Origin of the sequence: Streptomyces sp. NPDC088725 (assembly GCF_044751305.1) — a bacterium.
Classification (GTDB): Bacteria; Actinomycetota; Actinomycetes; order Streptomycetales; family Streptomycetaceae; genus Streptomyces.
Genome location: NZ_JBIVLO010000009.1, coordinates 1 through 57,671, shown reverse-complemented (window position 1 = coordinate 57,671; position 57,671 = coordinate 1). Strand labels below are relative to the sequence as shown.

At 68.9% G+C, this 57,671-nt stretch carries 51 protein-coding genes and 1 riboswitch (1 of these 52 running past the window's edge); of the genes, 21 read left to right on the top strand and 30 right to left on the bottom strand.

From position 1 onward, the window contains the following. From ACIP6N_RS22400 to gatC, 4 genes are all read right to left on the bottom strand, one after another. On the bottom strand, positions 1-720 hold the 5' portion of the coding sequence (locus ACIP6N_RS22400) for an AAA family ATPase (protein ID WP_401817994.1). Its footprint begins 573 nt before the window's first position; only the first 720 of its 1,293 coding nucleotides appear in the window; the start codon lies at positions 718-720; the stop codon falls past the left edge of the window. 82 nt (positions 721-802) lie between these two features. Beyond that, positions 803-1,048: a hypothetical protein gene (locus tag ACIP6N_RS22395; protein WP_401817992.1), complete on the bottom strand. Its 246-nt coding sequence runs from the start codon at positions 1,046-1,048 to the stop codon at positions 803-805. Continuing rightward, positions 1,045-2,550, bottom strand: a complete 1,506-nt coding sequence (gatA, locus tag ACIP6N_RS22390) for an Asp-tRNA(Asn)/Glu-tRNA(Gln) amidotransferase subunit GatA (RefSeq protein WP_401817989.1) — start codon at positions 2,548-2,550, stop codon at positions 1,045-1,047. The genes ACIP6N_RS22395 and gatA overlap by 4 nt, the downstream gene beginning before the upstream one ends. Positions 2,551-2,556: 6 nt before the next feature. Continuing rightward, entirely contained in the window at positions 2,557-2,853 is a 297-nt protein-coding gene (gene gatC, locus ACIP6N_RS22385; RefSeq protein WP_040025077.1) for an Asp-tRNA(Asn)/Glu-tRNA(Gln) amidotransferase subunit GatC, read from the bottom strand. 357 nt (positions 2,854-3,210) lie between these two features. On the opposite strand from gatC, the gene ACIP6N_RS22380 reads away from it, so the two are divergent. Both ACIP6N_RS22380 and ACIP6N_RS22375 read left to right on the top strand, forming a co-directional pair. Next, positions 3,211-4,656 (top strand): hypothetical protein, encoded by a 1,446-nt coding sequence (locus ACIP6N_RS22380; RefSeq protein WP_401817986.1) that lies wholly within the window; start codon positions 3,211-3,213, stop codon positions 4,654-4,656. A gap of 34 nt (positions 4,657-4,690) precedes the next feature. Next, positions 4,691-6,682: a phosphocholine-specific phospholipase C gene (locus ACIP6N_RS22375; RefSeq protein WP_401817984.1), complete on the top strand. Its 1,992-nt coding sequence runs from the start codon at positions 4,691-4,693 to the stop codon at positions 6,680-6,682. Positions 6,683-6,871: 189 nt separating this feature from the next. Here ACIP6N_RS22375 and ACIP6N_RS22370 read toward each other — a convergent pair whose 3' ends face one another. The 4 genes from ACIP6N_RS22370 to ACIP6N_RS22355 all read right to left on the bottom strand — a co-directional run bounded on the left by ACIP6N_RS22370 (position 6,872) and on the right by ACIP6N_RS22355 (position 13,242). After that, entirely contained in the window at positions 6,872-8,989 is a 2,118-nt protein-coding gene (locus ACIP6N_RS22370; protein ID WP_401817982.1) for a putative bifunctional diguanylate cyclase/phosphodiesterase, read from the bottom strand. A gap of 237 nt (positions 8,990-9,226) precedes the next feature. Next, the gene (gene ligA, locus ACIP6N_RS22365; RefSeq protein ID WP_401817979.1) at positions 9,227-11,494 is read right to left on the bottom strand and encodes an NAD-dependent DNA ligase LigA; all 2,268 of its coding nucleotides are present in this window, start codon (positions 11,492-11,494) and stop codon (positions 9,227-9,229) included. 15 nt (positions 11,495-11,509) lie between these two features. After that, complete coding sequence (locus tag ACIP6N_RS22360; protein ID WP_401817977.1) at positions 11,510-12,556, bottom strand: methionine synthase; 1,047 nt, start codon at positions 12,554-12,556, stop codon at positions 11,510-11,512. Further along, entirely contained in the window at positions 12,553-13,242 is a 690-nt protein-coding gene (locus tag ACIP6N_RS22355; RefSeq protein WP_401817975.1) for an SDR family oxidoreductase, read from the bottom strand. The genes ACIP6N_RS22360 and ACIP6N_RS22355 overlap by 4 nt, the downstream gene beginning before the upstream one ends. Positions 13,243-13,387: 145 nt before the next feature. On the opposite strand from ACIP6N_RS22355, the gene ACIP6N_RS22350 reads away from it, so the two are divergent. Both ACIP6N_RS22350 and ACIP6N_RS22345 read left to right on the top strand, forming a co-directional pair. Next, a complete protein-coding gene (locus ACIP6N_RS22350) occupies positions 13,388-13,717 on the top strand; it encodes a DUF427 domain-containing protein (protein ID WP_401817973.1) in 330 nt (109 codons plus the stop codon). A gap of 124 nt (positions 13,718-13,841) precedes the next feature. Beyond that, on the top strand, positions 13,842-14,399 hold the full coding sequence (locus ACIP6N_RS22345; RefSeq protein WP_401817972.1) for a DinB family protein: 558 nt from the start codon (positions 13,842-13,844) through the stop codon (positions 14,397-14,399). 29 nt (positions 14,400-14,428) lie between these two features. Here the strand turns inward: ACIP6N_RS22345 and ACIP6N_RS22340 are convergent, their stop codons facing one another. The 5 genes from ACIP6N_RS22340 to ACIP6N_RS22320 are packed head-to-tail and all read right to left on the bottom strand — an operon-like array spanning position 14,429 to position 20,102. Continuing rightward, the gene (locus ACIP6N_RS22340; RefSeq protein ID WP_401817971.1) at positions 14,429-15,520 is read right to left on the bottom strand and encodes a mandelate racemase/muconate lactonizing enzyme family protein; all 1,092 of its coding nucleotides are present in this window, start codon (positions 15,518-15,520) and stop codon (positions 14,429-14,431) included. Beyond that, positions 15,517-16,902 (bottom strand): glycoside hydrolase family 5 protein, encoded by a 1,386-nt coding sequence (locus ACIP6N_RS22335; RefSeq protein WP_401817970.1) that lies wholly within the window; start codon positions 16,900-16,902, stop codon positions 15,517-15,519. Before ACIP6N_RS22335 ends, ACIP6N_RS22340 begins: the two co-directional genes overlap by 4 nt. A 32-nt stretch (positions 16,903-16,934) precedes the next feature. Next, complete coding sequence (locus ACIP6N_RS22330; RefSeq protein WP_401817968.1) at positions 16,935-17,858, bottom strand: carbohydrate ABC transporter permease; 924 nt, start codon at positions 17,856-17,858, stop codon at positions 16,935-16,937. After that, a complete protein-coding gene (locus tag ACIP6N_RS22325; protein ID WP_401817966.1) occupies positions 17,858-18,763 on the bottom strand; it encodes a carbohydrate ABC transporter permease in 906 nt (301 codons plus the stop codon). The genes ACIP6N_RS22330 and ACIP6N_RS22325 overlap by 1 nt, the downstream gene beginning before the upstream one ends. A 13-nt stretch (positions 18,764-18,776) precedes the next feature. Then, entirely contained in the window at positions 18,777-20,102 is a 1,326-nt protein-coding gene (locus ACIP6N_RS22320) for an ABC transporter substrate-binding protein (RefSeq protein WP_401817965.1), read from the bottom strand. A 230-nt stretch (positions 20,103-20,332) separates the two neighbouring features. On the opposite strand from ACIP6N_RS22320, the gene ACIP6N_RS22315 reads away from it, so the two are divergent. Further along, positions 20,333-21,385 (top strand): LacI family DNA-binding transcriptional regulator, encoded by a 1,053-nt coding sequence (locus ACIP6N_RS22315; RefSeq protein WP_401817963.1) that lies wholly within the window; start codon positions 20,333-20,335, stop codon positions 21,383-21,385. Positions 21,386-21,578: 193 nt separating this feature from the next. On the opposite strand, the gene ACIP6N_RS22310 is transcribed toward ACIP6N_RS22315, so the two are convergent. Next, positions 21,579-21,914 (bottom strand): hypothetical protein, encoded by a 336-nt coding sequence (locus ACIP6N_RS22310; RefSeq protein WP_401817962.1) that lies wholly within the window; start codon positions 21,912-21,914, stop codon positions 21,579-21,581. 211 nt (positions 21,915-22,125) lie between these two features. On the opposite strand from ACIP6N_RS22310, the gene ACIP6N_RS22305 reads away from it, so the two are divergent. The 7 genes from ACIP6N_RS22305 to ACIP6N_RS22275 all read left to right on the top strand — a co-directional run bounded on the left by ACIP6N_RS22305 (position 22,126) and on the right by ACIP6N_RS22275 (position 29,789). After that, positions 22,126-22,980, top strand: a complete 855-nt coding sequence (locus tag ACIP6N_RS22305) for a helix-turn-helix domain-containing protein (RefSeq protein ID WP_401817959.1) — start codon at positions 22,126-22,128, stop codon at positions 22,978-22,980. A gap of 13 nt (positions 22,981-22,993) precedes the next feature. Next, a complete protein-coding gene (locus ACIP6N_RS22300) occupies positions 22,994-23,239 on the top strand; it encodes a DUF397 domain-containing protein (protein ID WP_401817958.1) in 246 nt (81 codons plus the stop codon). Between the two features lie 609 nt (positions 23,240-23,848). Next, positions 23,849-25,132 carry a sugar ABC transporter substrate-binding protein gene (locus ACIP6N_RS22295; RefSeq protein WP_401817956.1) on the top strand — a complete coding sequence of 428 codons (1,284 nt, stop codon included), beginning with the start codon at positions 23,849-23,851 and terminating at the stop codon, positions 25,130-25,132. A gap of 16 nt (positions 25,133-25,148) precedes the next feature. Then, positions 25,149-26,126, top strand: coding sequence for a carbohydrate ABC transporter permease (locus tag ACIP6N_RS22290; protein WP_401817954.1), 978 nt, complete (start codon positions 25,149-25,151; stop codon positions 26,124-26,126). Continuing rightward, entirely contained in the window at positions 26,123-26,950 is an 828-nt protein-coding gene (locus tag ACIP6N_RS22285) for a carbohydrate ABC transporter permease (RefSeq protein WP_401817953.1), read from the top strand. The genes ACIP6N_RS22290 and ACIP6N_RS22285 overlap by 4 nt, the downstream gene beginning before the upstream one ends. Further along, on the top strand, positions 26,947-28,446 hold the full coding sequence (locus tag ACIP6N_RS22280; RefSeq protein WP_401817951.1) for a glycoside hydrolase family 3 protein: 1,500 nt from the start codon (positions 26,947-26,949) through the stop codon (positions 28,444-28,446). The genes ACIP6N_RS22285 and ACIP6N_RS22280 overlap by 4 nt, the downstream gene beginning before the upstream one ends. A 77-nt stretch (positions 28,447-28,523) precedes the next feature. Then, the gene (locus ACIP6N_RS22275; protein WP_401817949.1) at positions 28,524-29,789 is read left to right on the top strand and encodes an extracellular solute-binding protein; all 1,266 of its coding nucleotides are present in this window, start codon (positions 28,524-28,526) and stop codon (positions 29,787-29,789) included. Positions 29,790-29,870: 81 nt separating this feature from the next. Here ACIP6N_RS22275 and mnmA read toward each other — a convergent pair whose 3' ends face one another. Beyond that, positions 29,871-31,004, bottom strand: a complete 1,134-nt coding sequence (gene mnmA, locus ACIP6N_RS22270) for a tRNA 2-thiouridine(34) synthase MnmA (RefSeq protein ID WP_401817947.1) — start codon at positions 31,002-31,004, stop codon at positions 29,871-29,873. A 60-nt stretch (positions 31,005-31,064) separates the two neighbouring features. On the opposite strand from mnmA, the gene ACIP6N_RS22265 reads away from it, so the two are divergent. Further along, positions 31,065-31,808, top strand: a complete 744-nt coding sequence (locus tag ACIP6N_RS22265) for an N-acetylmuramoyl-L-alanine amidase (protein ID WP_401817945.1) — start codon at positions 31,065-31,067, stop codon at positions 31,806-31,808. 30 nt (positions 31,809-31,838) lie between these two features. Here the strand turns inward: ACIP6N_RS22265 and ACIP6N_RS22260 are convergent, their stop codons facing one another. The 14 genes from ACIP6N_RS22260 to ACIP6N_RS22195 all read right to left on the bottom strand — a co-directional run bounded on the left by ACIP6N_RS22260 (position 31,839) and on the right by ACIP6N_RS22195 (position 46,805). Continuing rightward, positions 31,839-32,273, bottom strand: coding sequence for a VOC family protein (locus ACIP6N_RS22260; RefSeq protein WP_401817943.1), 435 nt, complete (start codon positions 32,271-32,273; stop codon positions 31,839-31,841). Positions 32,274-32,351: 78 nt separating this feature from the next. Continuing rightward, entirely contained in the window at positions 32,352-33,854 is a 1,503-nt protein-coding gene (locus ACIP6N_RS22255; protein WP_401817942.1) for a DUF2252 domain-containing protein, read from the bottom strand. Positions 33,855-34,085: 231 nt separating this feature from the next. After that, a complete protein-coding gene (locus ACIP6N_RS22250; protein WP_401817940.1) occupies positions 34,086-34,499 on the bottom strand; it encodes a hypothetical protein in 414 nt (137 codons plus the stop codon). 211 nt (positions 34,500-34,710) lie between these two features. Then, positions 34,711-35,874 carry a cysteine desulfurase family protein gene (locus tag ACIP6N_RS22245; RefSeq protein WP_401817939.1) on the bottom strand — a complete coding sequence of 388 codons (1,164 nt, stop codon included), beginning with the start codon at positions 35,872-35,874 and terminating at the stop codon, positions 34,711-34,713. Positions 35,875-36,022: 148 nt separating this feature from the next. Then, positions 36,023-36,889, bottom strand: coding sequence for a thioesterase family protein (locus ACIP6N_RS22240; protein ID WP_401817937.1), 867 nt, complete (start codon positions 36,887-36,889; stop codon positions 36,023-36,025). Between the two features lie 115 nt (positions 36,890-37,004). Then, positions 37,005-37,670: a trimeric intracellular cation channel family protein gene (locus ACIP6N_RS22235; protein ID WP_401817935.1), complete on the bottom strand. Its 666-nt coding sequence runs from the start codon at positions 37,668-37,670 to the stop codon at positions 37,005-37,007. A 20-nt stretch (positions 37,671-37,690) separates the two neighbouring features. Further along, positions 37,691-38,887 (bottom strand): ABC transporter ATP-binding protein, encoded by a 1,197-nt coding sequence (locus ACIP6N_RS22230; protein ID WP_401817934.1) that lies wholly within the window; start codon positions 38,885-38,887, stop codon positions 37,691-37,693. 14 nt (positions 38,888-38,901) lie between these two features. Further along, positions 38,902-40,002, bottom strand: coding sequence for an ABC transporter ATP-binding protein (locus ACIP6N_RS22225; protein WP_401817932.1), 1,101 nt, complete (start codon positions 40,000-40,002; stop codon positions 38,902-38,904). Continuing rightward, complete coding sequence (locus ACIP6N_RS22220; RefSeq protein ID WP_401817930.1) at positions 39,999-40,997, bottom strand: ABC transporter permease; 999 nt, start codon at positions 40,995-40,997, stop codon at positions 39,999-40,001. The genes ACIP6N_RS22225 and ACIP6N_RS22220 overlap by 4 nt, the downstream gene beginning before the upstream one ends. A 115-nt stretch (positions 40,998-41,112) precedes the next feature. Beyond that, positions 41,113-42,885 (bottom strand): ABC transporter substrate-binding protein, encoded by a 1,773-nt coding sequence (locus ACIP6N_RS22215; protein ID WP_401817928.1) that lies wholly within the window; start codon positions 42,883-42,885, stop codon positions 41,113-41,115. 62 nt (positions 42,886-42,947) lie between these two features. Then, positions 42,948-43,949, bottom strand: a complete 1,002-nt coding sequence (locus ACIP6N_RS22210; protein ID WP_401817925.1) for an ABC transporter permease — start codon at positions 43,947-43,949, stop codon at positions 42,948-42,950. Positions 43,950-44,389: 440 nt separating this feature from the next. After that, positions 44,390-45,172 carry an enhanced serine sensitivity protein SseB C-terminal domain-containing protein gene (locus ACIP6N_RS22205; protein WP_401817924.1) on the bottom strand — a complete coding sequence of 261 codons (783 nt, stop codon included), beginning with the start codon at positions 45,170-45,172 and terminating at the stop codon, positions 44,390-44,392. Between the two features lie 131 nt (positions 45,173-45,303). Further along, complete coding sequence (locus tag ACIP6N_RS22200) at positions 45,304-46,044, bottom strand: enhanced serine sensitivity protein SseB (RefSeq protein WP_401817921.1); 741 nt, start codon at positions 46,042-46,044, stop codon at positions 45,304-45,306. Positions 46,045-46,121: 77 nt separating this feature from the next. After that, positions 46,122-46,805: an AAA family ATPase gene (locus tag ACIP6N_RS22195; RefSeq protein ID WP_401817918.1), complete on the bottom strand. Its 684-nt coding sequence runs from the start codon at positions 46,803-46,805 to the stop codon at positions 46,122-46,124. 246 nt (positions 46,806-47,051) lie between these two features. Beyond that, positions 47,052-47,148, top strand: a riboswitch (glycine riboswitch). Positions 47,149-47,356: 208 nt separating this feature from the next. Here ACIP6N_RS22195 and gcvT point away from each other — a divergent pair. The 8 genes from gcvT (at position 47,357) to ACIP6N_RS22155 (ending at position 57,168) form a co-directional block, all read left to right on the top strand. Then, positions 47,357-48,481 (top strand): glycine cleavage system aminomethyltransferase GcvT, encoded by a 1,125-nt coding sequence (gene gcvT / locus ACIP6N_RS22190; RefSeq protein WP_401817916.1) that lies wholly within the window; start codon positions 47,357-47,359, stop codon positions 48,479-48,481. A 153-nt stretch (positions 48,482-48,634) separates the two neighbouring features. Beyond that, a complete protein-coding gene (gcvH, locus tag ACIP6N_RS22185) occupies positions 48,635-49,012 on the top strand; it encodes a glycine cleavage system protein GcvH (protein WP_401817914.1) in 378 nt (125 codons plus the stop codon). Between the two features lie 70 nt (positions 49,013-49,082). After that, entirely contained in the window at positions 49,083-50,351 is a 1,269-nt protein-coding gene (gene glyA, locus ACIP6N_RS22180; protein ID WP_401817913.1) for a serine hydroxymethyltransferase, read from the top strand. A gap of 167 nt (positions 50,352-50,518) precedes the next feature. Then, entirely contained in the window at positions 50,519-51,901 is a 1,383-nt protein-coding gene (locus ACIP6N_RS22175; protein WP_401817911.1) for an L-serine ammonia-lyase, read from the top strand. Positions 51,902-52,154: 253 nt separating this feature from the next. Further along, a complete protein-coding gene (locus ACIP6N_RS22170) occupies positions 52,155-52,769 on the top strand; it encodes a hypothetical protein (RefSeq protein ID WP_401817909.1) in 615 nt (204 codons plus the stop codon). Further along, a complete protein-coding gene (locus ACIP6N_RS22165; protein WP_401817907.1) occupies positions 52,769-53,668 on the top strand; it encodes a nucleotidyl transferase AbiEii/AbiGii toxin family protein in 900 nt (299 codons plus the stop codon). The genes ACIP6N_RS22170 and ACIP6N_RS22165 overlap by 1 nt, the downstream gene beginning before the upstream one ends. Before the next feature lie 463 nt (positions 53,669-54,131). After that, the gene (locus tag ACIP6N_RS22160) at positions 54,132-54,905 is read left to right on the top strand and encodes a hypothetical protein (protein WP_401817906.1); all 774 of its coding nucleotides are present in this window, start codon (positions 54,132-54,134) and stop codon (positions 54,903-54,905) included. Next, a complete protein-coding gene (locus ACIP6N_RS22155; protein ID WP_401817903.1) occupies positions 54,859-57,168 on the top strand; it encodes a tetratricopeptide repeat protein in 2,310 nt (769 codons plus the stop codon). Before ACIP6N_RS22160 ends, ACIP6N_RS22155 begins: the two co-directional genes overlap by 47 nt. On the opposite strand, the gene ACIP6N_RS22150 is transcribed toward ACIP6N_RS22155, so the two are convergent. Continuing rightward, the coding region (locus ACIP6N_RS22150) for an IS3 family transposase (protein ID WP_401817901.1) at positions 57,152-57,671 on the bottom strand (520 nt) is incomplete at its 5' end. The genes ACIP6N_RS22155 and ACIP6N_RS22150 overlap by 17 nt on opposite strands.

The window sequence follows — 57,671 nt, the reverse complement described above, 5'->3', positions numbered from 1 at the left end:
TTCGGTGCCGAGCCGCGCGAGCACGGCCGCCAGGTTGCTCCCGTCGGGAAACAGGGGCCTGTCCGCGCTCCCGGCGAAGGGACGGCGCATGCCGGCCGGGTCGAGGGAGACGCGCTCCCAGGTGGCGGTCTCCCGCAGGACGCACTGGAACAGCCGCAGGGGCGAGACACGCGGGCCCCCGCCGCCGACCAGGACATCGCGGTCTCGGAAGGAAAGCCAGTACCTGTCCAGAGTCCGGCCGGCCAGCTCCCGCGCTGCCGCGAGCCCTGCGCGCAGATCCCGCGGCAGGGCCAGACGGTCCATCCACCCGGTGTCCTCAAGGCTGCTCACCCACACCCCGCTGCGTCCCGCGTCCAGACGGGCGCCCACGGGATGCCCCGCCCGCTCCCCGGTGAGGCGCGCCACGAGCCGTACGACGAGAGGCAGCGGCCCCCACTCGGTCGGCACGATCAGGCCGACCCTGATGGTCAGCTCGGACGCGGTGTACGCGCCACCCGGACCGTCGGCGTGGTGGAAGAGATCCCGGGCCGCGAGGCGGGGGTTCTCACCGTCGAACGCACTCGCGAAGCCGCCGGTAAAGGTCCGGCGGACCAGGTCGAGCGCGTCCAGCAGGTTGGACTTTCCCGCTCCGTTGACACCCATGAGGACGGTGCACGGCCGTACGTCCAGCTCGAAGCCCACGAAGGACTTGAATCCGTCGATCTCGATGCGGGTGATCACCGTGTCACCTCCTTCCATGGTGCGGAGCGATGTGTGGACCGGTGCCCGGGGCCCGCCCATGAGCGGGCCCCGGGCGGGTTGCTCAGCCGAACAGGACGTCGTCGTCGCCCAGGCGCTTCAGCTCGCGGTACAGGATCGCCAGCCCCGTCACGATCGCCGCCGCCGATACCGCGGCGTCGACCAGCCGGAGGGTGTCGTTCTCCTGGCGGGCCCGCTTGGCCTGTTTGGCGACGCTGAGCGCGCCGAACGCCGTCGTGGCGATCGACAGGTACGTACCGGACTTGGACTTCTTGAAGCCCTTGGCCTTGGACAGTGCGCTACTACTCACAGCGACGGTGCCTCCTCAAGCAGTGGGTGTCCCCACTTTTCCACGAAGGCCGCCTCGACGGCCGCACCGACCTTGTACAGGCGGTCGTCCTTCATCGCCGGGGCGATGATCTGGAGACCGACCGGCAGGCCGTCCTCCGGCGCGAGGCCGCAGGGCAGGGACATCGCGGCGTTGCCCGCCAGGTTGGCCGGGATGGTGCACAGGTCCGCGAGGTACATCGCCATCGGGTCGTCGGCGCGCTCACCGATCGGGAAGGCGGTGGTCGGGGTCGTCGGGGAGACGATCACGTCGACCTCCTCGAAGGACTTCTCGAAGTCGCGCGTGATCAGCGTGCGCACCTTCTGCGCCGAGCCGTAGTACGCGTCGTAGTAGCCCGAGCTGAGGGCGTACGTACCGAGCATGATGCGGCGCTTGACCTCGTCGCCGAAGCCGGCCTCCCGCGTCAGTGCCGTGACGTCCTCGGCCGAGCGCGTGCCGTCGTCACCGACCCGCAGGCCGTAGCGCATGGCGTCGAAGCGGGCGAGGTTCGAGGAGCACTCGGAGGGCGCGATCAGGTAGTACGCCGAGAGGGCCAGGTCGAAGGACGGGCAGTCCAGTTCGACCACCGTGGCGCCGAGCGAGCGCAGCAGCTCCACCGCCTCGTTGAAGCGCTGGACGACACCCGCCTGGTAGCCCTCGCCCGAGAACTGCTTGACGACGCCGACGCGCATCCCGGCCACCGAGCCGTTGCGCGCGGCCTCGACCACCTGCGGGACCGGGGCGTCGATGGACGTCGAGTCGAGCGGGTCGTGGCCCGCGATCGCCTCGTGCAGCAGGGCCGCGTCCAGGACCGTACGGGCGCAGGGCCCGCCCTGGTCGAGGGAGGACGAGAAGGCGACCATGCCGTAGCGGGAGACTCCGCCGTACGTGGGCTTGACGCCGACGGTGCCGGTGACGGCCGCGGGCTGGCGGATGGAGCCGCCGGTGTCCGTGCCGATGGCCAGCGGGGCTTCGTACGAGGCGAGCGCGGCGGACGAGCCGCCGCCGGAGCCGCCGGGGATCCTGGTGAGGTCCCAGGGGTTGCCGGTGGGGCCGTACGCGCTGTTCTCCGTGGAGGAGCCCATGGCGAACTCGTCCATGTTGGTCTTGCCGAGGATGACGACACCGGCGGCCTTGAGCCGCTTGGTGACCGTCGCGTCGTACGGCGGCAGCCAGCCTTCGAGGATCTTGGAGCCGACCGTGGTCGGCACGCCCTCGGTGGTGAAGATGTCCTTCAGCGCGAGCGGGACGCCTGCCAGCGGTCCCAGCTTCTCGCCGGCCGCGCGCTGCGCGTCCACGGCGCGGGCCTGGGCGAGCGCGCCCTCGCGGTCGACGTGCAGGAAGGCGTGGACCTTCTCGTCCACGGCCTCGATGCGGGCAAGGTGCGCCTCGGTGACCTCGACGGCGGTGAGTTCGCCGGCTGCGATCTTCGCGGCGATCTCCGCCGCGGTGAGCTTGATGATGTCGGTCTTGATGTCCGTCATGACTGTTTAGTCCTCCCCCAGGATCTGCGGCACCTTGAAACGCTGCTGTTCCTGGGCCGGGGCGCCGGAAAGTGCCTGCGCGGGGGTGAGCGACGGACGGACCTCGTCCGCGCGCATGACGTTGGTCAGCGGCAGCGGGTGGGAGGTCGGCGGTACGTCTTGGTCGGCTACCTCGGATACGCGGGCGACCGCGCCGATGATGTCGTCGAGCTGTCCGGCGAAGTGTTCTAGCTCTTCGTCCTGCAACTCCAGACGCGCCAGCCGGGCGAGGTGGGCGACCTCCTCGCGCGTGATGCCAGGCATGCAACGATCCTCAGGGGTTGAGTGTGCGGGTTTTCGGAAGGTACGGAGACCTGCCCAATCCTATGGGGCAGGCGGGTGTACCCGCGAAACCCATTACCCGTTCGCCCACCCGCAGCCCTCGGGACCACCGCCGCGCGCGATGTCCGTCAGCGGGCGCTGCCCCTTCCGTACGGGGCGATGTCGGTGTTTTGCCACCCACTGACCGCTGTTTCGTCACTCACTGACCGCCGTCCATGATCCGTTCATATGTCGTGCCCGCGGACCTGGCTCACTGACCGGAGTTGTCCCTCAGCTTCCCGTCGACTTCCTGCCCGGGCTCCGTGAGAATCCCGCCGGGCGGAGAGGATCAGAGCTTCCGTGTCCGCACAGAGATCGGCCGCTGCCTCCGGCAGCACGGTGTCCCTCACGTCGCCCGCCAGCCCTTATGAGGGCGACAAGCTCTCCTTCCACTGGACGACCGACGTCCCCGACCCCACGAACTGGATCGGGATCTACGACGGCACACGGAAGCCCGGTGTCGGCTCCTCGCTGGTCTGGGACTACGTCAAGACCACGTCCGGTGATCTCACCCTGAACGGACTCCCCGAAGGGGAGTACACCGCCTACCTGCTGGCCAAGGACGGGTACGGGATCCTCGCGCGGACCCCGGCCTTCACCGTCACCGCCCGGCCCGTGGTCGTACGCCCGCACGCCGCCGTCGACTCGTTCACCACCGACGCGTACCCCGCCCGGGAACAGGTCTCCCTGCCGCTCGCGGGGCTCTGGATGCGCCCGGAGGGCAACCCGGCGGGCACGCCGTCCTTCCGCCGGGCCGGCGGCGACTCCTGGCTGAATGTGCGCCAGGACGGGACCGTCACGGGCAGCACGCCCCTGCTGCCGACCCTCCACCCGGGCCGGATCGAGGTCGCCGTCAAGGACAGCGCGGGCGGCGCCGACACGATCACCGTGCAGGTGCCGGTGCGCTCGGTGCTCACCGGGCCGCGGCTGACGGTCGCCTCGCTGAACCTGTGGGACGCCGGATCACACGTGGACGACGTGCACGAGAAGTGGCTCCGGCTGATTCTCGCCCAGGGCCTCGACGTGGTCGCGGTGCAGGAGTCGGGCGGCGCCTCGGCGCAGGCGCTCGCCGACGCGCTCGGCTGGCACGCGTACGACTCCCCGGCGGGCGTCGGCCTCGTCAGCCGCTACCCGCTGGCCGACGCGTCCGCGCCGGTAAGGGACGTACCCGCGGTCGCCGCGACGGTGAGGCTGCCGGACCGGCAGACCGTACGGGTGTGGGCGGCCCAGCTGGACGAGGCCGCGTACGGGCCCTACGCGCTGCGCGACGGGCGCAGCGCCGCCGAGGTCGAGGCCGCGGAGCTGAAGACCGTCCGCCACCGGCAGGCGAGCGCGCTGATCGCCGCGATGAAGAAGGACATCACGTCCCGAACGCCGGTGATCCTGGCCGCGGGTCTCGCCTCGCCCTCGCACCTCGACGCCCCGGGCAAGAAGGACGTCAAGGGCAAGAAGACGGTCGCCTGGCCCGTCACGGTGGCGCTCGGCAAGGGCGGGCTGACCGACGCGTACCGCACGGCCCACCCCCTCGCGTCGAAGGACCCGGGCGTGACCTGGTCGCCGGTGCGCCCCGAGGAGCCGCAGGACCGGATCGACCAGGTGCACTTCGCCGGCCGGCTGCACGTCGAGTCCGCGTACACGCTGTGCACCGGCTGGCCCCGGCCCGTCCCGGACACCGCGGGCAACGGCTGGCCCTCGGACCACGCCGCGCCGGTCGTGACGTTCTCGCTCCCCGTCCACCTCATCTGACCCCGACATCCGACGCCGAAGGAAATCCACCGCCATGACCCCGCTCAGCCGCCGTGCCTTCGTGGGCGCCTCCGCCGCGACCGCCGCCGCTGCCGCCGTCGGCCTCCCGGAGACCGCTGTCGCCTCCCCGGTCCGTCCGGGCGGCGGCAAGGACACCAAGGGCAGCATCAAGGACGTCAAGCACGTCGTCGTGCTCATGCAGGAGAACCGCAGCTTCGACCACTACTTCGGGAGCATCAGCGGCGCGCGCGGCTTCGACGACCAGCAGGCGCTGACCCTGCCGGGCGGCGACTCCGTCTTCCGGCAGCCGGACAACGGCCGCGCCGACGGCTTCATGCTCCCGTTCCGCATGGACACCTCGAAGTACAACGCGCAGAACGCGGGCGGCCTCCCGCACGACTACGGCTCGGGTCACACCGCCATCAACGGCGGCGCGATGAACAAGTGGGTCGCCGCCAAGGGCGAGCGGACCATGGGTTACTTCACCCGCGAGGACATCCCGTACCAGTACGCGCTGGCGGACGCCTTCACGCTCTGCGACGCGTACTTCTGCTCGCAGGCGGGCCCGACCGACCCGAACCGCCTCTACCTGTGGTCCGGAACGGCTGGTCCGGGTCTCGACGGCACCACGGGACCGTTCACCGACAACTCGGTCGTCACCGGCAACCCGGTCGCCGACTGGACGACGTACGCCGAACGCCTCGAAGAGGCCGATGTCAGCTGGCGCGTCTACCACAACCCGTCGTTCGACGACCGCTACGGCGACTACGACTGCAACGGGCTTTCGTACTTCAGGCAGTTCCACGACTTCCCGAAGGACGACCCCCGCTACATCAACGCGATGACCAAGTTCGACCTGACGGCCTTCGACCAGGACTGCAAGGACGGCACCCTGCCGACCGTCTCCTGGCTGGTGGCCCCGTACCTCTTCTGCGAGCACCCGGAGGCCGGGCCGAACTACGGCGCGCACTGGATCAACACCGCGCTCCAGTCGATGTTCGCCAACCCGGAGGTGTGGGAGCACACCGTCTTCCTCATCATGTACGACGAGAACGACGGCTACTTCGACCACGTCCTGCCGCCGACGCCGGAGCCCGGCACACCGGACGAGTTCGCGGACGGCCGGCCGATCGGGCTCGGCAACCGGGTCCCGCTGTGGGCGATCTCCCCCTGGTCGCGCGGCGGTTACGTCAACTCGCAGGTCTTCGACCACACGTCCGTGCTGCGCTTCCTCGAAGAGGTGACGGGAGTTCAGGAGCCCAACATCTCGGCGTGGCGGCGGGCCGTCTGCGGCGACCTCACCAGCTGCTTCGACTTCAGCAAGCCGGACTTCAGCATTCCGGAACTGCCCGACACGGTCGCGCTGATGGCGAAGGCGGATGCCGGGAACGCCCTGCCGATGGTGAAACTGCCCCCGAACGGCGGCCAGTCGATGGCCACCCAGGAGCCGGGCAGCCGCCCGCACCGGCCGCTGCCGTACCGGCCGTGGGCAGACGTCGAGGTGGACCGGGCGACGGGCCGGGTGAGCTGCGTCCTGGCCAACCAGGGCAAGGAGACGTTCCACTTCACCGTGCTGCCGAACACGCTGAAGCCCTTCACGGGTACGCCGTTCACGGTGGCGCCCGGCTCGTCGAAGACGTACGTCTGGGAGACGGCGGAGACCGACGGCGTGTACGACTTCACGGTGTACGGCGCGGACGGCTTCGTCCGCCGGTTCTCCGGCACGGTCGTACGCAAGGGCCGCGAGGCGCGCGCGGCGGTGCCTTCGGTGAGCGCGGCGCTGCAGGGGAGCACGCCCGCGAAGGCCGCGGTGGCGCTGAAGCTCACCAACGACGGTGACACGGAGGCGTCCTTCACTGTGACGCCGACCGGCGGGACCAAGGGCGCCAAGACGCTGTGGGTCGGCCCGCACGGCCACGCCTCGCTGTCCTGGCCGGTGAGCGACGGCGGCTACGACGTGACGGTCACCGCGGCCACCGGGACCCGGTTCGGCCGGCGGTACGCGGGGACGGTCCACGCGCTCTGAGGAGTCTCCGACGCCGCTGATCGATCGGTGCGAAAGGTACGGGCCCCGCCGGGCATCCGGCAGGGCCCGTACCTGTCCTGCCGGCTGCCGTCTTGTTCGTGACGCCGGCTGTTCATGGCACCGGACAACTCGTGAAGCCGACCGCTCGCGACGCCCACCCTGCGTGGCGCCGGACGCCCGTGGCGCGGGCTACTGGACGGCGTGGCCCTGTTGCTGGCGCCGTGCCGCCTCCAGTTCCGCCGGACGCTGCCAGCCGCGCTCGCCCCTGGCCCGCAGCCAGGCGGTGGCCTCGTGCGGCGGCATCGCGGCGGCCACCAGCCAGCCCTGTACGGCGTCGCAGCCCAGGTCCCGCAGGCGCTCCCACGTCTCGTCGTCCTCGACACCCTCCGCGACGACCACCAGGCCCAGCGAATGCGCGAGGTCGACCGTGCAGCGGACGATCTCCGCGTCCTCGTTGTCGATGGCGAGCCTGGCCACGAACGACCGGTCGATCTTCAGCTCGCTCACCGGCAGCCGCCGCAGGTGGACCAGCGAGGAGTAGCCCGTACCGAAGTCGTCGAGGGACATCTTCACGCCGTGCGCGGTCAGTCCTGCCAGGGTGTCGGCGGCCCGCTGGGGGTCTTCGAGCAGGACATGCTCGGTGATCTCCAGCTGGAGGGAGCCCGGCGGGACGCCGTGCCGGGCCAGCCGCGCGGCGACCGCGCCCGCGAAGCCCGGCGTGTGGACGTCCCTGGGCGAGACGTTGACGGCGACCGGGACCATCAGGCCCTGGCTGCGCCAGCGGGCGACCTGGGCGAGGGCGGTCTCCAGCACGTATTCCGTCAGGTGCGGCATCAGCCCGGAGGATTCGGCGATGGCGATGAACTCGTCCGGAGGGACCCGGCCGCGCTCCGGGTGCAGCCAGCGCACCAGCGCTTCCAGACCGGCGACCTGCCCGTCGAAGCGGACCTTGGGCTGGTAGTGCAGCTCGACCTCGCCCGCGTCCAGGGCGCGCCGGAGATCGCCCAGCAGGCCGAGGCGGTCGGGGGTGTTGGAGTCCCGTTTCGATTCGTAGACCTCGACGCCCGTGCGGTCCCGCTTCGCCTGGTACATGGCGACGTCGGCGCGGCGCAGCAGTCCCTCCGCGTCCAGCGCGTGTTCGGGGTAGACGGCGACGCCCGCGCTGGCTTCGAGGACCAGGGTGAGGCCGTCGAGGTTGAGCGGCGAGGACAGTTCGGCCACCAGGTGGCGGGCGACCCGCTGGGCGCTGGTCGTGGAGTCGCACGTCGGGAGCAGTACGGCGAACTCGTCGCCGCCGAGCCGCGCGGCTTCCGCCCCGCGCGGCAGGGCCGCCTGGAGCCGGTCGGCTATCTGAAGCAGCAGCCGGTCACCGGCGAGGTGACCGAGGGTGTCATTGACCGAACGGAAGCGGTCGAGGTCGATCAGGACCAGTGCCGACCGGGCGCCGATCCGCTCGGCGTCCTCCAGTGCTGTCCAGATGCGCTCCAACAGCCACTGCCTGTTGGGCAGTCCGGTGAGCGGGTCGCGCAGTTGCTCCTCGGCGCGTGCCCTGGCGATCCAGAGCGTGGAGTCCAGCGCGATCAGCGGGATGGCGAAGAGCGGCAGCAGGACGGGCCTGGAGACGGCGACCACGCAGATCAGCGGGGCGATGCCGAGCAGGGCGACCGCGACCAGGACGTGCCGGTAGAGGGTCGTGCGCGCCATGGTCGGCAGTCCGCCGCCCTGCGGGGCCAGCGAATACCAGAGGGCGAGCCGGGCGACGCACAGATGGGCACCCGCCGCCAGCACTATCTGCGGGACGCTGCCGACCCCCCAGTGCAACGGCTGCCAGGGCTGCTCGACGGTCGGGACGTTGCCGAACAGCGCGAGGACGAGCGCGGCCGCGCCGATGCCCAGGATGTCGGCGGCGCCGTGCAGCACGCCCTGCCGCCAGCGGTGCCTGCGGGCGATGCCCACCAGCACCACGACGGCCAGGCTGACCAGGCCGGCCGGCACCCAGCCGTACAGCAGCAGGACGGCCAGGGTCAGGGCAGCGCCCGAGCCCGTGCCTCCCCACCAGCGGTCGCGGCCGAGCGCGACGAGGTGACCGACGATGATGCCGGTGAGTACGGCGAGCGCCCAGCCCTGGGCGCCACTGGGGAACAGGGCGTGCCCGTCGCGCAGGGCGAGGACAAGTCCGGTCATCAGTACGGCCGCTGCCAGTCCCACGACAACCGCGGGCATCCGGGCCACAAGGCCCGCAATGCGCGCAATTCCCGCGAACGCGCGCGGGCGTGAGACCGGGGCGGCGCTCTCGGTCGGTTTCATTCCCGTCCCTCTCACAGCCGGCGGTGCCGATGCCACGCAATGGCACGTTGTCATGCCATCACGGCAGGTATGCCACTGCACAGCCGTGCACGACAGGCGCACGCCCCAACAGTAGGCCGCAGAACGCCCGGAGGGGCAGCGCTCTCCATCTGTTGCCTGAATGCGACATGGCCATTCGGATCCATCTGATATGCGCCGAACAGGTGACTGCCCGTCCGTTCCCCGCCGGACGGCCGCCTATTCCTCGGCCGGCTTCTGAGCCGCCTCCGGCCCGCTCTCCTGCTGGGCCGCATCCGCCACCTCCGGCTCCTCCGGGGTGAGCGCGGCCTCCCTGGCGGCGTCCGCGCCCTGTTCGAGCAGGACCGTGAAGCCCGCTTCGTCCAGCACCGGCACCTTGAGCTGCATCGCCTTGTCGTACTTCGAGCCGGGGTTCTCGCCGACCACCACGAAGGCGGTCTTCTTCGAGACGGAACCGGTCACCTTGGCGCCACGGCTCTGCAGTGCCTCCTTGGCGCCGTCCCGCGTGAACTGCTCCAGCGTGCCCGTCACCACCACGGTGAGCCCTTCGAGCGGCCGCGGTCCCTCGTCCTCGCCCGAGCGCTCGTCCTCCGTACGGACACCGGCAGCCCGCCACTTGCGCAGGATCTCGCGGTGCCAGTCCACCTCGAACCACTGCTTCAGCGAGGCGGCGATCGTCGGCCCGACGCCCTCGACGGCGGCCAGTTCCTCTTCCGTGGCCTGCTCGATGCGGTCGATCGAGCGGAACTCCCGCGCCAGCGCCTCGGCCGCGACCGGGCCCACATGACGGATGGAGAGACCGGTGATGATCCGGGCCAGCGGGCGCGACTTGGCCTCCGCGATGTGCTCCAGCATCGCCAGCGCGTTCTTCTTCGGCTTGCCCTCCTGGTTGGCGAAGACCGTCGCGATCTTCTCCTCGCCGGTCTCCGGGTCACGCTTGGGCAGCCCGCTGTCCTGGTCGAGGACGTACGCCTTGATGGGCAGCAACCGCTCGACGTCGAGGTCGAAGAGGTCGCCCTCGTCCAGCAGCGGCGGTGTGGCCGGTTCCAGCGGTTTGGTCAGCGCGGCGGCGGCCACGTAGCCGAAATTCTCGATGTCCAGGCATTTGCGGCCGGCCAGGTAGAACAGCCGCTCGCGCAACTGGGCAGGACACGAGCGGGCGTTGGGGCAGCGCAGGTCGATGTCGCCCTCCTTCATGGGGCGAAGCGCCGTCCCGCACTCGGGGCATTCGGCGGGCATCACGAACTCCCGCTCGCTGCCGTCCCGCAGATCCACGACCGGGCCGAGAATCTCCGGGATGACATCGCCGGCCTTGCGCAGCACGACCGTGTCACCGATCCAGACGCCCTTGGCCTTCACCACTTCCTGGTTGTGCAGCGTGGCGAACTCGACCTCGGAGCCCGCGACCGTCACCGGCTCGACCTGGGCGTACGGCGTGACGCGGCCGGTGCGGCCGACACCGACCCGGATGTTGAGCAGCTTGGTGTTGACCTCCTCCGGCGCGTACTTCCAGGCGATCGCCCAGCGCGGGGCGCGCGAGGTGGAGCCGAGGCGTCCCTGCAGCGGGATCTCGTCCAGCTTGACGACCACTCCGTCGATCTCGTGCTCCACGGAGTGCCGGTGCTCGCCGAAGTACGCGATGAACTCCCGTACGCCCGCGATCGAATCGACCACCTTGTTGTGCTTGGCGGTCGGCAGGCCCCACGCCTTGAGCAGGTCGTACGCGTGCGAGAGGCAGTCGATGTCGAAGCCCTCGCGCGCGCCGATGCCGTGCACCACCATGTGCAGCGGCCGGGTGGCGGTGATCTTGGGGTCCTTCTGGCGCAGGGACCCCGCCGCCGCGTTGCGCGGGTTGGCGAATGGTTTGTCACCCGCCTCCACCAGACGAGCGTTCAGCTCCTGGAACGCTTCCATGGGGAAGTAGACCTCGCCGCGGATCTCCACGAGCGCCGGTACGCGCTCGCCGCGCAGGCGGTGCGGGATCTCGGCGATCGTCCGTACGTTGGGCGTGATGTCCTCGCCCGTGCGGCCGTCGCCGCGCGTGGCGGCCCGGGTCAGCCTGCCGTGCTCGTACGTCAGATTGACCGCGAGACCGTCGACCTTCAGCTCGCACAGGAAGTGATGGCCGGGCGTGCCGACGTCCTTGGCGACGCGGTCGGCCCAGGACGACAGCTCCTCGTCGTCGAAGGCGTTGTCCAGGGAGAGCATCCGCTCGCGGTGCTGGACCGCGGTGAATTCCGTGGCGTACGCCCCGGCGACCTTCTGGGTCGGCGAGTCGGGCGTACGCAGCTCGGGAAACTCCTCCTCCAGCGCCGTCAGCGAGCGCAGCAGGGTGTCGAACTCCGCGTCGCTGACGACCGGCTGGTCCTTCACGTAATACCGGAAGCGGTGCTCCTCGATCTGCTCGGCGAGCCGCGCGTGCTCCTCCCGTGCCTCCGCGGGCACCGCTGCGGGCGATGCGGGCTGTGCGTGCTGTTCGCCGGCCACCGTCTTGTCCTCCCGTTACTCTGGGTTGTCCGCGAGGGATCTCGCCGCCCGGACGCAGTGGGCGAGAGCGGCGCGCGCGTACGCGGGTGAAGCCCCCGCGAGCCCGCACGACGGCGTGAGCACCACGGACTCGCTGAGAGTCCCCGGAGTCAGCCCCAGCCTGCGCCACAGCGTCCTGACACCCATGACGCTACCGGCAGGGTCTGACAACGGGCTGTCGGTGCCCGGCACGATTCCGGCGAAGAGTTTCGTACCGGCCTCAACCGCCTCGCCGATCGTGTCGTCGTCACGCTCGGTGAGAAGCGCGAAGTCGAACGAGATACCGGCCGCTCCGGCCCGACGCAGCAGGGCGAACGGCACGTCAGGCGCGCAGGAATGCACGATCGTGCTGCCCGCGTTCACCGCCATCACCTCCCGCAGCGCGTCCTCGGCCACCTGGCGGTCCACCGCGCGGTGGACCCGGTAGCCGCTGGCGGACTTCACGCGTCCCAGCAGGACGGCGGTGAGGGACGGCTCGTCCAGCTGGAGCACCGGTACGGCGCCCGGCACCCTGCGCCGCACCTCCGCGAGGTGCCCGGTCAGCCCTTCGACCAGCGAACCGGTCAGATCCCGGCAGGCTCCCGGGTCGCTCAGCGCGGACTCGCCGTTGCGCAGTTCCAGCGCGGCGGCCAGTGTCCACGGCCCGACCGCCTGGATCTTGAGCGGGCCCTCGTACCCCTGGGTGTACTCCTCCAGCGCGTCCAGGTCCTCGCCCAGCCAGGACCAGGCCCGCTTGGTGTCGCGTCCCGGCCGGTCACTGATCCGCCAGCCGCTGGGCTCCACGCGCGCGTAGACCTCGGCGAGCATCCCGGTCGTGCGGCCGATCATGTCGGCGCCGGGGCCGCGGGCGGGCAGTTCCGCCAGGTACGGGAAGTCCTCGAAGGTCCCGGTCACGGCCTTGGCGGTCTCGCGCGCGTCGCCGCCGGGCATCGAGCCGATGCCGGTGGCGGCGCCGAAGACGGTTCCGCCCGTCCGGCCGCTCTCCGCCTCGCCCGTGTTGTCGGTCCCGCCCGTCCCGCTCATCGGCCCGGCCGTACGGTCACGTCGTCGATCTGCGCGTCGCGCGGCAGGTCGAGGGCCGCGATGATCATCGTCGCCACCGACTCGGGGTCGATCAGGCGGGAGGTGTCGTACTCCTTGCCCTCGTGCTGGTGGATCTTGACCTGCATCGGGCTCGCCGTACGACCCGGGTAGACGGAGGTCACCCGTACCCCGTTCGGCTTCTCCTCCTGCCGCAGCGAGTCGGCCAGCGCCTTCAGGCCGTGCTTGGAGGCGGCGTACGCGCTCCACTCCGCGCTCGCGCTGAGTCCGGCGCCGGAGTTGACGAAGATCACCTGGCCCTCGGAGGCGCGCAGTTGCGGCAGGACCAGCCGGGTCAGCTCGGCGGGAGCCACCAGGTTCACATTGAGCTGGCTGTGCCACGCCTTGGGGGTCAGGTCGCCGACCGTCCCCAGGTCCACGATCCCCGCGATGTGCAGGAGCGAGTCGAGCCGGTCGGGCAGGGACTGGTGGGACAGGGCCCAGGAGAGCCGGTCGGGGGTCGCGAGGTCGCCGACGAGGGTGCGGGCGCCGGGCAGGCCGGCCGCCAGTTCCTTGGCGCGCCCGGCGTCGCGGGCGAACAGCAGCAGGTCGTCGCCGCGCTCGTGCAGCCGGCGCGCGACAGCGGCGCCGATGCCCGAGCCGGCACCGGTGATCAGGTGTGTAGCCATGGGGTCATCGTCGCATCACCGGCCGCCCGCGGGTTCCGGGGCCGCCGGACGGGCTGGTGCGCGGCCGGCCGGAGTGCCGGGAAGAAATGTGCCGTCGTGTGGTGCTGAAGTGGATGGAGCCCACCCCCCGAAGGGACACAGGATCATGGCCAGCGGTCACACCATCACCGTCGAGCAGGGCACTGAGCACGTACGGGTCGTACGCGGAGGGCAGGTGCTCGCCGAGAGCCGGCGGCCGCTTCTGCTGCACGAGACGGGCCTGCCGGTGCGGTACTACCTTCCTCCGGAGGACGTTCGCACCGACCTGCTGACGCCTTCCGACACGAGCACGCACTGTCCGTGGAAGGGCGACGCCTCCTACTGGTCGCTGCCCGAGGCGCCGGACCTGGTCTGGGCCTACCCGGTACCGAAGGCGGAGGTCGCCGAGATCAAGGACCACTTCTGCTTCTACGACACCGAAGTCGTCACCGACTGAGACGAGCAGCAGTCCTCCGCCGTCGTTCCTTCGCCTCGGAAGGTGCGACGGCGGGCGGGACCGCGGGGAACCGGCGCGTGAAAACCCGTTGCGGCCGCCCGCGCGGAGCGCACATGCTGTGCGGATGAGCAGCAGTCCGAGCAAGCGCGCCGATATGTTCCTCGACTCCGCCGACGATCCGCGCGAGGACGGCCCGTCCCTGGGCGGCGAACGGGAGACGCTGGTCGAATTCCTGCGCTGTCAGCGGCTGACCCTGGAGTTGAAGTGCGCCGGCCTCGACGCCGCCGAGCTGGCACGCCGCTCCGTGGAGCCGTCCACGATGTCGCTGCTCGGGCTCGTGCGCCACATGGCCGAGGTGGAGCGCCGCTGGTTCCGCGTACGGATGGCCGGGCAGGACGCGCCGCCGCTGTTCTCCACCGCGGCCGATCCCGACGGAGATTTCAACGGCGCCCTGCCCGATCCCCACCTCGTCGCGGAGGCATGGGACGTGTGGCGGGCCGAGACCGCCTACGCCGACCGGTTCGTGGCGCGGGCGCCCGATCTCGGCGTCACCGGCACCGCTCCCTGGAAGGGCGCGATCTCGCTGCGCGAGCTGCTGGTGCACATGATCGAGGAGTACGCCCGTCACAACGGCCACGCCGATCTGCTGCGTGAGCGGATCGACGGGCGCGTCGGGCAGTAACCGCACTGGCATCGTGCGGCAGTTCAGCGCTAGAGCTTCGACGTCTCGCTCAGCGCCTCCCGTACGAACGACTGCTCCAGCTCGATGCCCCAGCCGGGCTCCGTCGGCGCGGCCACCCGGCCGTCCTCGACCTTCAGCATCGGCGCGTAGATGCCCTGGGTCCACGGCGTGGATTCGACGGACCACTCCTGGTACTGGCTGCATGACGGCATCGCGACCGCCAGATGCAGCGAGAACACCTGCAGCAGCGAGTCGTTGGCGCAGTGCGGCGTGCAGGGAATGCCGGCGGCCTCCGCGAGCACCGCGACCTTGCGCGCCCGTGACATTCCGCCGATGTAACCGATGTCCGGTTGAACGATGTCGACCGACCTGCCGGTGATCATCCGCTGGAACTGCGGCAGCGAGATGTCCTGTTCACCACCCGAGACGGGGATGTCCAGTGCCGCCGCCACCTGCGCGGTCTGCTCGATCTCGTCGTACGGGCACGGCTCCTCGAAGTGGAAGTAGCCGTACTCCTCCAGCATCCTGCCGACCCTGATGGCACGGCCCACCGAGTAGCCGCCGTTGGCGTCGGCGGACAGGTCGACGGCGTCGCCGAGTACGTGACGGGTCAGCGGGATGATCGACTCCGTGCGGCCCGGAGCCGCGTCCGCGTCCCGGCCCATCGCCTCGCCGACCCGGATCTTCACCGCGCCGAACCCCTGCTCGGCGACGAGCTGTTGGAGCCGGTCTGCCTCCGCCTGCGGCGTGATGTCGCGCCGCATGCTGCTCGCGTACATCGGCACCGACGTCCGCGCGTGCCCGCCGAGCAGCTTGCTCACCGGCTGCCCTGCCGCGCGGCCGAGGACGTCCCACAGCGCCGTGTCCACCCCGGCGAGCGCCCGGTGCAGGAAACTGCTGGGGAACTTGTAGTGGGTGCGCAGGCATTCGTCGACCAGCGCCTCCACGTCCCACGGGTCGCGGCCGAGGAACAGCGGCGCCACCATCGAGTGCAGGACGCGTACGGTGTTCTCGGCCTGGTACGGCGCCGTCTGGCCGATGCCCTCCACACCGTCGTCGGTGCGTACCCGTACGAGCGCGACCTGTCCCCGCAGCAGGGTCTCGATGCCGGTGATCCTCACAGGTGCTCCTTCAGTACGTCGACCAGCGGCGAGCGGACTGTGCAGTTGCCGACGGCGAAGCAGTCGGCGAGCGCGCGCATCTCGTCGGGGCCGAGACCGGCGAAGCAGCGGGCGTAGTCGTCGACCATCGGCTCGGCGAGCAGGATGTGGCGTACCAGCACGTGGATCCACTGCTGCGGTCCGAACGGCAGCGGGTCGAAGTCCGGGAACTCCTTGGCGACGGTGGCCTCCAGCGGGTCGAGGATGTGCCGCACGCCCGTGTCGACGCCACCCCACACGTCTACGCCGAGCCGCGCCTTCTTCTCCAGGACCGGCGCGATGCGCTGCAAGTACGGTGATTCCGGGGGCAGATGGGTGACGCCCTGGAGGCCGATGTCCTTGTACGTCCACAGGCTCCAGCCCGCGTCGTGCTCGTCGTAGATGCTCAACTGGTCGGACAGGACGCGGTAGCGGTGCTCGTCACGGACCGGGTCACCGCTGTAGACCGGGCCGAACTCGCCCACCCAGATGGGCGTTCCGGTGGAGCGCATGTACTCGGAGCGCTTGAGGAACCGGCTCTCCAGGTAGCCGCGGTCGACGTACTGGCCGCGCGAGATCCCGGGGTAGTCGCCGCTGTCGGCGAAGCCCGAGAGCGCGTAATCGTGCACCGTGTAGACGGTGTTGGGCCACGGGTCGCGGAAGAGGTCGAACTCGGTGGCGTGCCGGTTGCCGTCCAGGAAGATCACGTGGTGCGGGTCGACGGCGCGGATCGCCGAGTGCAGCCGCTGGTAGAACGGGCCGATGGCCTCACCGTCCGAATCGGCGGGCTCGTTCAGCGGGTTGTAGCCGGCCACCCACGGGTTGTCGCGGTAGCGGTCGGCCAGCGCCTCCCACAGATGCACCACGCGGTCCTGGAAGTGCCGGTGGGTCCAGAAGAACGAGCGGTGGGTCGGATTGTCGCTGTGCCAGCGCTGGTTGTGGAAGCCGGGGGCCGCGTGCAGGTCGAGCACGGTGTAGATGCCGTGCCGCGCGCAGATCTCGATCGCGCGGTCCAGCTGCGCGAAGCCCTCCTCCTTCAGCTCCATCGGACGGTCGTCATCCTCGAAGTGCCGGTAGTTGAAGGGAAGTCGTACGCAGTTCATGCCCGCCTCGGCGAGCAGCCTGGCGTCCTCGTCGGTGAAGAAGACATCGAGGAACCGCTCGAAGAAGGCGTCGTACGCCTCCTGGCTCAGGACCTTGCGCAGCGCCTTGCGCTGGAGTTCCTCGGTCGAGGGGTAGCCGGTGATGAAGTTCTCCATGTTCATCCACCCGCCGAGCCCGACCCCGCGCAGACGTATTCTCCCGCCTGCCGCGGTGGCGAGGTGGCCGCCTTCGACACGGATCATCGCGGACGCATCGTTCATGGGGGTACCTGTACTCCTGGAGAGGGGGGAAGTCACTTGCTGAAGCCCGCGGTGAGGCCCCGGACGAGCTGACGGCGGCCGATGAGATACGCGGCGAGCATCGGCAGCGTGGACAGCACGACGGCCGCGAGGACCGCGGGTACGTTCACCGTGAATTCGCCCTGGAAGGTCCACAACGCCATGGGAAGCACACGCTGGTTGGGACTCTGGGTGAGGATCAGCGGGAAGAGGAAGCCGTTCCAGACGTGCAGGCCGTCGTAGATGCCGACCGTCACGATGGCGGGACGGGCCAGCGGCAGGACGAGACTCCACAGCATGCGCAGGTCGGTGGCGCCATCCATGCGCATGGACTCGAAGAGTTCCTTCGGGATGTCCCGGATGAAGTTCGCCAGGATCAGCACGGTGATGGGGATGGCGAATCCGATGGACGGCAGGATCAGGGCGAGCAGGCTGTCGTACAGATGGACCCTGGTGATCATGTAGTAGAGCGGAATGATCGTGGCGTGTACGGGGATGGCGAGTCCGAGCAGGAAAATGGCGAACGCCGACCGGATGAACCGGCCCTTGCCCCGCACCACCGCGTACGCGGCCATCAGCGAGAGCCCGACCGTCAGCGCCACCGAGGCCAGGGTGATGACGACGCTGTTGACGAAGTACCGGCCGAAGCCGCTGCTCAGCACCAGCGAGTAGTTGTCGAAGGTGATGTGGGAGGGCGGCGACAGCGGGTTGGAGTCGAAGAACCCCTGCTGGGCGCGGAGGCTGGAGATGACGACGTAGTAGACCGGCACGATGATGACGGCCAGCCAGACGAACCCGCCAAAACCCGCGAGCACGTTGGGCCTGCGCCGCCGCGTGCGGCGGGGCGGCCGTACCCGGGCACCCGCCGTACCCGCTCCCGACCTGCCTGCCGGTGCGCCCGTCTCCCGGACGGCGGTCGTGGTCGTCGTGGTGGCCATCAGAGCCCTTCCTGTTCGCTGCTCATCCGGCTGAAGCCGGAGAACCTGGTCAGCACGAAGGCGAAGCTGAGCCCGATCACGACGAGCATCACCGCCAGCACGCTCGCGCTGCCCATGTCGTTGGCGGTGAAGCCGGTGAGGTACATGTCCACCGGCAGCAGCCGGGTCGCGTTGCCCGGCCCGCCGGCTGTGAGTACGAAGACCACGTCGAAGTAGGTCAGCGAGCCCGTGATCATCAGGGTCGAGGAGGTGATGATGGTGTTCCGCAGCTGCGGCAGTGTGATGTGGCGGAACTGCTGGAAGCGGCCCGCGCCGTCGATGGTCGCCGCCTCGTAGAGCTGGCCGGGGATCTGCCGTACCGCCGCTTGGTACAACAGCGTGTGGAACGGCACGAATTGCCAGGCGATCACGAAGATGACCACGTACAGGACCAGGTCGGGGTCACCGAGCCAGTTCTGCGCCAGCGCGTGCAGTCCCGGCGCGCCGCCGATGCCGAAGTTCGGGTCGAGGAGGGCCTTGAAGGCGATGGCCACCGCGGCCGAGGACAGCAGCAGCGGTACGAAGTAGAGCGCGGCGAGCACGGCGCGGTAGCGCTGACCGCCTGCGGTGAACACACCGAGCAGCAGGGATACGGGGGTCTGGACCACCCAGGAGACCACCATGATCTTCACGGTCAGCAGCAGCGCGTTGCCGGTGACCGGGTCGTGCAGGACACGGGTCCAGTTTCCGAGTCCTTCCCAGGTGACTGGGCCGAGGCCGTCCCAGTGCGTGAAGCTGAGCACCACGGCGCCGGCGAGCGGCACCAGGGCGAAGACGATGAACATCAGCAACGCGGGTACGGCGAACAGCCCGCTCGCGCCCGTACGGTCGCGACCCGTCGAGGTATGGGGGTGAAGAACCGACACGTCGAACTCGCCTTCAGGCGGAAATGGTCGCGTTCATGTTGGACGCGAATTTCTTGGGACTGATCTCACCGAGGAAGATCTGCTGGAGGTTGGTGAGCACCGCGTCGCCCTGCTGCGGGCTCAGGGCCTGGTCGAGCGAGAGAGCGAAGTTCGGTGCCTTCGCGGCCAGTTCGTAGATCGCCTTGAAGTAGCCGGGGTCACTCGAAGAGGCGAGTTCGGCGTCGAGACCGGCCACCGGCGGCACATTGCCCACGGAGAGCAGATCCTTCGCGTACTCCGCGTTCAGCAGGCTGCTCTTGATGTACGTCCGGGCGGCCTCCTTCTCCGCGGCGGAGGCGGAAGCAGAAATCGACCAGAAATTGGACGGGTTGCCCGCGACGTTCGCCGGATCGCCCTTGCCGCCCTCGACCGTCGGGAACGGGAAGTAGCCGAGCTTGCCGTCGGCGATGAACTTCGGGTCGGCCGTCTGGATCGTCTGGTACGTGGCGGGAAGCCCCAGGCTCATCGCGGCCTTGCCGGTGTACAGCAGGGCGATGTCCGCGCCGCTGTCGGTGGAGATGGAGGCGAATCCCTTGACGAATCCGTCGGCCTTCACGAGCTGCTGGATCATCTCGTTGGCCTGGGTCACGGCCGGGTGGGACCAGGCATCCGGCTTGTTGGCGAGGATGTCGTTCAGTACGCCGGGGCCACCGATACGGTCCATCAGGTACGAGAGCCACGGCAGCAGCGGCCACTTGGCCTGGCCGCTGACGGTGAAGGGGGCGATCCCGGCCTTCTTGAACTTCGGCACCAGCGCCATGAGTTCGCCCCAGCTCTTGGGCGGCTCGGCGTTGATCCTGGCGAACAGGTCCTTGTTGTAATAGACCATGACCGGCTTCACACCGTTGTTCGGCACGGCGTACGTCTTGCCTCCGATGGTGCCGGCGGCCGCGATCGACGGCAGGAAGCGGTCCTTGAGCCGCGGGTCGGCGACGAGGTCGCTGAGGTCGTCCACGGAGCCGGCCTTGACGTACGAGCTGAGCACACCGCCGCCCCAGCCGTAGACCAGGGTGGGCGACTGGCCGGCTCCGACGGCGGTGCGGATCTTCTGCTTGTACGGGTCGTTGGCGAAGGACTGGACGTTGAACTGCTGACTGGAATGCGCCTTGTTCCAGGAGTCGAAGGAGTTCTGGAAGGCCTTCTCGGTGACGCCGCTGATGATCCAGACGGACGCGCCCTTGCCGCTGCCCGCGGAACCGCTCTTGCTGGGGCCTGACGTTCCGCAACCCACGGCCGCGCCGCCGACCAGCGCGGCGAGCCCCGCGAGCACAGTCCTGCGTGAGGTGACCGATGCCGTCATGCTCTCCGCCTCTCTTCCCCGGGCACACCGATGGGCCAGGGGGACGTGTCACACACCGGGTTCAGCGCCCTGGGTGATGCGGCGTTACGGACTGCGGACGACGTCCCGTGTCATCGGCAAGTCCCTGATCCGGCTGCGATTTTTGGCCATCGTGCAGTGCGCGCCGAGTCGTGTCAATCGTTATCGATAACGTTATCGAGATCGTTTTCGTGACCGGTAGTATCGCGTCCGTGACCAGTAACCGTGTGACCATCCGCGATGTCGCGGCTCAGGCCGGTGTATCGGTGGCGACCGTCTCCAAGGTGCTGAACGCCCGTCATGGCGTGGCGGCCGCGACCTTCCAGCGGGTGACCGCGGTCATCGCGGAGCTGGGCTACGAGTCGAGCCTGGTCGCACGCAGCCTGCGCAACCACCGTACGAACGTGATCGGCGTGCTGGTGTGGGCCATCGAGCCGTACAGCGCCGAGCTGTTGAAGGGCGCGGCCCGCGCCATCAAGGGCACGGGTTACGAACTGGTCGTCTACTCGGCCGGCGGCGAGGGCGGCGGCCATGTCGGCTGGGAGCGCCGCTACTTGTCCCGCCTGTCCGGCACACTGATCGACGGAGCCGTCCTGGTGACGCCCACCGTCTCCGCCGCCGAGCTGGGCTCACCGGTCGTCGCCGTCGACCCGCACACGGGCGGCGACGGCGCGCCGATGGTGGACGCCGACAACTTCCACGGCGCCCAGCTCGCCGTCGAGCACCTGCTGAGCCTCGGCCACCGGAGAATCGGCTTCCTCGGCCGCCCGCCCAGGGACCTGGAGTCGGGCCGGCAGCGGGAGTTGGGATACCGCAGCGCGCTGGAGGAGGCGGGCATCGCCTTCGACCCGCAGCTGGTACGCGCGGCCGGCTACGAGCAGAGCGAATCGGCCGAAGCGGCAAGCCAGTTGCTGCGCCTGCCCGAACGACCCACGGCGATCTTCGCCGCCAACGACCTGTCGGCGATCTCCACCATGGAGGCCGCGCTGACGCTGGGCATGCGCGTACCGGACGATCTGTCGGTCATCGGCTTCGACAACGTCCCCGAGTCCACCATGGTCCGGCCAGGACTGACCACCATCGAGCAGCCGTTGCAGCTGATGGGCCAGCGAGCGGTGGAAATGCTGGTGGAAATCCTGGCCGGCCGCGAACCGTCGGAGCGTCACGTACGCCTGCCGACCCGCCTGGTACTACGAGAGTCCTGCGCACCTCCCCCGGCGGACCCGGACGGCCCGGCGGTCACCGAGCGGCTGGAATCCCGCTGACGATAGCCCCGTGGCGCAGCGGGGCCGGGCTGTCGGTGCTGAAGCCGCGGACACTGCTTGACGGGCTCTGGGCCGTGACGTTCGTCCACGCGGTCTTCAAGGTCCACCCCGGAGCACGCCGTCCACGAAGACGGGCCCTTGGCGGACGGAGCAGATTCCCGGAGGAATCAGCCCCGCCGCCGGCCAACCCAAGTCAGGCAGCCTCGTCCTGGGCGTGTGACGCGGCAGTGCCAGCAGGGGCGAGCCACACCAGCCGTGGGGAACAGTCCTCCGACGGCCGGATATAGCGCATGACATGGTCCGGCTCCTCCAGCCGCCACCGGCGCCCGCCCTCGATCTGCGTGACCTCGACCTTCCCGTCCTCGTACGCGAGACCCCACGCGACGACCACGGCGTCCTGGTCCTCCGTACCGACGGCGTATTCGGCAACGACGGCGAAGAGCCGGGGCGCGGTGTCGCATACGAGTTCGTACGTCGCCCGATCGAAGTCGAACGACCCAAGGGCAGAGCTCTGCGGCGATACGGTCATGGAAATCCCCTGTCGAGAGAAGGGCGCGCCTGTCGGTGTGGCTGCACACGACGATGCGAGCGCCTTGTGGCGCGGCCAGTTGAAGTGGCTTGAGTCACAAGGTAGCGACGGCGGTAGGATGCAGTCCACCCTGGCGGTGGAAAGCATCCCTCCCTTCACTTGCTTGAGTGAATTTCCGTACGCATGCACCACCGCAGAGAGGACTACGGCGATGCCGCCCAGCAAGCTCCCGCCCACCATTCGGCAACAACGCCTGGGAGCCGAACTGCGCCGCCTGCGCGAGCACGCGCAACTGTCCGCGACGCAGGCAGCCCGGCTGCACGGCGCGACACAGTCGCGGATCAGCAGTATCGAAGGCGGCGGATACCCGGTGAGCGCGGATCGGGTGCGCACTTTGGCCCGGTTGTACGGCTGCTCGGACCACCGGCTTGTCGACGCTCTGGCCAACATGACCGGCGGTCGCACCCGTGGCTGGTGGGAGGAGTACCGGGAGATCCTGCCCGCGGAATTCCTGGATGTAGCGGAACTGGAGCACCACGCACTGGCCATGCGCGTTGCCTGCGCGATCCACATGCCTGGACTCCTACAGACTCCCGAGCACGCCCGCGCCGTCTTCAAGGACGTGGTACCGCCCTACGATCCGCCGGAGGTGGAGCACCTGCTCTCCTTCCGAATCAAGCGACAGGCGGTGATCTACGGCGAGCAGCCGACACCGCTGTCCACGGTGATCCATGAGGCCGCCCTGCGCATAGGTTTTGGCGGGCGAAAGGTGGCACGAGCGCAACTTGAGCACTTGCTGGACATGAGCGAGCGCGACCACATCGATGTTCGCGTCATCCCGTTCGGCACGGGCAGCTACCCGAGTTCAGGGTCGGGAATCATCTACTTCGAGGCAGAGGTATCTCAGCTCGACACCGTGCAGCTCGACACGGATACTTTCTCAGGCTACGTGGGTTCGCAGCCTCAACTGGTCAGGTATCGGGCGGTACTGGACCGGCTGGAGGAGACCGCTCTCACGTCGGCGAAGTCCCGAGATCTGATGCATAACATCGCGCAGAGTATGTGATGAGGTAGCCAACATGCCCAGCCACAACTGGCAGAAGTCTTCCTACAGCGGAACCGGAGGCAACTGCATCAACGTTGCCTCGGACGGCGACGGTCTCATCAAGCTCCGGGAGAGCGACCAGCCGGACACGATCGTCACCACCACACCCGAAAAGCTCCGCGCCTTCATCCTCGGCGTCAAAGCAGGCGAGTTCGACCACTTCGTCGCCGGCGCGGACGCCGGTGGCGCGTCGCTCACACCCTCGCGCCTTCAGGGCTGACGACGCACCCTGACGGGCCGACACGTACACGCGCCAACACTGCCGCCGCGCACACCGCCACCAGGTGGGCCGGCGGCAGTGCCGTGTCGGCCGGGCACGCGCGCGGCGGCCACGCGAAGTAACGGACGCGGCGCTTTTCACGTGTGCGGCCGCAACTTTCCCTCACAGCAAAAACAGTTCAGACACGTTCCGATCAACAGCCCCGCCCCGCAATGCCGTTCCGGTTATGGGGGCCGTACACTTCCCGGCCACGGCATTTCGCTGACCTCCGCGCCATTACCGCCATTGGTTGAGCCAATGGCGGCGCTCGAATCGCACATGCCAAATGCGTATGTCGAGTGAGGGATGTGAAAGCTGTGCATGGTTATGCCCTTGACATGATCACAAGCCGATCATTCGTTCTATGATTTGGGCGCGCTTCGCGCAGCCGGCTGAACTGCCTGTTGACGCGGCCGACTTGCCATGAGCACAAGATGGCGGTACCGGTAGTCGGCCCCCTGGGTGGTCCGCACCGAGGGCATGGTTTTCCATCTTCCAGATGAGTGCGCCTGTCTTTCGACCCGTCTGCCACTCTTCGCTCTCATATCTGGACAATTGCAAGGAGTAACCATGCGGAAACTTGTCGTCGGTGCCATGGCGATGACCATGGCACTCGGGCTCACTGCCTGTGGCAGTGACGACTCGGGTGATGACGCCTCGTCGGGCAAGGGCAAGGACCTCACCGTGTGGATCATGGAAGGCACCAACCCCGACGCCAAGCCGTTCTTCGACGAGGTCTCCGCCGCCTTCAAGAAGAAGACCGGCGCCACCGTGCACGTCGAGTTCCAGCAGTGGGCCACCGCCCAGAAGAAGTTCACCACCGCGATCGAGGGCGGCCCGAGCCAGGTTCCCGACGTCGCCGAGGTCGGGACGACCTGGATACCGCAGTTCGCCGAGACCGGCGGCCTGGTCGACGTGACGGACAAGGTGAAGGACGCCGGTCTCGACAAGGACCTCGTCAAGGGGCTGGCCGACGCGGGCACCCTGGACGGCAAGCAGTACGGCATGCCCTGGTACGCCGGCGTCCGCGGTCTGCTCTTCCGCAAGGACATCTTCGAGAAGCACGACCTCAAGGCGCCGACCACCTGGCAGGAACTCCGTGACACCGCGCTGGTGCTCAAGGAGAAGGAGCCGGACATGGTCCCGTTCCCGGTGGCGGGCAGCGCGGAGATGAACGCTGTTCCGTTCATCTGGGGCGCGGGCGGCGAACTGGCCAAGCAGGAGGGCGGCTCGTGGAAGTCCGCCATCAACTCCCCCGAGTCCGTCAAGGGCATCCAGTTCTACACGGACCTCGCCAAGAAGGACGGCGTGTCCCCGGCGAAGGCCACCACCTGGACCGAGAAGGAGATCGCGACGGACTTCCAGAAGGGGAAGATCGCGATGACCCTCTCGGGCAGCTGGACACCCGAAGGCTTCATGGCCGCCGCTCCCGACCTCAAGGGCAAGCTCGCCGCGGCGCCCATCCCGGGCGAGAAGGGCGGACTGAGCAAGTCCTTCCTCGGCGGCTCGTACCTGAGCACCTTCAAGGGTGACAACCAGGACCTGGCCTGGGAGTACGTCAAGATGGTCACCACGGGCGAGTTCGCCACCAAGTGGGGTGAGCAGTCGAACTACTTCCCCGGCCAGAACTCCCTGCTGGAGAAGGTCCAGGAGAAGAACGACCCGCTCGTCGCGCCGTTCGCCAAGCAGATGACCGAGGCCGGCGGGACCGTGCCGCAGACCGCGGCCTACGGTGAGATCCAGGCCTCCCAGGTCGTGCCGAAGATGATCCAGTCCATCCTGACCGGCAAGAAGAGCGCCCAGGAAGCGGCCGATCAGGCAGCCCAGGAGATGGACAAGATCTTTGCCTCCTGAGACCACACAGTCCCCTGTGACCGCGGGGACCGTGCCTGCTCCCGTCCCGGAGCAGGCACGCCCCCGCGGTCCGCGGCGCGGCCCGACGGCCCGCCGTAAGCGGCTCATCACGACAACGCGTCCCTGGCTGCTGCTCGCGCCCGCCCTCGTGGTGCTGGCGGGGCTGCTGCTCTGGCCGCTGATCAAGGTCATCCTCCTGTCCTTCCAGGACTACGAGGTCAAATTCGGCGGCGGCGTCGGCACGTACACCGGTTTCGACCACTACACCGATCTACTCGGCGACGGACGGCTGTGGCGGACCGTGCTGCCCAACACCGTTCTGTTCGCGGTGGCTTGTGTGGCGCTGACGGTGGTCCTCGGCACCCTCGCGGCCCTGCTGCTGCTGCGGCTCGGCCCGGTGTGGCGGCTCATCTGCTCGACCGCGATCATGGCCGCCTGGGCCATGCCCGCCGTCACGGGCACCTTCGTCTGGGTGTGGCTGTTCGCCGCCGACGACGGCCTGATGAGCAAGCTCGCGGGCGCGCTCGGTCTGATCGACCCGGCCACGACCAACTGGTTCACCGAACGCTTCGCCTTCTACGCCATCGCCACCCTCAACGTCGTGCACCACGGCTTCCCGTTCGTCGCCATCACCGTGCTCGCGGGGCTGCTGACGATCCCCAAGGAGCTGTACGAGGCGGGCATGATCGACGGCGCGAACGCCTGGCAGCGGTTCTGGAACATCACCGTGCCGACCATCAAGCCGATCTTCCTGGTGGTCACCATCCTGTCGACCATCTGGGACTTCAAGGTGTTCACCCAGATCTATCTGATGCCGGGCGGCAGCGGCACCAACGAGGACGTCTTCAACCTCGGTGTCTGGTCCTACCAACGGGCCTTCGCCCAGAACGACTACGGCGCGGGAGCGGCCACCGCCGTCCTGCTGACCCTGTTGCTCCTGGTGATCACGTTCGTCTACATCCGTACCCTCTTCAAGGAGAGTGACGAGCTGTGAACCGCACGACGACCGCGGGCCGGATCGGGCTCCCCGTCGCGGTGTTCGCGCTTCTGGTCTTCACGCTGTTCCCGGTGTACTGGATGGTCAGCACGGCGCTGGACCCGAACGCGATCACCCGTGGCGCGGACCTGTTGCCGAGCGGAGTCACGACCGAGCACTTCCGCTTCATCTTCGAGCACGGCAACTTCGGCCGGTTCCTGCTGAATTCGCTTCTTGTCGGTCTGGGCACGATCACCGTGTCCGGGCTGCTCGCGCTGTTCGCGGCGGTGGCCGTCGCCCGGTTCAGGTTCAAGTTCAGGACCTCGGTCCTGGTCATGGTGCTGATCGTGCAGATGGTGCCGCTGGAGGCCCTGGTCATCCCGCTGTTCCTGCAGATGCGCGACTACGAGCTGCTGAACAGCCTCCTCGGACTGACCGTCGTCTACGTGGCGCTGGCGCTGCCGTTCGCGATCTGGACCCTGCGGGGCTTCGTCGCGACGGTCCCCAAGGAGGTCGAGGAGGCCGCGTACCTCGACGGCTGTTCGTGGCCCCGGATGTTCTGGTCGGTACTGCTTCCGCTGATCACACCGGGCCTCGTCGCGACGAGTGTGTTCGCCTTCATCACGGCGTGGAACGAGTTCGTCTTCGCCTACACCTTCATGAAGGGCGAGGCCAAGTACACCGCCGCCGTGGGCCTGTTCCAGTTCTTCGGCGAGAACTCCACGGCCTGGGGCCCGGTGATGGCCGGCTCCACGCTCATCACCCTGCCGGTCCTGGTCTTCTTCATCATCGTCCAGCGCCGGCTGTCCTCCGGACTCGCCGCCGGGGCGGTGAAGGGATGAGTGACGTCGAACACGGGCCGCTGCGGCCCGAGTCGGCGCTGCGCCTGGTCAACGGCGTCCTGCTGCCCGGCTTTTACGGCACGCGGCCGCCGCGGTGGCTGCTGACAGCGATCGGCGAAGGGCTCGCCGGCGTCGCGTACTTCGCGCACAACGTGCCCGATCCCGCGACGGCAGCCGCGCTCTCGGCGGCCCTGCACGCCCGGCGCGGCGACCTGATCATCGCCAGTGACGAGGAGGGCGGGGACGTCACCCGCCTGGAGGCGGCGACCGGTTCGTCGTATCCCGGCAACGGAGCACTCGGCCGGGTCGACGATCCGGAGGTCACCGAGCGGACGGCGCGGCTCATCGGTCACGATCTGCGGCGGGCCGGTATCGGCCTGAACCTCGCGCCGGTCGCGGACGTCAACGCCGACCCGGACAATCCGGTGATCGGGGTACGGGCCTTCGGCTCCGCCGCCCCGCTGGTCGCCGTGCACACCGCCGCCTACGTCACCGGCCTCCAGCGGGCCGGTGTCGCCGCCTGCGCGAAGCACTTCCCCGGGCACGGCGACACCTCCGTCGACTCCCACCTCGACCTGCCCCAGCTCGACGCGGACCTCGACCTGCTCAGGAAGAGGGACCTGCTGCCGTTCGCCGCCGCCGTCGAGGCGGGCAGCAGGTGCCTGATGACCGGGCACATCAGGGCGCGGCCCTTCGGTACGGCCCCGGCCACGCTGAATCCCGAGGTCACCCGGCTGGCACGGGAAGAACTCGGCTTCACCGGAGTGATCATCACGGACGCTCTGGACATGGGTGCCGTGGCCCGCGATCCCGGTTTCGGCGAGGCGTGTGTGCAAGCCGTACGCGCGGGCGCCGATCTGCTGTGCCTCGGGAATCCGGCCGCCGGGCAGGACGAGAGCGAGTACGTCACGGCCCGTGACGCGCTCCTCGCGGCGCTCTCGACCGGACGTCTGTCCGCCGAACGGCTGGCGGACGCGAACCGCAGGAACCGGGAACTCGCGCACTGGATCACCGAGGCGCAGTCCTCGCGCGCGGAGCCGGAAGACGACCGGAGCAAGCAGGACGCCCCGGAGTTGCCGCTCGCCGTGGCCCGCGCCGCGCTCCTCGTGCGCGGCGACGTACGCCTCGCCTCCGCACCGCATGTGATCGACCTCCGGCAGCAGATCAACCACGCCTCGGGCAGCCGCGCGCCCCACCTGCACCGGCTCCTGGCCGAGGCGTTTCCCGGTCTCACCACCACCGGCGCCGAGCAGGCCGGCACCGCGCTCCAGGGCGCCGCCGACCGGCCGCTCGTCATCGTCGTACGCGAACCCCACCGCGACCCCGGACAGGAGAAGCTCCTGCGTGAACTGCTGGATCGCAGGCCCGACGCGGTCGTCGTCCTCACCGGCTGGCCGCACGCCATTCCCCCGCAGGTGGCCAATCTCGTGATCACTTACGGGTCCGGCCGGGTAAACGCCCGGGCAGCCGTGGAGCGGTTGCTCGGCGGCAGCTGAACGGTCCCCCGCCGTTCGTCTGTCCCGGTCGGCCCCCACTTTCCCCCTACATCCCCCCACGCCGAAAGGTGCTCCACGTGAACAGCCGCTTGCCAGTCCGCTCTGTGATGCTCGCGTCTTCCCTCGCCCTCGTCAGCGGATGCGGGTTGCTTCCCGGAAGCGCGGGGTCGACCGACATCACCATCTGGATGATGGAAGGCAGCGTCACCGACGAATTCGTCAAGGCGTTCAAGGACGACTACGAGGACAAGCACCCGTCGATCGACCTGAACATCGAGATCAAGGGCTGGGCCGGCATAGGCAACACGGTGACGGCCGCCCTCGGCGGCAAGGACACCCCGGACGTCATCGAGGTCGGCAACACCCAGGTCGCTCAGTACGCGGACAGCAACAACCTCCGCGACCTCACCCTCGAATCGGTCCGTGACCTGGGCAGCAAGGACTGGCTTCCCGGTCTCGCCGACCCGGGCAGCATCGACGGCGCCCAGTTCGGCATCCCGTGGTACGCGGCCAACGTCGTGGTGATCTACAACAAGGACCTGTTCGAGCAGGCCGGCATCAAGACGCCGCCGAAAACGCGTGACGAGTGGATCGACGACACGACCGAGCTGAACCAGAACGGCAACCAGGGGATCTACCTCAGCGGGCAGGACTGGTACACCCTCTGCGGCTTCATCTGGGACGAGGGCGGCGAGCTGGCCACCGAGAGCGGCGGCCAGTGGCGGGGCGCGATCGACACACCTGCCGCGATCAAGGGCATGGAGTTCTACAAGGAGTTGCAGGCCCTCGGCAAGGCGCCCAAGGACGCCGACCACACCCAGCCCGACCAGGCCGAGGTCTTCGCCAAGGGCAAGATCGCGCAGATCATCTCCACCCCCGGCGCGGCGGCGAAGATCGAGGAGCTGAACCCGGCGCTCAAGGGCAAGCTGGGCTTCTTCCCGGTCCCGGGGAAGACGGCGGACAAGCCGGGCCGTGTGCTGACCGGCGGTTCCGACCTGGTCGTCCCCAAGAACAGCGCGCACCGCTTCGAAGCCGTCCAGGTCGTCTCGGAACTGGCCGACGAGAAGTGGCAGGTCGAGCTGGCGAAGGCGATGAGCTTCGTGCCCAACAAGTCCAAGCTCAGCGCCGCGGTCGGTGGCGGGGAGAGCATCAAGGCCATGGCCAAGGGCGCCGCTGAGGGACGGGCGACGCCCAACTCGCCGCAGTGGGCGAACATCGACGTCAACAACCCGTTCAAGCCGTACATGACGGCTGTCCTTCAGGGCAAGGACGTGGAACCGGCCGCCAAGGAGGCATCCGAGAAGATCACGGTCGCCCTGCGCGACTCGTCACACATCGGCTGACGCCGGTGGCTCGAACGCGGCGGGCCGGCACCCGGAAGGAAGCCGGCCCGCCGCGTTGTCGTACGTCGTCGCAGAGGCGGGTCAGCCCGTCAGGGCCGCCGTACGGCGCTCCGTCGTCGCGATCGTGGCGGAGCCCACCACCCGGGTGCCGTCGTACAGGACGATGGCCTGGCCCGGGGCCACACCGCGTACCGGTTCGGCGAAGGTGACCCGCAGCGTGCCGTCGGTCAGCTCCGCCGTCGCCGGGGTCTCGCCGCCGTGGGCGCGCAGCTGCGCGGTGTACTCGGCGGGCCCGGTGGGCGCCGTGCCGCACCAGCGGGGCTTGATGGCCGTGAGCGTGGTCACGTCGAGCGCGGCGGCCGGGCCGACCGTCACGGTGTTGTCGACGGGCGAGATGTCCAGGACGTAGCGCGGCTTTCCGTCGGCGGCCGGGTGGCCGATCCGCAGGCCCTTGCGCTGGCCGATGGTGAAGCCGAACGCGCCGTCGTGGCTGCCGACCTTGGCGCCCGTCTCGTCCACGATGTCGCCCTCGGCCTTGCCCAGGCGCTTGGCCAGGAAGCCCTGGGTGTCGCCGTCCGCGATGAAGCAGATGTCGTGGCTGTCGGGCTTCTTCGCCACGGCCAGGCCCCGGCGTTCGGCCTCCGCGCGGATCTCTTCCTTCGTGGTGAGGGTGTCGCCGAGCGGGAACATCGCGTGGGCGAGCTGCCGTTCGTCCAGGACGCCGAGGACGTACGACTGGTCCTTGGCCATGTCGCTCGCGCGGTGCAGCTCGCGCGCCCCGTCCGCGCCGGTGACGACCGTCGCGTAGTGGCCGGTGCAGACGGCGTCGAAGCCGAGGGCGAGCGCCTTGTCGAGCAGCGCCGCGAACTTGATCTTCTCGTTGCAGCGCAGGCACGGGTTGGGCGTACGGCCCGCCTCGTACTCCGCGACGAAGTCGTCCACGACGTCCTCGCGGAACCGTTCCGCGAGGTCCCACACATAGAACGGGATCCCGATGACATCGGCGGCCCTGCGGGCGTCGCGGGAGTCCTCGATGGTGCAGCAGCCGCGCGCACCCGTGCGGAAGGACTGCGGGTTGGCGGAGAGCGCCAGATGTACGCCTGTCACGTCGTGCCCGGCCTCGGCGGCGCGCGCGGCGGCGACGGCGGAGTCCACGCCGCCCGACATGGCGGCGAGCACGCGGAGGGGGCGAGGGGGCTGGGGAGTCTGAGTCATAGCCCCTCCAGAGTACGGGGCCCGGGAACCAGAGTCGCGGGGGTATGCGTTGACGACGACATGGGCAGGAGAAGGCGGGCCGACGGGGTCGGGAAGGCCGTCGGCGAGACCGTGAGGGCCGTCGGCGGGAAGCTCGGACGGCGGTCCCTGCTGATCGGCGGCGGTGCGGCAGTGATCGGTGGCGCCGCGCTGGGCCGGGAGGAGCTGACCCGCGCCTGGTGGCGGACGCCGGGCGTCGAGAAGCCGCGCGAGGAGGGTGACGTCGATTACCCGGGCGCGCAGTGGGTGGAGGCCTCCCCCGCGAACTACCGGCGGGCGGACCGTCCCGCCGACTACCCGATCGACCGGGTGGTGATCCATGTCGTCCAGGGCAGTTACGCGGTGGCCCTGAAGGTGTTCCGGGATCCGGCCCACCGGGCCGCCACGCATTACGTGGTGCGCAAGGACGGTCATGTGGCGCAGGTGATCCGTGAGCTGGACGTGGCGTTCCACGCGGGCAACCGCGCGTACAACGAGCGCAGTGTCGGCATCGAGCACGAGGGCTGGGTGGACCGTCCCGCCGGCTTCACGGACGCGATGTACCGCTCGTCGGCGCGGCTGACCGCCGACATATGCGCGCGGTACGGCATACCTGTCGACCGCGAACACATCATCGGCCATGTCGAGGTGCCGGGAACGGATCACACGGATCCGGGGCCGCACTGGGAGTGGGACCATTACATCCGCCTCGTCCGGCAGGCGGCCGCGGACCTGGCCAGGAACCCGGCGGAGAGCCCGAGCCCCAGCGCCCGCAAAAATGTCTAGACGTGTCCCGCGCGCGGCCCCTCGGTCGATTCAGTCGAGACAGAACTCGTTGCCCTCGACGTCCTGCATCGGGATGCACGACTCGTTGACTCCGTCAGCACGCAGCGTCCGCACGTGTACCGCGCCGAGCGGGACCAGCCGTGCGCACTCCGCTTCGAGCGCGGCCAGGCGTTCCTCACCCACGAGGCCGGTGCCGACCCGCACGTCCAGGTGCACCCGGTTCTTGGCGGCCTTGCCTTCGGGAACGCGCTGGAAGTACAGCCGCGGGCCCACACCTGAGGGATCGACACAGGCGAACGCCGAACCCTGGCGCTCGGGCGGCAGTGAGCGGTCGAAATCGTCCCATGTGGCGAACCCCTCCGGTGGTGGCGGTACGACGTACCCGAGCACCTCGCACCAGAAGCGGGCGAGGCGCTCGGGTTCCGCGCAGTCGAAGGTGACCTGGAACTGCTTGACCGTTGGCATCAGCCCACCCTAGAGGCGCGTGCCGTCACGGGCACCAGGTTTTCATCCCCGCACGGCGCGCGCCGGATCCCGCCCGCTCTAGCCGGTGGACGCCGCGCGCACGCGGCCGGTGCGTACCGCCTTCTTCAGGGCCTTGTGGTCGCGCTCGTTCTGGTCGGCGTACCTCTCCGCGAACTCCGACAGTGCCCGGTCGAAGGCGTCCCCGCCGCCCAGATACGCGGCGATGGCGATCCGGTCGCCGGACCGCGCGTGGGCGCGGGCCAGGGTGGCGCCGCAGAGGTCGGCGAAGGCGCGCATGCCCCTGGGGACCATGTTCCGCGGCTCGACGACCCCCTTCCAGTCGTTCAACTGGCGGATGTAGAAGTCACGCTGCCGGTTGTCGAACCCCTGCGCCCGGTCCCAGCCCAGAAAGATGTCGCCCGCGGACTGCATGAGCCGCTGCCCGGCCACCACGCGCTGACCTTCGTTCTCGTACGCGCTCTCCTCGGTGTACTGCGCGAGCACCGACCTGTCGGCTTCCTTGGCCTGGAGGATCAGCGGATCCTGATCGTCCCTGCCCAGCAGCAGGATGATCCAGCAGCGGGTGCCCACGCTTCCCACGCCGACGACCTTGTGGGCGATGTCGACCATCCGGTACTGCCTGAGGAGGTGCCTGCGGTCTGTCGGCAGGCTCTCGGCGTAGCGCTCGACCAGTTCACCGAGGCCGCGGGTGATCGCGTCCCGTTCGGCGCCGCGCGCCAGGTCGGCGAGCGGTACCACCAGCGGTGGGTCGGCGATGAACCTCCGTTCGCCGTCGACCGCGCGCGTCAGCTTCTCGAACGCCTTCGCGTTGTCCCGGGTGCGTGCCTTGGCCAGGGTCTCCGCGACCCGTGTGCGTCCGCGCTTGCCGAGCCGCTGCCCGGCCGTCGCGCGCAGCTCCTCGACGTCCGTCCCGGTGTACCAGACGGCGAGGTTGCCGAGACCGGCGAAGTAGCGCATGCGCTCGCGGTACGACCGTACGGCGGCCATCACCACGGTCTCGCGTTCCTTCTCGGTGAAGCCGTTCTCCCGGCCGGCGATCACCAGGCTCGCGGAGAGGCGTTTGACGTCCCACTCCCAGGGGCCCGGCAGCGTCTCGTCGAAGTCGTTGATGTCGAAGACGAGCCGGCGCTCGGCGGAGGCGAGCAGCCGGAAGTTCATCAGGTGGGCGTCTCCGCACAGTTGGGCGTAGATGCCGGACCTCGGTGTGCCGGCCAGGTCGCCCGCCATGATCGCGGCCGCGCCCCGGTAGAAGCGGAACGGCGACTCCGTCATGCGCGCGTACCGGATGGGCACGAGGTCGGGCAGCCGCGTGGCGGACTGCGCCTCGACGACGTCCACCGGGTCGGGCCGGCTCGCGGCGGGGGTGAAGGCGGCGTGGCTCGCTCTCGGCGTCCTCCGGCGTGCGATCCGGCCGCGTTCGGCCCGTTCGGTGGGCGACAGCTGGGACGGTCGTTCCGGCTTCGATGGCTTGGTCCGCTTCGGCAGCTTCGGTGACTTCGCCGTCGGGGACGGCTGCCACAGATGCGGCGGCTGTACGGGGGTCCGGCTGCCCTGCTCCATCGGGTGCCTCCTGTCCAAGGGGACGGCCGGTTTGGAGAAACGGCCTGCCCGAGGGGGACGGGCGCCCGGGGGACGACGGGCCCGCCTGCCTCTCATTGTCCGCGTGACCCCGGAACCCGCATCCGGAAGCGGCACGCCGGGCAGCGGCACACGGAAGGGGCCTGATCGTTCGTTCCGCGTGCGGTGATGACGCGGGTCGAACGGTCAGGCCCCTCCGGCGTACGGCGGGTGTCACGCGGCGATGTCACTCCTCGTCGCGGATGAGTTCACCCGCGGGTCGGAACGGACATCCAGGGAGTGCACCACGCGCTCGGTGCTCAGCTCGTGTGCCGTCAGATCGACGAGACCGGCCAGGACGAACGCGAGGCCGCCCGCGAAGACCAGCCAGGTGAGCGCGGAACCGGTGAAGACCAGCGCGGCCACCACGGACCAGAGCGCGACGAGGGCGAGGACACTGTGTCCGGCCTTCGTGGACGGGCGGCGGGCGAAGATCGCGCCGGCGAGGGCGACGACGGCGACACCTGCCGCGACTCCGAAGCCGACCCACCCGGCGATCGGAGCGGTGAAGGCCATCGCGGCGACCGCGAGGAACCCTCCTGCCACCACAGCAAGGATGTTGATGGCGAAGCGAGGACTGAGAGTCATCGCGGAAACACCTCCTCGGCGCCGCTCATGGCGACACCACTGCAAATCTGGAAGTGGGTCGTCTCTGAGCTTGTTGGGCATCCGGGGCGGCTCGCTATCTCCGTTCTCTGTAACGGAGACATAAGTAAATAACTAGGCCTGCGACCTGCGCATGCCCGACTTATAGGACAAATTATGTGATGTACGTCACACCGAACAGCACGGCGGGACTTCAGCTGAGGCCCGCGCTCCGCGCCCGCTCCACCGCCGGGCCGATCGCCCCCGCGACCGCCTCGACATCCGCCTTCGTGGACGTGTGACCGAGCGAGAACCGCAGCGTGCCCCTGGCCAGCTCGGGATCGCTGCCGGTGGCCAGCAGGACGTGGCTGGGCTGGGCGATCCCCGCCGTGCACGCCGAGCCCGTCGAGCACTCGATGCCCTGGGCATCCAGCAGCAACAGGAGGGAGTCGCCCTCGCAGCCCGGGAAGCTGAAGTGCGCGTTGGCGGGGAGGCGGTCGTCGGGATCGCCGCCGAGTACCGCGTCGGGAACGGCCGTACGTACGGCCTCCACGAGCGCGTCACGCAGCGCGCCGATCTCGCGGGCGAAGTCCTCGCGCCGCTCGGCGGCGATCCTTCCCGCGACGGCGAAGGACGCGATCGCGGGGACGTCGAGGGTGCCCGAGCGCACGTGCCGCTCCTGGCCGCCGCCGTGCAGGACCGGTACGGGTGTGTGCTCCCGGCCGAGCAGCAGGGCGCCGATGCCGTACGGGCCGCCGATCTTGTGCGCCGAGACGGTCATCGCGGCGAGCCCCGACGTGCCGAAGTCCACCTCGGTCTGACCGAAGGCCTGCACCGCGTCGGAGTGCAGCGGAATGCCGAACTCCCGTGCCACGTCGGCCAGTTCCGACACCGGCGTAAGCGTGCCGATCTCGTTGTTGGCCCACATCACGGTGGCGAGCGCGACGTCGTCCGGATTCCGCTCGATCGCTTCGCGCAGTGCCTCGGGAAGGACCCGTCCGTAGCCGTCCACCGGGAGGTATTCGACGGTCGCGCCCTCGTGCCCGCCCAGCCAGTCCACGGCGTCGAGGACGGCGTGGTGCTCCACGGGGCTGGCGAGCACCCTGGTCCTGGCCGGGTCGGCGTCGCGGCGGGACCAGTACAGGCCCTTCACCGCAAGGTTGTCGGCCTCCGTACCGCCGGAGGTGAAGACCACCTCGCTGGGCCGGGCGCCAAGGGCCTCGGCAAGGCTCTCCCTGGCCTCCTCGACGGCACGGCGGGCCCGGCGGCCCGCGGCGTGGAGCGAGGACGCGTTGCCCGCGTGGGCGAACTGGGCGTTCATCGCCTCGATCGCCTCGGGCAGCATCGGGGTGGTCGCGGCGTGATCGAGATAAGCCATGATGCTCACGATTCTACGAGCCGCCACCGACCGCCCCCACAGCCGGGCCCGTGTCGGGCCGGCCTCTGATCTTGCCGCCGCCGGGCGCGAGGAGAACCGGCGCCGGACCGTACGCAGCCGCCCCGGACCATACGCGCCGGGGCGGACTTCAGTTCCCCGCCCCCGCGTTCGGCCTCGGAGGGCGGACGCGGGGAGCGCGGGCCAGTTGGCGGGACTGGGCGACGAGGCGGTCCGTGCTGTCCCAGACCTCGGCGTCCTCCTCCAGGAAGCCGCCCGCGAGGTTGCGGGTGGCGAGACTGACCCGCAGCGGTCCCGGCGCCGGGCGGCAGCGGACGTGGGTGGTCAGCTCGATGGTCGGGGTCCAGCCCGGCAGGCCCAGGTCGAAGGCGGTCGGCGGCAGTGCGTCGACGGTGAGCAGCAGCGAGAACGGGTCGGCGTCTCGGCCGTCCGCGAAGGCGAACCAGCCGCGCATCTCACCCTTTTCCGAGGGCCGGCCCGCGGCCCAGCCCGCCGTGGCCGGGTCGAGTGCGAGGCCGAGCCGGTCGAGGAGCGAGGAGTCGCCCGGAGTCCACGGTCCGGCCGACGCGCGTACGCAGTGTTCGAGCGGCGGGATCCCGGGCGGCTTCGCGGCCGTCCTGACGTCGTCGGTGAGCGTGTCGAAGTCACCGTAGGAGGCGAGGACCCGGATCCGCTCGACCTCGCCGCCGTCGTCCGCGTACTGGAACAGGGACGCCTGGCCCGTGGAGAGGGTGCGTCCGGTCCTGACGCTCTCCGTGCGGATCACGGCGGGTCCCGCGACCGAGGGCGTGAGGTAGTGCGCGGTCACCGTGAAGGGGTGGGGGTGGGGCAGGGCGTCACCGAGGGCGCGGCCGATCGCCGCCAGCAGATAGCCGCCGTTGAGGGCACGGATGATCGACCAGCCCGCGGACAACTCCACGTCATAGACGCCTGGTTCGCGCTGGGTGACGGCGGTGTCGCGGTCGAACTCACTGTCCCCGATGGATGCCTGTGCCATGCGATTCACCGTACAACAGGCGGCAAACCAAGCGCTTGCTTGTCTGTAGGTTCTTGACCTACCGCGCACGATTCGGTGCCCCGCGCAGTCGGCGTCGGCCCGGTGAGAGCCGGCTTCAGCCCGTGACGTCCTCCTCGGCGGACGAGCGGCGGTTCCAGGCACGCGGCGCCCGCCAGTGGTAGCGCATAGCGAGCAGCCGCAGCAGAAACGCGGTCAGTACCGCGAGCGAGCTGGTGAACGCGTTCAGCGCGTCGAAGCGCAGACAGACCGCGGCGGTCGTGGCGCCGACGATGGCGGGAACCGCGTACAGGTCGCGGTCCCAGCGCAGCAGCGAGGGAACCTCGTTGGCGAGTACGTCACGCAGCACACCACCGCCGACCGCGGAGCCGAGACCGAGGACGGCGGAGGCGGTGAGGCCGAGCCCGTACTCGTACGCCTTGGTGGTGCCCGTGACGCAGAAGAGGCCGAGGCCCGCCGCGTCGAAGACGTTGACCGCGCCCTGGATGCGTTCGACCTGCGGATGCAGGAAGAACACCAGCGCGGTCGCCACCAGCGGCGTGGAGAAGTAGCCGAGGTCGGTGAAGGCGGCGGGCGGGACCGCTCCGATGATCACGTCACGGAGCAGCCCCCCGCCCAGCGCGGTGATCTCGGCGAGGACCGCCATCCCGAAGACGTCGAAGTTCTTCCGGACGGCGAGCAGGGCGCCTGATATCGCGAAGACGAAGATCCCGGCGACATCGAGAGAGTGCTGGACGGAGGGCGAGAACAGGGTGTGGAACACCTGTTCATTGTGCCGGGCGGCTACTCCGTGCCGGTCTCCCGGTCGGTACCCGACGGCTGGTCCGCCGCCTTCGCCGGAGCGTCCGCCGGGGCGGCACTGCCCGAGAGCGCGTCCGAGCCGACCAGCTCGACCGCCTCGCGCGCCTCCGACAGCAGCACCGTGTCCTCGGGTGCCTGGTCGGGGGCGTTCTCCGGGTGGTGGCAGGCCACCTGCTGGCCCGGCTTCAGCGTCAGCATCGGCGGGTCGACCGTCTTGCAGATGTTCGTCGCCTTCCAGCACCGCGTGTGGAAACGGCAGCCGGCGGGCGGTGAGATCGGCGACGGCACATCGCCCTTGAGCAGGATCCGCTCGCTCTTGGCCCCGCGCCGCCTCGGGTCCGGCACCGGCACCGCGGACATCAGCGCCGTGGTGTACGGGTGCATCGGCGCGGAGTACAGCGACTTGCGGTCGGCCAGCTCCACGATCTTGCCGAGGTACATGACCGCGATCCGGTCCGAGACGTGCCGGATGACCGACAGGTCGTGGGCGATGATCACGTACGTGAGACCCAGCTCGTCCTGGAGGTCGTCCAGCAGGTTGACCACCTGCGCCTGGATCGACACGTCGAGCGCCGAGACCGGCTCGTCCGCGACGACCAGCTTCGGGTTGAGCGCGAGCGCGCGGGCGATGCCGATGCGCTGGCGCTGGCCGCCGGAGAACTCGTGCGGATAGCGGTTGTAGTGCTCGGGGTTGAGACCGACCAGCTCCAGCAGGGACTGGACCTTCTTCTTCACGCCGCCCTCGGGCGTGACGCCCTGGAGCTTGAACGGCGCGCTGACGATCGTGCCGATCGTGTGGCGCGGGTTCAGCGAGGAGTACGGGTCCTGGAAGATCATCTGGACGTCGCGCCGCATCGGCCGCATACCGCGCACATCGAGGTGCGTGATGTCACGGCCCTCGAACTCGATCTGGCCCGCGGTCGGTTCGAGGAGCCGGGTGATGAGCCGGCCCATCGTCGACTTGCCGCAGCCCGACTCGCCGACCACGCCCAGGGTTTCACCGGAGCGCACGTCGAAGTCGATGCCGTCGACCGCCTTGACCGAACCGGTCTGGCGCTGCAACAGGCCCTTCCTGATGGGGAAGTGCTTCTGCAGCCCCTGGACCTTGAGGAGCGTCTCCCCCGGTGCGGGGTCCTTGGCGAGGACGCCGGTGCCGGCGCTCTGGGCGGGAATCGTCACGTCTTTGTCCTCGCTCACAGCTTGGGCGCAATCTCTTCGGTCCAGATGCGTTCCCGGTCCTGCTCCGGCATGTGGCAGGCGGCCCAGTGCCCACGCTCCGCCTCGGTCAGCTCGGGGCGCGTGGTGCGGGTGATGCCTCCCTTGGGTACGTCGGCGTACGGGCAGCGCGGGTTGAAGGCACAGCCGGTCGGCATGTTGATCAGCGAGGGCGGGGAGCCCTTGACCGGGATCAGCCGCTCGGTCTGCTCCTTGTCGATGCGCGGCATCGAGCCGAGCAGACCCCAGGTGTACGGGTGGCGCGGCTCGTAGAAGACCTTCTCCGCGGGACCGCGCTCGATGCAGCGGCCGCCGTACATCACCAGGAGGTCGTCGGCCAGTTCGGCGACGACGCCCAGGTCGTGGGTGATGATGATGACCGCGGAGCCGAACTCCTTCTGCAGATCGCGGATCAGGTCCAGGATCTGTGCCTGGACCGTCACGTCGAGAGCCGTGGTCGGCTCGTCGGCGATCAACAGATCGGGGTTGTTCACGAGCGCCATCGCGATCATCGCGCGCTGGCGCATACCGCCCGAGAACTCGTGCGCGTAGGAGTCCACGCGCTTGTCGGGCTGCGGGATGCCGACGCGGTCGAGCATCTCGATCGCCCGGCGCCGCGCGGTCTTCTTGTCCACGTCGTGGTGGACCTGGTACGCCTCGACGATCTGCTTGCCGATGGTGTAGTAGGGGTGCAGGGCCGACAGCGGATCCTGGAAGATCATCGCCATGTCGCGGCCGCGCAGCTTGCGCACCCGGTCGGGCGAAGCGGTGAGCAGTTCCTCACCGTTCAGCCAGATCTCCCCGGAGACCTGCGCCTTGCGCTTGCCGTACTGCCCCGTGGTGTGCAGCCCCATGATGCCCATCGAGGTCACGGACTTGCCGGACCCGGACTCGCCCACGATGCCGAGTGTCTTGCCCTTCTCCAGCCCGAAGCTCAGGCCGTCGACGGACTTGACCACACCGTCGTCCGTGGGGAAGTGGACGCGCAGATCGCGCACTTCGAGGAAGGACTCGGGAGGGCGGGGGCCCGCGGGCACGGGCTCCCCGACTGCGGAACCCGTCTTGCTCTGGTCGGTCATGCGAGCCTCACTCGAGGGTCGATCGCGGCGTACAGGAGGTCCACGACCAGGTTCGCGATGATCACCGCGAGAGACGTGATCAGCGTGACACCGAGGATCACCGGCAGGTCGCGGTCGTTGATCGCCTTGAGTACCGCCTGGCCGAGGCCGGGAAGACTGAAGGTGGTCTCGGTGAGGATCGCACCGCCGACCAGTGCGCCGAGGTCCATGCCGAGCAGCGTCAGGATCGGCGTCAGCGTGGAGCGCATCGCGTGCTTGCCGATGACGACCTGCTCGGTCAGGCCCTTGGCCCTGGCAGTGCGGATGTAGTCCTCGCCCATCACTTCGAGCATGGTGGCCCGGGTGATACGGGCGTACATCGCCGCGTAGAGGAAGGCGAGGGTGATCCAGGGCAGGAGCATGCCGCCGAGCCAGCCGCCGAAGCTTTCCTCCAGCGGTACGTACTGGGCGTCGAGCCAGCCGAGTCCGTAACTGAATATGGCGAGCGACAGCAGACCTGTGAAGTAGATCGGCAGCGAGACGCCCGCCAGCGCGACCACCATCGCGCCGCGGTCCCACAGTGTGCCCCGCTTGAGCGCGGAGAGCACACCGGCGGCGAGGCCGAAGATCAGCCACAGGACCGCCGCGCCGATCGCCAGCGCCAGGGTCACCGGCAGGCGGTCGGTGAGCACCGGCCAGATGGCCTGCTCGCTCTTGAAGGAGTAGCCGAAGCAGGGGGCGACGCAATGGGTGACGTCTCCGCCGGCCGTGTAGGTCCTGCCAACGAAGATGCCCTTGAAGAACTCCCACAGCTGAACGAAGATCGGGTCGCCCAGCTGGAGCTTCTGCCGGATGGCCTCCACAGCCGCGGCGTCGGACGTCTTGCCCACGTACATGGTGGCCGGGTCGATACCCGCCCACTTGGGGACGAGGAAGAAGATGCAGAAGACCACCAACATGATGACCACCAGCATCACTACGACGGCCATGAGCCGCCTGATGAGGTATGCGAGCACTGCTCTCGGCCATGCGGCGGGCCGCGGGCCACCGGAGTTCGTCCGGTGGCCCGCGGTCACACCGCGCCGGCCTTCACCTGCCTTTCGTGCCGTACGGCGGGTGTACCGGTGGTGGTTACTTCATTACGCCGAGACTGACGAAGTCGTACACACCGGCGAAACCGTCGGTGGTGTAGACGTTGGTCAGCCTGCTGGAGCGGAAGTTGATGTACTTCTCGAAGGTGAAGGGCAGGTAGTACGCGCCCTCCATCACCTTGTGATTGATCTCCGTCGCGATCTGCGCCTTCTTCGTGTCGTCAAGCTCCGTGGTGAACTTGTCGAAGGCGCTGTCGATCTTCGGGTCCTTGATCATCGCGAAGTTGTTGTTCGCGCTGGGAAGGATGTACTTGCTGTCCCACAGCGGCACGCCATAGCCCTGGACCGACGGGAAGTCGGGGCCCCAGCCCATGATGATGATGCCGTAGTTCTTCTTCTTGACGATCGTCGGGTTGCCGATGATGCCGGCGACCTGCGATCCGTCGAACTGGTCCAGCTCGGCGACGACGCCGATCTTCTTCAGCGACGCCTGGAGCGACTGGGCGCTGGCCACCTCGACCGGCTTGTTGTTGCGCACCGCGATGGTGGTCTTGAAGCCGTTCGGCTGACCGCAGGCCTTCAGCTCTTCCTTGGCCTTGGCGATGTTCGCCGCACCGTCGTTGGCGGCCAGGCCGTACGGGTCGTACTTCTGGCCCTCGGAGCCCGGGACCGCCGGGGGCAGCATGTTGGTACCGATGTCGCCACCCGCCAGCGGGCCGCCACGCGCGGTCTGGAGCGACTTGTGGTCGGCTCCGTAGATCACGGCCTTGCGGCAGTGGATGTTGTCCATCGGCTTCACGTTCTGCGGGAACACGGCGTACCGGATGTAACCCGACGTCGGGTTGTCCAGGTTTTCCTTGTTCTGCTTCAGCGCCTTGATGCGGCCCTGCGGGGAGAGACCGGTCTGGTTGAAGTCGAGGTCGTAGTCCCCGGCGAGCAGACGGTTGTCCATGTCGTCGGCGTTGCTGAACATGTTGATGGTGACCTCGTCCGGAAGCGCCTTGCGGACCGGGTCCGAGGACTGCTTCCAGCTCGTGTTGCGCACGAGCACCAATGACTTGTTCGGGGAGTACGACTTGAACTTGTACGGTCCGGAGGAGAACGGGTGCAGGCTGTACTTGGACTTGGTGTCCTTGTCCTGACGCACCGGGGACGAGGACATGAGCGCGAGCATCTGCTCGAAGTCGCTGTTCGCCTCGGGCAGGTTGAAGACGATCGTCTTCGCGTCCGGCGTCTGGATCGCCTTCAGGCCGTCCTTGGACGTGTCCTTGTAGGGACCCTTGTACTCGCCCTTCGGGTCGAGCGCGTCCTTCAGGTAGACCGGGCCGCCGGACAGTACGTCCTGCGCCCACTGACGCTCGATGCCGTACTTGACGTCCTGGGAGGTGATGGCCTTGCCGTCCTCCCAGGTGCTTCCGTCACGCAGGGTGTACTTGTACGTCTTACCGTCGTTCGTGATCTCGGCCTTGGCCGTGGCCAGGTCCGGGGTGACCTCGGAGCCGGTCGCACCGGGCTCCGTCTTGTAGGTCACGAGCTGACGGCTGTAGAAACGCATGAAGTCCCACACGGCGCCGTAGTAGGCGCGGGTGGTGTCCCACGAGTCGGCGTCCTGGACGGTCGCGAACTTGAGCGTGCCGCCCTTCTTCGCCGAGGCGCTGGCCACCTTGTTGTTGGCCGCATCGAAGCCTGCCGCGCTGCCGCTCTTGTCGTCCTTGGCGCCGCCGCCGCACGCCGCCGTGCACAGCAGGGCCGCGGACACGACAGCGGCAGCGAGGACCTGCTTGCGTCGCCCCGTGGTGCGTTGGGTAATCACGATCTCGGATCCTCCGAAGTGAGTAACAGCCCGTTGGTGAACGGGCCCTGATGTACCGCGGTTCAGCGCGACCCCTTCGGGTCGAGCGCGTCACGCACACCGTCCCCGAAGAGGTTGAAGGCGAGCACGGTGATGAAGATGGCCAGACCCGGGATCAGCATGTACATCGGGTCCGAGTCGTAGTAGCCCACCGCGGAGGAGAGCATCTGTCCCCAGGAAGCGGTAGGTGATTTGACGCCCACGCCCAGGAAGCTGAGTGCCGCTTCGGTGAGGATGTTGGTCGGGATCATCATCGTGGAGTAGACGATGATCGGCGCGACGATGTTGGGCAGCAGCTCCTTGAACAGGATGTAGCCCTGCCCCGCTCCGAGACTGCGGGCGGCTTCGACATATTCCCGCTCGCGCAGGGAAAGCGTCTGACCGCGGACGACTCGTCCGACGTACGGCCAGCCGAAGAACCCGATCACCAGGATCATCACCAGCAGCCGGACGCCGCTGCCGCTCAGGCCGAGCATGTCGTTCGGCATGACGGAGACCAGCGCGATGATGAACAGCAACTGCGGAAAGGCAAGCAGCATGTCCATCACACGGCTGATGACGGCGTCGAGCCAGCCGCCGAAGTAGCCGGCCAGTACGCCGAGGACGGTGCCGAGCAGGACGGCGACGACAGCGGACATGAAGCCCACCAGAAGCGAGACCTGTGCGCCGTAGACGATGCGCGCGAAGACGTCGCGGCCGCTGACCGGCTCGACCCCGAAGAGGTGCTCTCCGCTGATCCCTCCGAAGGAACCCGTGGGCGTCGAGAAGAGAGGGTCGATCAGCTCCTCGTGATACTCGTTCGGCGCCTGGCCGACCAGGTGGGTGATCAGTGGCGCGAGCACCGCGACCAGGATCAGCAGGAGCACGACGATTCCGCCGGTGAGCGCCAGCTTGTCCTGCTTCAGCCGGCCCCAGGCGATACGACTGAGCGACCGGCCCTGGACCCGCTTCTCCGGAACGGCGGCGACCTCTTCCGTCGCACTCGGCGCCGTTTCCGTGGTCGGCTCGTGCAATGGTGCCGTCATCGTGGCAAGAACCCCTCTCAACCGGCGGTGACCGGCCCGCACTTGCCGCTGTAGCGGCGCGTTCCTATCAGTGTCGCGAGCAGCAGACTGACTCCGTCACGCGGGTCGGGCCGCTCGCACACAGGCCCGAAAGGCCATGCATGCGGGGAGTCTTCACGTCGTTTGCGATCACCCGCCAGTCCTGACGGCGAATGGATGCGCAACCGTGATGCTCTCAGAGGTGTTCCGTTATCCGGACTGCGGGTAACCATAGGCGGACGTATGCCATTTGGGACAGGGTGGATCACAACTCCCAATGCGCAAACCAGCGCACAGGGGAGGGCATTACCCCCACAGGCGTACTTCCCGGGCACGTTCTACGCGCGTCAGCCGTGTGGGATGCGGATTTCCCGTGTGATTCCTGCAGCGCAGGTGTCTGCCCAACTGCCCCCGTGCTCAGGTCAGTACGGGCGCGGGTACCCGTATCCGGACGGTCCCTGCGGTGCGCCGTGGGCGTCCCTGTCGTAGAACGGACGGGAGTTGGCGCGCAGCCACATCGCCACCGGGTCGTACTCGTCGGACATCGCGACCGTGGAGACGGCCAGTCCGTTGGGGACCGTCGCGATCGACTGCTGCATCATCGTGCGCACGGAGGCGACGGACGTCGGGCTCATGTCGTACAGGTCGAGACCGATGGTCAGGTACGGGGCGCCGATGGCCGGCTGCACCCACGCGCGCCGCAGCGACCTGACGGCCGGCGTGCGGTGGGCGTTCTGCGTGAGCAGCGCGTAGAACTGCGGGATCTCGATGGCCGGTTCCGACAGCCGCAGCGGTCCCGCGGGCATCAGGTCGAGGCCGGTGGCGATCCGGCGCAGGTCGAGCCAGGGAATGCCGACACCGCCGCCGGGGGCGTGCGGGTTGAGCCAGATGCCCCAGCGGTCGGGGTAGAGCGCGCGGGCGATGTCGCGGCCGGTGACGACTTCGTAGGCGCGGTTCCAGCCACTGGCGGCCAGCTCCTGGGCGGAGGTGACGCAGGGGGCGTAACCGAGGCCGTCGACTTCCATGTTGCCGTACTGCGCGTCCGGCGAACCGGACTCGCCGTGCCACAGCAGCATCCACAGCCGGTCGGCCGGACTCTCGGCGAGAGCTTGCAGAAGCGCCTCGTACGCGTCGTAGCGTCCTGGCGTCACCTGGCGCAGCATCTGCTCGACCTGCCCGTCCGCCGCGGTGCCTGACGCGCTCACTATGGGTCCCGCCCCTCTTCGATCCGCCATTCAACCGTCATCAAATCAGCTTAGGTGGCCGTTCTTGTACTGACTTGACGCCGGGTGTCGCCCGCGTGCGGGCGGCCGCGCGCACGGCCGCGTGCCGTCCGTCAGACGTATCCGCGCTGGTAGAACGGCCGTACTTTCTCCAGCATCCAGTCGCCGACCGGGTCCTGGGCCACGTCGAGCAGGATCAGATTGACCTGCCAGCCCACCTGTATCCGGCCGAGCGCGCGGCCGAGCGCGTCCAGCGGCGCGTTGCGCTCGGGGCCTTCCCAGGAGGTGAGCTGGACGCCGATGAAGAGAGAAGGGGCGTCGCCCTCGATGCTCGCGAGCGCGCGGCGCGCGGTGAGCACCACTCCGGCCGCCTCGAACTCCTCACCGGCCGCGGCCAGGAAGTCGACCGGCTCCTCCTGCCAGTCGGGCTCGAAGAGCCTGACCCGGCCGCCGGTCGCGGGACCGTCGAGCACCGTGCGTCCCGTGCGGCACAATTCGGCCACCGCGTGCGGCGGCAGCGGCATCCCCACCGTGCCACCGGGGTTGACGGCGATACCGAGCTGCGGGGGCAGACCGCGGGCGAAGTCGCGCGCCGGCGCGACCGTGAACGCCATGTGCGCGCCGACGCAGTCGAGGAACTGGCCCTCGGAGCTGAACACCGGGACGTACGCGCCGCCTTCGATCTCGACCGTCGGCAGGTCGAGGTCACGGCTCTCCGGGCTGCCGCCGTTGGGCAGCGGCACCCATACCTGGCTCCGCCCCAGGACCTCGACGAGCCGTGCGCCCGCCCCTTCGTTGCCGAGCGAGGCGGCAAGCACCTCTTCCAGCTCGTTGCCCGGCCATGCTGTGTTCAACGGTCTTCCCTCCACCCTCGTACCTGCCGCAGCACCATAACGCCGCAGGCGGCGCCCCGGGTGATCCGGAGATGTTCTCAACGCGGCGCCGTTGTGAAGGCGATACGTCCCAGCGCCCCCGCGGCGTGCCGGTCGAGCAGCACCGCCGAGGCGCACCCCGCGGGCAGCCGTCCCTCCTCCGCTCCGGCGATCAGCCGCCGCACCGCGCGGCGGTGCCGGGCGAAGGCGTAGCCGGAGACGCCCCGTCCGCGCTCGCGCTGTCCGGCGCGGGCGACATCGGGCGGCACGTCCAGCAGGACGAGATGGAGCCGCCGGCCGCGACCGCGGGTGACGCGCGCCAGCCAGAGGCGTACCCACTTCTGCGTGCCGCAGTCATGCACGACCACACCGGCGCCGGAGCGCAGCGTCCGCCATAAGCCGAGGTAGTGCGCGATCCGCACCAGAGGGCGGTAGACGGCGTAGGGCAGCGGACGCGGCATCCGGCGTTCCCAGCGGTCCCTGGCGTCCTGCGAATCGACCCCGCCGCCCTCGGCGGTCCGCCGGATGAGGGTGGACTTGCCGCTGCCCGGGAGGCCGGAGACCACCACCACGTCCCCGGACGCGAAGACGAGACGCCGGGGCACATCTCCGCCCCCCAGTGGCCCCCGGCGCAGATCGCGTACGGCCCGCGCCGGGGGCACCACCGTCTCGCGCGCGTGGGGCCGCCGCGCCGGCGGCACCCCCGCGGTCGTCGGACCCGCGTCGAACCGCCGTACCGCCATCCCCGTCCCCCTGCCTGCGACTCCACGGCCGGCACCCCGGCCCGGCACGCGCCCGTCACGGCCGGCACCGGCACGGTCGCCGCCGATCAGCCGTCCGGCCCATGAGACTTCCCACAAAGTGTAAAGAATTGGCAATGCCGCACAAGCCTTTCACGGCGGCGGTCCGGCAGCGGCGGCGTGCGCTCCGGAGTCCCGGGCAGGCGTCCGGCATGCGATGATGTGCCCGCCAACTGCATACCGGCCGTTTGAATCCGCGCGGGAGAGTCCCGGTCACCGTGTGTGCCGGGCGCCGAAGGAGCAAGTCCTCCCTTGAATCTCTCAGGCCCCGTACCGCGTGGATGAGGCAGATCTGAAAAGCGGGCCGCAGCCAAGCGGCCCCACCCAAGGTGCAAGTCACGACCATCGGTGCGTACGTGGTTACGCAGTACGGAGTACGCGCGGTCACGCGCGGGTCGCGACGAACCTCTCAGGTTCCGATGACAGATGGGGAGGACCGTCCTCACCGTCATGCCGTCCTGTCGTCACGCCGCCATGCCCTGGGAGCCCCACTGATGAGCACTGCCCCCCGACTCACCGCGCTCGACGCCGTGCACCGTTCGCTCGGCGCGACCATGACCGACTTCGCGGGCTGGGACATGCCGCTGCGCTACGGCAGCGAGCGCGACGAACACACCGCCGTCCGCACCCGGGCCGGTCTCTTCGACCTCTCCCACATGGGCGAGATCACCGTCACGGGCCCCGCCGCGTCCCAGCTCCTCGACCACGCCCTGGTGGGCAACATCGGCGGGGTGGCCGTGGGCCGCGCCCGCTACACGATGATCTGCCAGGAGGACGGCGGGATCCTCGACGACCTGATCGTCTACCGCCTCGGCGAGGACGAATACATGGTCGTCGCCAACGCCTCCAACGCGCAGACGGTGCTGGACGCGCTGACCGCCCGCGCGGCCGGTTTCGACGCCGAGGTGCGCGACGACCGCGACGCCTACGCGCTGCTCGCCGTCCAGGGCCCGGAGTCGCCCGGCATCCTGAAGTCGCTGACCGACGCCGACCTGGACGGGCTCAAGTACTACGCGGGCCTGCCCGGCACCGTCGCCGGCGTGCCCGCGCTGATCGCCCGCACCGGCTACACCGGTGAGGACGGCTTCGAGCTGTTCGTCGAGCCCCGGTACGCCGAGCAGCTGTGGCAGGCGCTGACGAAGGCCGGCGAGGGCGTCGGGCTCGTGCCCTGCGGTCTGTCGTGCCGCGACACGCTCCGTCTCGAAGCGGGCATGCCGCTGTATGGGAACGAGCTGTCCACGGCCCTGACCCCGTTCGACGCGGGCCTCGGCCGCGTGGTCAAGTTCGAGAAGACGTCCAACGGCGGCGCCTTCGTCGGACGTACGGCACTGGAGGCGGCGGCCGAGCGTGCCGCGAGCGCCCCGCCGCGCAAGCTGGTCGGCCTGATCGCCGAGGGCCGCCGCGTCCCGCGCGCCGGGTACCAGGTCGTCGTGGGCGGCGAGGTCGTCGGCGAGGTCACCTCGGGCGCTCCGTCGCCGACCCTGGGCAAGCCGATCGCGATGGCGTACGTCGACGCCGCGTACGCCGAGCCGGGCACGGCGGGCGTCGGGGTCGACATCCGCGGCACGCACGAACCGTACGAGGTCGTGGCGCTGCCGTTCTACAAGCGCCAGAAGTAAAAGCACCGGAAGTAAAGCACCGGAAGCACGGGCGCCCGGAAGCACAGGCGTCAGAAGCGATACGAGCGGTGTCCCGGGCCGGTTCCGGCATCCGGTCTCAGTCCGTAAGACGCTGTTCCCCACCACTCCCCCGCGTACAGGAGAATTCAGGTCATGAGCAACCCCCAGCAGCTGCGTTACAGCAAGGAGCACGAGTGGCTGACGGCCGCCGAGGAGGGCGTGTCGACGATCGGCATCACGGAATACGCGGCGAACGCCCTCGGCGACGTCGTGTACGTCCAGCTCCCGGAGGTCGGGGACACCGTCACGGCGGGCGAGACCTGCGGTGAGCTGGAGTCCACCAAGTCGGTCAGCGATCTGTACGCCCCGGTGACCGGCGAGGTCACCGAGACGAACCAGGACGTCGTGGACGACCCCTCGCTGGTGAACTCCGCGCCCTTCGAGGGCGGCTGGCTGTTCAAGGTGCGTGTCGCGGAGGAGCCGGGCGACCTGCTCACCGCCGACGAGTACGCCGCGTTCTCCGGCAACTGACGTGCCCCGGGCGGTCCGGCCCTTCCGGACCGCCCGGCAAGCCCCGGCAACTGACACCCCAGGGACTGTGATGTCTTCGAAGTCGCTCCTCACCACCTCGCTCCACGATCTCGACCCGGACGTAGCCGCCGCTGTCGACGCCGAACTCCACCGTCAGCAGTCCACCCTCGAAATGATCGCCTCGGAGAACTTCGCTCCGGTCGCGGTCATGGAGGCGCAGGGCTCCGTCCTGACCAACAAGTACGCCGAGGGCTACCCCGGCCGCCGCTACTACGGCGGCTGTGAGCACGTCGACGTGATCGAGCAGATCGCCATCGACCGCGTCAAGGAGCTGTTCGGCGCCGAGCACGCGAACGTGCAGCCGCACTCCGGCGCCCAGGCCAACGCGGCCGCGATGTTCGCGCTGCTCAAGCCCGGCGACACGATCATGGGCCTGAACCTCGCCCACGGCGGGCACCTGACCCACGGCATGAAGATCAACTTCTCCGGCAAGCTCTACAACGTGGTGCCGTACCACGTCGACGGCGAGTCGGGCCAGGTCGACATGGCCGAGGTCGAGCGCCTGGCCAAGGAGACCCGCCCGCAGCTGATCGTGGCTGGCTGGTCGGCGTACCCCCGCCAGCTGGACTTCGCGGCCTTCCGGCGGATCGCCGACGAGGTCGGCGCGTACCTGATGGTCGACATGGCGCACTTCGCCGGTCTCGTCGCCGCGGGGCTGCACCCGAACCCGGTGCCGCACGCGCACGTCGTCACGACCACCACGCACAAGACCCTCGGCGGCCCGCGGGGCGGTGTGATCCTCTCCACGCAGGAACTGGCCAAGAAGATCAACTCCGCGGTCTTCCCGGGTCAGCAGGGCGGTCCGCTGGAACACGTCATCGCGGCCAAGGCGGTCTCTTTCAAGGTCGCCGCGAGCGAGGAGTTCAAGGAGCGCCAGCAGCGCACCCTGGACGGCGCCCGCATCCTCGCCGAGCGGCTGGTACAGCCGGACGTCACCGAGGTCGGCGTCTCCGTTCTCTCCGGCGGCACGGACGTCCACCTGGTCCTGGTCGACCTGCGGAACTCCGAGCTGGACGGCCAGCAGGCCGAGGACAGGCTCCACGAGGTCGGCATCACCGTGAACCGCAACGCCGTCCCGAACGACCCGCGCCCCCCGATGGTCACCTCGGGTCTGCGGATCGGCACCCCGGCGCTCGCCACCCGCGGTTTCACGGCCGAGGACTTCACCGAGGTCGCCGAGATCATCGCGGCGGCTCTCAAGCCCGCGTTCGACCGCGATTCCCTGGCCGCCCGGGTCTCGGCGCTGGCGGACAAGCACCCGCTCTACCCGAACCTGTAGCAGTCCGCGGGCCGTACGCTCCATACGTACGTACGGTCCGCATCCGGGTTTCCGGGGCACCGCGCACACTGGACCGTGCACGCGCGGTGCCCCGCCCCGCGTACGCCGCCGCTTTCCGCACCACCCCGGCGGACAACGGCGTCTCCCCACCAGCTAGGAGTACCCCCGTGGCCATCTCGGTCTTCGACCTGTTCTCGATCGGCATCGGCCCGTCCAGCTCTCATACGGTCGGCCCGATGCGCGCGGCGAGCATGTTCGCCCACCGCCTCAAGAACGAGGGCCTGATCACCCACACCGCCACGGTCAGGGCCGAGCTGTACGGCTCCCTCGGCGCGACGGGCCACGGCCACGGCACCCCGAAGGCCGTGCTGCTCGGCCTGGAGGGCAACTCACCGCGCACCGTCGACGTGGAGAACGCGGACGCCGAGGCGGAACGTATCCGCACCAGCGGACGGCTGAACCTGCTCGGCGCGCACGAGATCGCCTTCGACGCCGACACGGACCTGGTCCTGCACCGCCGAAAGGCCCTGCCGTACCACGCCAACGGGATGACGGTCTTCGCGTACGACGCCGAGGGCACACCGCTGCTGGAGAAGACGTACTACTCGGTGGGCGGCGGCTTCGTCGTGGACGAGGACGCGGTGGACGAGAACCGCATCAAGCTCGACGACACCGTGCTGAAGCACCCCTTCCGCACCGGCGACGAGCTGCTGCGGATGTCCCGGGAGACCGGCCTGTCGATCTCCGCGCTGATGCTGGACAACGAGAAGGCGTGGCGCACCGAGGACGAGATCAGGGCCGGGCTGCTGGAGATCTGGCGGGTCATGCAGGCGTGCGTGTCTCGCGGCATCTCCCGCGAGGGCATCCTGCCGGGCGGCCTGAAGGTCCGCCGCCGCGCCGCCCACTCCGCCCGCCAGCTGCGCGCGGAGGGCGACCAGCAGGCCCACGCCATGGAGTGGATCACGCTCTACGCGATGGCCGTGAACGAGGAGAACGCGGCAGGCGGCCGCGTCGTCACCGCCCCCACCAACGGTGCGGCGGGCATCATCCCGGCGGTCCTGCACTACTACATGAACTTCGCAGCGGGCGGCGCCACCCCCGAGGAGAAGGAAGACAACGTCGTACGGTTCCTCCTCGCGGCGGGCGCCATCGGCATGCTCTTCAAGGAGAACGCCTCCATCTCCGGCGCCGAGGTCGGCTGTCAGGGCGAGGTCGGCTCGGCGTGCTCCATGGCCGCGGGCGCCCTCGCGGAGGTACTCGGCGGCAGCCCGGAACAGGTCGAGAACGCCGCGGAGATCGGCATGGAACACAACCTGGGCCTGACCTGCGACCCGGTCGGCGGTCTGGTCCAGATCCCGTGCATCGAGCGCAACGGCATGGCCGCGGTGAAGGCGGTCACGGCGGCCAAGATGGCGCTGCGCGGCGACGGCAGCCACAAGGTGTCCCTGGACAAGGTCATCAAGACCATGAAGGAGACGGGCGCGGACATGTCCGTGAAGTACAAGGAGACGGCGCGCGGCGGGCTGGCGGTCAACATCATCGAGTGCTAGGGGAATGGGCCCTGACCAGCGCGTTCGTGTCTTTCAGCGCTGTCAGGGCCTTCCCTGCTTACGCGGCGGAAAGTCCCTGGAGACTCCCTGAGGCAGACGTGAAAGTCCCTGAAAAGTCCCTGGGCAGTCCCTGAGGAAGGAGCTCTTGACCTGCAGGTTTGCGGTACGCGATCAACACCGGATGCGCCGCTCACCCACCACGGAGTGTATTAAATCGATCCCTCAGGGCCACATGAGGGGTACCATTTGATACATGGATGCTGCGGAAAACTCTCGCCTGGAACAGCGGCTGGCCGGCCTATCCCCCACATTTACGACGGCGCAGGCACGTCAGGCCCTGCTCTCCCCTCGCGATCTGGCGCACTTGGTCACGGAAGCGGAGATAGACGAACTGTCCCGTGGGGTGTACCGGCGTGCAGACGCCCCGGAGACCGCGCACGCGGATCTGCTGGCTGTGTGCGCACGGGCTCCTCGCGCCGTCGTGTGCGGTGAATCCGCCCTGGCCCTGCATGAGCTGATCGACGACATCCCCGCAGCAGTACACATCGCCGTGCCGCGCGGTACACGCCGCCCGACGATTTCCTACCCGCCGACCGTGGTGGCGCAGTACGCCGCGAAGACCTTCGACCTCGGTATCGAACGGTTCGAAGCAGCCCCGGGAGAGACCATCCCCATGTACAACGCGGCCCGCAGCGTCGTCGACGCGATGCGCCACCGCAGCCGCCTCGGCGAGACCCTCGCCCTGTCCGCGCTCGGCCGCTACCTGCGCCGGAGCGGGCGAGGCGGTGTCGGCGAACTTCAGCACTTCGCACGCGAGTTGGACGCTCTCTCCGTCGTCCGCCCCGCCGTAGAGGCGGTGCTCGCCTGATGGCCAACCCCACCCGCAACACCACCGCCGGCCGCGTCTACAACGACCTGCGTAACCTGGCCCGCCGCACCAGCCGGTCGACGGACGAGGTCATGGTCGAGTACGTCCTCGAACGGTTCCTCTACCGCCTGGCCTCATCACCCCTGGGCCGGGAGCACTTCGTTCTCAAGGGTGGCCTGCTGCTCGCCCAGTTCGGCGCACGTCGAATGACCCGCGACATCGACATCCTCGGCCGCTCGTTCCCAGGCACAGAAACCGAGATCATCCACAGAATCGCGGCCATCGCCGCCACCGAGAACGACGATGGAGTCGTGTTCGATCCCACGGCGCTCAAGACGGTTCCCATCCGCGAGGAGGACGAATACCACGGCCTACGCCTGTCCATGGCCGCCTCCATCGCCCGAGCGCGGCTCAAACTTCAACTGGACGTCAGCTTCGGCGACCCCGTCACGCCCGGCCCCCGGCTCATCGACTACCCACAACAGCTCACGGAGGAAAGCTTCCAGATCTTCGGTTACCCACTTGCCACCGTCATCGCCGAGAAACTCTCCACCGCTGTCTCACTCGGCGAGCTCAACACCCGCGACCGCGACTACGGTGACCTCTACCGCTTGCTCACACTCAACGACCTGGACGGCCAAGAACTCACCACAGCACTGACCGCCACCGCCACACACCGCGGCATCACCCTGAAACCCCTCAGCTCTACCATCACCGACCTCGGCGAGCGCCGCCAGACCTCCTACACCGCCTGGCGCCGCCGGCAAGGCCCCGCCGCAACCAGCTACCCCGAACGCTTCACGGACGTCGTCCGGCAAGTCACTGCCTTCGCAGACACACTCCTCAACGGCGACGCCGTCACCCTCACTTGGAGTGCGGCGACCCTCACGTGGTCATGAACCAGACCTGGCCGACCGACCAGGCCTTCGGGGGAACCCCGGAACCTACGCATGCCGAATTGTCCGATCTTGATCCGCCGGCTTCCATAGGCATCCACCACAAGAACGAAACACCTGGTCAGTGCTGGTGTCGGACGACCACGGACCAAGTTGGACCAGCCCAGATTTCCCACCACCTGAGACCACAACTGAGACTGAGGAGTTTTGAGACCACTGGCTCCTGGGGGCGCGCGTGGCCGACCTCAATATCAACGATCGTGTCAGCAACGAAGCCCCGATTCCATGGAACTCTCGTCGCCTGTCAGCCGATACTGACCCAACATGGGAAACGCGTGCGCGCGGTGCTGGTGAGCGAGACACCCAGTCGGCCTGCAGAGGGGACTGAGATGAGGGCACGCAGTAGGCCGTCGGGCAAAGAGAGGTCGACGGTCACCGTTCGCCACGGGAGTCGGCGGGTCCAGCGGTGACGGAATCCACTTTCCAAGCAAAAGGGGCCGGATCCGTCGCCGCCCATCACATCGGGACAGCGGTCACCGGCCCGGTCAACGTTCTGACGGCCGAGTTGCTGAGTTCGGCGCGCGATGTTCAGGCACCTGCCGGGCTCACCAACCTGCCGCCGCTCCCGCTGTGTTTCGGCCGCACGAATGAGCTGGACTGGCTGCGCGGCACGCTCGGGCAGTCGGCCGATGGGACTGCCGTCGTGCAGGGCCTCGGCGGCGTCGGCAAGAGCACCCTCGCTCTTGCGTATGCCCACGGACACCGCCGCGATTACAACGTGACGTGGTGGATTGCTGCCGCATCACCCGTCCACATCGAGCAATCGCTGGCCGACCTCGCTCTGCGGTTGATCCCTGTGTGGGCCGGCAGCGCAACTACCGAAGAGCGCGCCGCCTGGGCGACGTTGTGGCTGCAGTGGCATCCGGGGTGGCTGCTGGTCTTCGACAACGTTGAGGATCCGCCCGATCTGCAGCCCTACGTCAGCGCGCCTAACGGTCACGTCATCGCCACGAGCCGACGGTCAGCTAGCTGGCCGACCTCCATCGCAACGCTGGCCCTCGACGTACTCGACCTGGCTGCAGCGAATGATCTCCTCTGTAGGCAGGTGCTCGGGGCGACTTCGCCGACCCATCCGTCAGATACAGGAGACCCGGGCCCTCTCAGCCGATCTGGGGCAGCTTCCCCTCGCCCTGATGCAGGCCGGCGCCTACCTCGCGCAGAACCCGACGATCAGCATTGAACGTTACCGCCGACGGCTGCTAGGCGCGTTGGACAAGGCTCCCGAAGGTGTAGACCCAGAGCGCACGGTCGCCCGGATCTGGCGCCAGACGATTAGCACCCTCACGGAGCGCAACCCCCTGGCGGTCCGCGTCCTGTCCACACTGGCGTGGCTAGCCCCCGATGACATCCCAGTTGGACTGCTGACCTCTATTGCCAACGACAGCGACGACCTGCACGAAGCCCTAGGGGTGCTTGCTGTCTACTGCATGGTCTCCCTCACTCCGGACTCGGTGAGCATCCACCGCCTCGTCCAGACCACACTCCGGAACCAGTCGCCCATCGGTGACAGCGCGCCAACCGGCAGGTTGGAGGCCGAACGGCTGCTGAGCGCTGCGGTCACCTCCCTGGGAGAACCGCCCGACTCCGGCCGGTCCCCCACCTGGGATCGGCTGCTTCCGCATCTCGTCGCGCTCGCGGCCACCACTCCTGACGGACACGTTGACACCTTTCCCGCCGGCCGGTACGCGAGCGCTGCACTCTACCTCCAGGGCCTCGGCCATGACGGCCGCGCCGTTCCGCTACTCACGGCGGCCCTCGCCCGCTGCGAAGCGCTCGCTGGCGCCGAGCACGAAATCACCATGAAGGTCCGTTCGAACCTGGGCGACGCCTACTACGGAGCCGGGGACTTCGAACGGTCCATCGCCATCCTCGAACCGTTGGTCGCCCAGTGCGCGCAGGTACTCGGCGACTCGCATCCAGGGACGCTCACCGTCGCCGCCAACCTTGCCAACTCGTACCGTGACTCCGGCGATCTAGCCCGTGCCATCACACTCCACGAGGAGACGTTGGCCCGGCGTAGGCACGCACTTGGCAACGATCACCCCGACACTCTCGTCAGCTGCGAGGAACTGGCCCGCACCTACCATGCGTCCGGCGACTTGGGTCGTGCTGTCGCTCTGTATGAGGCCACACTCACGCATCACCAGCGATCCCTAGGACCAACTCACCCTGCCACGTTGAGCAGCCAGCAGGGTCTAGCGGCGGTCTACCTCGCTTCCGGCGACCTGTCCCGCGCCATTCCGATGTACACCGCCGTCTTCACACAGTGGCAGCAGGCGTTCGGCGACAGCGAATCCAAAACCATCACCAGCCGGAACAACCTTGCCTACGCCTATCTGATCGCCGGACGGCCTGACCAGGCAGCGCAGCACCTCGAGACGGCCCTGGTCCGATGCGAGGAGGTGTACGGCGAGGCGTACCCAGAAACCATTGCCATCCGTGCGAATCTCGGCTGCGCCTACCGAGACGCCGGAGACTTCACCCGTTCGCTTCCATTGCTGGAGACCGCGGCCGCGCAGAGCACCCACCTCCTCGGCGAGGGCCATCCTCAGACCTTGACCACCAGGAACGGGCTCGCGCAGGCATACCGGGCCGCCGGCCACGATGGACAGGCGATCGCCCAGTACGACACCATCCTCAAGCACCGTGCCGCGCTGCTCGGCGAGACCCACCCCCATACCCTCGCCACCCGAAGCGGCCTCGCGAATGCACACCTCGCGGCGGGCGACCCTGATCGCGCCGTCCCGCTGTTCGAAACCGTCGTCACCCAGTGCGAGCAGGTCTTCGGCGAGTCCCACCCTGACACCCTGTCCAACTACATCGGCCTGGCCGACGCACTACGCCAGACGGACAATCCGGCACAGGCCGTCCCTCTCTCCGAGTCAACGCTGGAGCGGTGCGTCCGTTCGCTCGGCGAGGACCACCCGCACACCGTGGTGTGTCGGAGCAACCTGGCCCTCGCACATCTCGCAGTTGGCGACGCTCCGCGCGCCGTCCAGGTCCTCGAAGCCGCCGTGTGCAACGCCAGCCTCATCTTCGGCGACACACACCCGCACACGGTCACCAGCCGGATAAACCTGGCCGCCGCTCACATGGAGTCCGACAACGCGGCACAGGCCGTCGCCGTCCTGGAGGACGTCCACGCCCAACTGGAGGCCAAACTAAGCCGCGTCCACCCGCAAACACTTCACTGCACCGCCATGCTGGCCCGCGCCCTCGGCGGGTCCGGCGGCCTCCCCCGGGCGACCGAACTGCTGGAACACAGCGTTGCGCTCGCGGAGAAGGAACTCGGCGTCACCCACCCGGACACAGTCAAGCAACGGCAGTACCTGGCTGAGATCTACCGCGCCAATGACCAAACTGACTTGGCTGTGCCGCTGTATGAAGCCAACCTCGCACTGAACCGTTCCGGGTTCGGTAGAGAGCTCAGATGTTGGTTGTGACCTGGGGTTTCGTGGTTGCGCGGTAGTGGTTGTTCTCGTATTCGACGGGCGGGACGTGGCCTATCTCACCGTGGAGTCGTCGGTGGTTATACCAGTCGACGTACTCGGCGGTGGCGAGTTCGACGTCGGACAGTGTCCTCCATGGCCGTCGGGGCTTGATCAGCTCGGTCTTGAAGAGGCCGATCGTGCTCTCCATGAGGGCGTTGTCGTAGGCGTCGCCGACGCTGCCGATGGAGGCTGCGATGCCGGCCGCGTCCAGGTGTTCGGCGAGCCGGAAACTCGTGTACTGCGACCCGGCGTCCGAGTGATAGATCAACTCTCCTGGTTGAACAGGGTGTTGGTCGCGGTCGCGCTGCCAGATCGCCATCTCCAGGGCGTCCAGCACGAAGACCGTCTCCTTCACGGTGTCCGCGGCCCAGCCGACGATCCGGCGGGAGAAGGTGTCCACGACGAACGCGACGTAGACGACACCGGACCAGGTCTTCACGTGGGTGAAGTCCGCG

Coding starts and splice junctions, on each gene's coding strand:
- gatA (WP_401817989.1), bottom strand. CDS start 2,550: ATGACGGACATCAAGACCGACATCATCAAGCTCACCGCGGCGGAGATC.
- gatC (WP_040025077.1), bottom strand. CDS start 2,853: ATGCCTGGCATCACGCGCGAGGAGGTCGCCCACCTCGCCCGGCTGGCG.
- ACIP6N_RS22375 (WP_401817984.1), top strand. CDS start 4,691: ATGACCCCGCTCAGCCGCCGTGCCTTCGTGGGCGCCTCCGCCGCGACC.
- ACIP6N_RS22370 (WP_401817982.1), bottom strand. CDS start 8,989: ATGAAACCGACCGAGAGCGCCGCCCCGGTCTCACGCCCGCGCGCGTTC.
- ACIP6N_RS22360 (WP_401817977.1), bottom strand. CDS start 12,556: ATGAGCGGGACGGGCGGGACCGACAACACGGGCGAGGCGGAGAGCGGC.
- ACIP6N_RS22355 (WP_401817975.1), bottom strand. CDS start 13,242: ATGGCTACACACCTGATCACCGGTGCCGGCTCGGGCATCGGCGCCGCT.
- ACIP6N_RS22350 (WP_401817973.1), top strand. CDS start 13,388: ATGGCCAGCGGTCACACCATCACCGTCGAGCAGGGCACTGAGCACGTA.
- ACIP6N_RS22345 (WP_401817972.1), top strand. CDS start 13,842: ATGAGCAGCAGTCCGAGCAAGCGCGCCGATATGTTCCTCGACTCCGCC.
- ACIP6N_RS22335 (WP_401817970.1), bottom strand. CDS start 16,902: ATGAACGATGCGTCCGCGATGATCCGTGTCGAAGGCGGCCACCTCGCC.
- ACIP6N_RS22330 (WP_401817968.1), bottom strand. CDS start 17,858: ATGGCCACCACGACGACCACGACCGCCGTCCGGGAGACGGGCGCACCG.
- ACIP6N_RS22320 (WP_401817965.1), bottom strand. CDS start 20,102: ATGACGGCATCGGTCACCTCACGCAGGACTGTGCTCGCGGGGCTCGCC.
- ACIP6N_RS22310 (WP_401817962.1), bottom strand. CDS start 21,914: ATGACCGTATCGCCGCAGAGCTCTGCCCTTGGGTCGTTCGACTTCGAT.
- ACIP6N_RS22305 (WP_401817959.1), top strand. CDS start 22,126: ATGCCGCCCAGCAAGCTCCCGCCCACCATTCGGCAACAACGCCTGGGA.
- ACIP6N_RS22300 (WP_401817958.1), top strand. CDS start 22,994: ATGCCCAGCCACAACTGGCAGAAGTCTTCCTACAGCGGAACCGGAGGC.
- ACIP6N_RS22295 (WP_401817956.1), top strand. CDS start 23,849: ATGCGGAAACTTGTCGTCGGTGCCATGGCGATGACCATGGCACTCGGG.
- ACIP6N_RS22280 (WP_401817951.1), top strand. CDS start 26,947: ATGAGTGACGTCGAACACGGGCCGCTGCGGCCCGAGTCGGCGCTGCGC.
- mnmA (WP_401817947.1), bottom strand. CDS start 31,004: ATGACTCAGACTCCCCAGCCCCCTCGCCCCCTCCGCGTGCTCGCCGCC.
- ACIP6N_RS22265 (WP_401817945.1), top strand. CDS start 31,065: ATGGGCAGGAGAAGGCGGGCCGACGGGGTCGGGAAGGCCGTCGGCGAG.
- ACIP6N_RS22260 (WP_401817943.1), bottom strand. CDS start 32,273: ATGCCAACGGTCAAGCAGTTCCAGGTCACCTTCGACTGCGCGGAACCC.
- ACIP6N_RS22255 (WP_401817942.1), bottom strand. CDS start 33,854: ATGGAGCAGGGCAGCCGGACCCCCGTACAGCCGCCGCATCTGTGGCAG.
- ACIP6N_RS22250 (WP_401817940.1), bottom strand. CDS start 34,499: ATGACTCTCAGTCCTCGCTTCGCCATCAACATCCTTGCTGTGGTGGCA.
- ACIP6N_RS22245 (WP_401817939.1), bottom strand. CDS start 35,874: ATGGCTTATCTCGATCACGCCGCGACCACCCCGATGCTGCCCGAGGCG.
- ACIP6N_RS22240 (WP_401817937.1), bottom strand. CDS start 36,889: ATGGCACAGGCATCCATCGGGGACAGTGAGTTCGACCGCGACACCGCC.
- ACIP6N_RS22225 (WP_401817932.1), bottom strand. CDS start 40,002: ATGACCGACCAGAGCAAGACGGGTTCCGCAGTCGGGGAGCCCGTGCCC.
- ACIP6N_RS22210 (WP_401817925.1), bottom strand. CDS start 43,949: ATGACGGCACCATTGCACGAGCCGACCACGGAAACGGCGCCGAGTGCG.
- ACIP6N_RS22195 (WP_401817918.1), bottom strand. CDS start 46,805: ATGGCGGTACGGCGGTTCGACGCGGGTCCGACGACCGCGGGGGTGCCG.
- gcvT (WP_401817916.1), top strand. CDS start 47,357: ATGAGCACTGCCCCCCGACTCACCGCGCTCGACGCCGTGCACCGTTCG.
- gcvH (WP_401817914.1), top strand. CDS start 48,635: ATGAGCAACCCCCAGCAGCTGCGTTACAGCAAGGAGCACGAGTGGCTG.
- glyA (WP_401817913.1), top strand. CDS start 49,083: ATGTCTTCGAAGTCGCTCCTCACCACCTCGCTCCACGATCTCGACCCG.
- ACIP6N_RS22170 (WP_401817909.1), top strand. CDS start 52,155: ATGGATGCTGCGGAAAACTCTCGCCTGGAACAGCGGCTGGCCGGCCTA.
- ACIP6N_RS22165 (WP_401817907.1), top strand. CDS start 52,769: ATGGCCAACCCCACCCGCAACACCACCGCCGGCCGCGTCTACAACGAC.
- ACIP6N_RS22155 (WP_401817903.1), top strand. CDS start 54,859: ATGCAGGCCGGCGCCTACCTCGCGCAGAACCCGACGATCAGCATTGAA.